The sequence below is a fragment of the Bradyrhizobium sp. 40 genome, assembly GCF_023100925.1.
Taxonomy (GTDB): Bacteria; Pseudomonadota; Alphaproteobacteria; order Rhizobiales; family Xanthobacteraceae; genus Bradyrhizobium.
Map to the genome: position 1 here is coordinate 2,156,210 of NZ_CP064688.1, position 57,671 is coordinate 2,213,880.

Genomic DNA, 57,671 nt, shown 5'->3' on the forward strand with positions numbered 1-57,671 from the left:
CCCAGCCGAGCGCGCATTGGCGACGTGACAGATCGAGCGAGTCCCGGAAGCAGCTTTCGGCCTCCGCGGCCTTGCCCGACCGGGCGAGGATGTCGCCTTTGACCCTGAGCATCTCCGGCATGTCGAAGGATTCGCCATGATCGGGAATCTCGGCGATGGCATCATTGATGGTCTGCAAGGCTTCGCCGGCCTGGTTCTGGAAGGCGAGACCCTCCGCGAGCGCAGTCGCAAACACCGTCGTCATGATCCGGTGTCGCGTCGCGTACAGCGTGGCCTGGCTGCGGCGGAGGTGCTCGATGCCGGCGGCGACGTCGCCGCGGCGAAGCAGCAGCTCACCCTTCTGGCCGATGCCGACCGCGTGATAGGGCCCGAGGAAGTGCCGCGCGGAATGATCGATCAGCCGCTCGATCAGGATTTCCGCATTGGCCAGATCGCCGACCCACAGGAACACGTAGATGGTCCAGATCAAGGAAATACCGAGAGTAAGCGGCTGTTCGAGCAGCTCGGCTTCGCGAATGGTGTATCGCGACGCCTCGATCGCACGATCGGGCCGGCCGGTGAGCCAAAGCCCGCGTGCCAGCGCCACCAGTGCGACGATGCGGTCGTCATAGCCGAGATGACCGATATTCAGCCGCTGCGAGCCGGGATTATGCAACATCGCGCTCTCGCAGAGCTGCACTGCCTTGTCCTGGTTGCCGATTAAATGATGGGCGACCCCCAACATCCATTCGACGTTCAGCGTGCTGGCGGGATCGTTCAGCTTCCGCGCGACGCTTTCGCCCTGTTCACCGATTCCGAGTGCTCCGTGAAAATCCCCGACCCTGGTGAGGTAGATGTGTAATCCGCGCAGCAGCCAGAGCTGCCAGTGCAAATCCTGGAGCTCCCGCGCAAGCTGGAGACTGCGCGTGAATGCCGAGCGGACCGCTTCGGTATTGCCTTGCGTGAACATCGCGGAGACGCCGAGCGCGGCCTGCAAGATCATTTCATTGCGGCCATCCTCCGCGCTCGCGTCGAGGGACGCCAGCGCCTGCTGGGTCCAGCGGTAGCATTCCGTCAGCAATGTCAGCTCAAGGAAGAACTGGGCCGCTGACGCCGCCAGATCCACGCCGATCGTTCCGTCCCCGCCGTCCGAAAAGCTCCAGTTCAGCGCGGCCCGGACATTGGGCAGGTGGTCGGCATAGGGAAGAAAGCCGCCGGCACTCTGCATGCCCGTGGATTGGAGAGCGATGTCGCGCAGGAAGTCGCGAAAATATTCGGCGTGGGCGCGTGCGACGCGGTCCGCTTCGCCGTTCTCGACGAGCTTCTCCGCGACGAAGGCACGTGTGGTGTCGAGCAGGCGATAGCGCAGCCGCCGCTCCGCAGGCGAGGTCGCGATCAGCGATTTGGAAAGCAGATTGGAGATCGCCTCGGCGGCTTCTGCTTCGCCAATGCCCTGACAGGATGCGACCGCAAGCGCGGCTCCCAGGGTGAATGGCCCGACGAATGCCGACAATCCGCGCAGTGTTGCGCTTTCGGTTGCCGGCAGCAAATCATAGCTCCAGGCGAGCGCCGCACTCAGGGTGTGGTGCCGCGGGACGGCGGTGCGCCGCCCGCGCCACAGCAGCGAGAAACGGCTGTCGAGCAGAGAGGCGGTCCCGGCGATGCCATAGGCATTCACACGCCCGGCCGCGAGCTCGATGGCGAGCGCGATGCCGTCCAGCCGACGGCAGATATCGGCGACGAGCGGCGCATCCTCTTCGCTGAGCTCGAACTCGCTCAGGCTCTCTGCGATGCGTTCCACGAAGAGCTGAGTTGCAGGATAGGCAAGGATGTCGGCGATGCCGAGGCCGTCGCGCTGTGGCGGGCAATCCAATGGAAACAGCCGATGGACACGCTCACCTTCGGCGCGGAAAGATTCGCGGCTGGTGGCGAGAATATGCAGCTCGCCCGCTTCCCGGACGATGCGCTCGGCCAGAGGGGCGAGATCGTCGAGGATGTGCTCGCAACTGTCGAAGACCAGCAGCATCCGCCGGCTGCGCAGGAATGTCAGCAACCCCGGCATCGGGTCGTCGGAATTGACTGTCAGGCCCAGCGCGGCCGCAATCGTTCCCGTAACGAGCCGGGTCTCCCTCAGTGCGCCGAAATCGACAAAACACACCTGGCCGTCGAAGGCCTGGAGCTCGCGATGCGCGACCGCCAGTGCCACCGAAGTCTTGCCGATTCCGCCGGGGCCGACGATCGTGACGAAGCGATGCAAGGCCAGCTCGGCGGAAATTCTCTCGACCGCATCGTCCCGCCCGATCATCCTCGCGAGCGGCGAGGGCAGCGAGCGCGGCGCAGCAACGGGCAGGCTGGTCCGGCTCTCCGAAGGGGCGGCCTGGAGCAGCGCGGCCGTGAAGCAATAACCTCGTCCGGGGACGTTGACGACGTAGCGGGAGCCTTCGCCCGGATCGCCCAAGGCCTTGCGCAGTGTCGTGATGTGAAAGCGCAGGCTGCCTTCGTCCACATTCACGTCGGCCCAGACCCGCCGCATCAACTCACGCTTGTCCACGACCTCGCCGGCTCGCTCGGCGAGAAAAACGAGAATGTCGAGCGCACGGCCGCCGAGGTGAACCGGGGCGCCGTCCTTCTCGAGCAGCCGCGTCTTTGCGAACAGCCGGAAAGGCCCGAAAGCAATGGCCGAATCCTGGTCGTTAGTGTCCGGCACGTGCCAATCATTCCAGTGAAAGAGCTGAACTCTGCACTTTGATCTACCAGAAGGGAACCCTGAGTAAACTGGTCGAAAGTGGCGAAATCGCGTGGAGGGTGCCGGCAATTGGCCGGTCGCGCGCGACGATCCGTCGCAAATTGTACTCAAACGCGAGCATCTTGCGAAGCGATCGGGACAACCCGGCAGCGTGCTTGACCGACCAGCTCACGTTCGGAGTGCCCGTCGTCGTACCGCCATCATAACAGAATCTTGCAACGTCTAACGAGCAATGCGCACGAACTGCATCCAGTATCCGTTCCGAGTTTGGCGTTAATTCCAACGGGGAGGCTACGATGTCCGGTATCGATGCTCGGCCGAATGACGACGTCGTTCGATCTCAATTTGTAGCTAGTTTTGACGATCAGTCGCGTGACTGGGAGCTCGTGCTGCGGGAATCCCACCATCGGATGAAGAACACGCTGACGATACTCGGTGCGTCAGTCCGCCGCGATTTCACCAGAACGGGTACCAGGGACGTGTCGCTTGCAGCGGACCGGCTCGAGCGGCGCATCGTCGCCTTCGGCAGGCTCTATCAGCTCTTGTCCGACAATGACGACCATACGGCGATCCCGGTCGCGGCCTTCTTCGAAAACCTGTGCGGAGCGATTTCCGAGGCCGTGCTGGAGCCGGCGGGCATCCGCTGCGAGGCTGCGATCGAAAGCGGGACGCTGCCGGCGTCGCAATGCCATCGGCTTGCGCTGATGCTGACGGAGCTGGTGACGAACGCGGCCAAGCACGCCTTCCCGAACAGGAATGACGCACTGATCCGCATCGACATGGCCAATCGCGACGGCGCCTGGTTCTGCACGGTAACAGACAACGGGATCGGCGCGACCGGGCCGCTTCAGGGCACCGGCAGCCGGATTCTCGAAGGACTCGCACGCAGCATTCACGGCCGGCTGCAGGGCGAGGCGGGAGAAGACGGCACACGGGTTACCATCGTGATGCCGATCACAGCTGCTTGAAGCTCGTCTTAGATCCAACCCAGGGAGTTCGACATGGCCACTACCGAAATCGACCGCGACGCCGCGGCCAAGCTTTCCAACAAGCCTTCCAACAAGTCTACGAAGACGCCTTCGACATCGCCTAGCGTCGATCAGCGGCTCGAGGTGATCGTGATCCCGGTGTCCGATGTCGATCGCGCCAAGGCCTTCTACGCGCGTCTCGGTTGGCGACTGGACGCCGATTTTGCCTCCGGCGATGACTGGCGCGTGATCCAGTTCACGCCGCCGGGTTCGGCCTGCTCGGTGATCTTCGGCAGGAACGTGACGGCGGCAGCGCCGGGCTCGGCGCGAGGCTTGTACCTGATCGTCTCCGATCTGGAGGCGGCGCGAACGGATCTGCTCGACCGCGGCGTCGAGGTCAGCGCTCCATTCCACGGTGCCGGCGATGTTCACGCCGGGACCGACGAGCCTTATCTCTCCGGCAGCGTTCGGGTGAGCGGTGCTGACCCGAAGCGCGGCAGCTACGGCTCATATGCGTCGTTCAGCGATCCCGACGGCAATGGCTGGTTGTTCCAGGAGGTCACGACGCGATTGCCGGGACGGATCGCGGGCGGCGGCACGACATTCGCTTCACAGACTGCGCTGGCCGCAGCACTGCGCCGCGCGGCGGCGGCACATGGCGAGCACGAGAAGCGGGCCGGCGGGCACGATGAGAACTGGGCCGATTGGTACGCCGATTACATCGTCCGCGAGCAGGCGGGCCAGCCGCTGCCATCCTGAGCTGGACAGCACGGATTCTTCGACTGAGGCAAGCCGACGCGGCGCGTGATGAATGAGCTCATCGCGCGCTGTGTTGCTTTGGCGGTGCGCATCGCGGATCGCCGCTTGCCCTGCTCGGCGCGGCTCGCAACGGCTAACGCGGTCTAACAACCCATAACGAGCAAATTGCCAGGGCCTGCGCCAATCTCTCTGCATGACGAACCGAGGCGTTGATGTCGAATTCGGTCAGCGTCACCGACCAAAGCCAGGGAGATCGAACATGACCACGCAAGCACGTATCGACATTCTCAATCCAGACCGCCGTCAATTGTTGGGCCAGGCCGCGATGACCGCGGTTGCCGCAAGCGTATCGAGCTTGCTGCCGCTGCATTCCGCGAAGGCGGGCGTGAGTGGGGCGGTTCGCCCGTTCCACGTCAGCGTGCCCGAGCAGGATTTGCTAGATCTCCGCCGCCGTCTCGCGGCGACGCGCTGGCCCGATCGCGAGATCGTCGCCGATCAATCACAGGGCGTGCAGCTGACGACGGTGCAGCAACTCGTGAGCTACTGGCAGAACGACTACGACTGGCGCAAGATGGAGGCGCGGCTGAATGCCTTGCCACAATTCGTCACCGAGATTGACGGCGTCGACATCCACTTCATTCACGTTCGCTCGTACCACGAAAACGCGCTGCCGATGATCGTCACGCATGGCTGGCCTGGTTCGATCATCGAGCAGATGAAGATCGTAGGCCCGCTCACCGACCCCACCGCACACGGCGCGACGGCGGTGGACGCCTTCGATCTCGTGATCCCCTCGCTGCCCGGCCACGGCTTCTCCGGCAAGCCGACGGAGCTGGGCTGGGACCCCCAGCGCGTGGCGCGCGCCTGGATCGTGCTGATGAAGCGGCTCGGCTACAACCGCTATGTCGCGCAAGGCGGCGATTGGGGCAATGCCGTGACGGAGCAGATGGCGGTGATCGCGCCGCCGGAACTGCTCGGCATCCACACCAATATGCCCGCGACCGTTCCTGATGACATCGCCAAGGCGCTTCAGCCCGGCGGATCGCGGCCGTCGAACCTCTCGGCGGACGAGCGCTACGCTTACGATCAGCTCGATGATTTCTACAAGCATGGTCTCGGCTACGCGATCGAGATGTCCAACCGGCCGCAGACCCTCTATGGCCTGGTGGATTCGCCGGCGGGTCTCGCGTCCTGGATGCTCGACCATGATTCGCGCAGCACCGCGATGATCGCTCGGGTGTTCGACGGCAAGACGGAAGGGCTGTCGCGGGACGACGTGATCGACAACATCACGCTCTACTGGCTCACCAACACCGCGGTGTCGTCGGCGCGGCTGTACTGGGAGAACAAGCTGGTGTTCTTCGAGCCCAAGCAGATCAGGATCCCGGTCGCCGTCAGCGTCTTCCCGGACGAGATCTACGCCGCGCCGCGCAGCTGGACCGAGAAGGCCTATCCGAAGCTGATGCACTACAACCGCCTCGACAAGGGCGGCCACTTCGCCGCCTGGGAGCAGCCCGCATTGTTCTCCGCGGAAATGCGCACCGCCTTCCGACCGCTGCGTCAGTCGATCTGAGACCTGCGGGGACGCGCACTTCCGCGCGTTCCCTTCTTTCCCCACAGAGAGGAATGCAATCATGAACCGCCCCGAACGCACTTTCACGACGGACCAAATCCGCTTGGAACGTCGGCTGCCGTCGTATTGGCGCGTCACCTTCGACATGCTCCCGGTCAATATCTTCGGCCCCAAGCAACTTCCGCTTCTGGACGACGTCGTCACGGCGATCGAGACCGATCCTGAGGTGAAGGTCGTGGTGTTCGACAGCGCCGTCGAAGGCTTCTTCATCACACATTACGACTTCCTCGCGCCGCTCGAGGATTCGCTTCGTATCCCGCCCGGGCCGACCGGCCTGCAGGCACTGCCCGACATGCTGGTGCGTCTCAGCCGCGCGCCGGTCGTCTCGATTGCCTTGATCCGGGGTCGCGCGACCGGCGTCGGCAGCGAGCTGGCGCTCGCGAGCGACATGCGCTTTGCCAGCCGCGAAAAGGCGATTCTGTCGCAATGGGAAGTCGGTGCGGGCCTGGTGCCCGGCGGCGGGCCGATGGCGCGGTTGCCGCGCCTGATGGGCCGCGGCCGCGCGCTCGAAGTTCTGCTCGGCGCCGACGATATCCACGGCGATCTCGCTGAACGTTACGGCTATGTGAACCGGTCGTTGCCGGATGCCGAGCTCGACGGCTTCGTCGAGGCGCTGGCTATGCGCATCGCGTCCTTCGACAAGGAGGCGATTGCCGAGACCAAGCGCCTCGTCGACGTCGCGAGCCTGCCGCCGGATGTCGAGATCAAGCCGGAATGGGACGCGTTCCTGGCCTCGCTCAGCCGCCCCGCGAGTCAGACCCGCATCAAGGCGCTGATGTCGCGCGGCTTCCACCGCGCCGGTGACGTTGAGAACCGGCTCGGCTTCCACGTCGGACAGATTGGCGCCTAACGGAACCGCTGCGGCGTTCGGCCGGGCGGAACGGCGACAGGTGGTCGTGCCAATGTCGCTTTCGTCCGGTACCGAGCCCCGGTGCTGAATCAAACATGGAGAATTGAGATGATCCGCAAGGCAACAGCAGTCTGGAAAGGCACCGGTCGCGATGGCACCGGTCAGCTATCGAGTGAATCCGGCGTGCTCGCCGCGACGCCCTATTCGTTCAAGACCCGCTTTGAGAACGAGAAGGGCACCAATCCCGAGGAATTGATCGCGGCGGCCCATGCCGGTTGCTTCACCATGGCGCTGGCCTTCGGCCTGCAGCTCGCCGGCTTCACGCCTGACGAGCTCTCGACAGAAGCCGCGGTCACGCTCGAACCTGAAGGCAAGGGTTTCAAGATCAGCAAATCGGCGCTGACGTTGCGTGCCAAGGTGCCGAACCTCGATGACGCAGGTTTCGCCAAGATCGCCGGCGAAGCCGAGAAGAACTGCCCGGTGTCGAAGGTGCTCAACGCCGCAATCACGCTCGACGCCAAACTGATCTAGCTCAACACACCAGGACTGCCGTCATGCCCCGCCAACATCAGCCGGACGAAGACAGGTTCCGGGCCATTCTGCCCGAGGATATCGCATGGCAGCCGTTTCCGGCATTCCCGCCGGGCGCGCGGCTGGCCGTCATGGTTGGCCACCCCAGTGAGCCCGGGCCTTACGTAGTCCGGGTGAAAGTGCCCGGCGGCACCAGGCTGATGCCGCACAAGCATCCGGAGGACCGCATCTACACGGTCATGTCGGGTGTGTTCTACATCGGGCTCGGCGAAGGCTTTGATGGCGACAAAGTGAAGGCTTATCCGCCGGGCAGTGTTATCGTGCTGCCCGGCGAGACCTGGCATTTTCATTGGGCGAAGTCCGGCGAATACGTCACGCAGGTTTCCGCCATCGGCCCATTGGGCCTGGAGTATCACGACGACCATGATGACCCGCGCCTGCGTGCCATCGCAGAACAGCGGTAAGCATCTCAGCTAAACGGATGGAGCATCGAATGACAACGGAACGCGCAATTCTGGCCGGAGGCTGCTTCTGGGGCATGCAGGATCTGATCCGCAAGCAGCCGGGCGTGGCCTCCACCCGCGTCGGCTACACCGGCGGCACGGTGAAGAATGCCACCTACCGCAATCATGAAGGTCATGCCGAAGCGATCGAGATCACCTTCGATCCCGCCAAGACCAGCTTCCGGACCATGCTGGAGTTCTTCTTCCAGATCCACGATCCGACCACGCTCAACCGCCAGGGCAATGATTTGGGCACGAGCTATCGCTCGGCGATCTTCTATACGAGCGACGAACAGAAGCGGATCGCAAAGGACACGATTGCAGACGTCGAGGCGTCCGGTCTCTGGCCTGGCAAGGTCGTGACCGAGGTCGCGCCCGCGGGCGAGTTCTGGGAAGCCGAGCCGGAGCATCAGGATTATCTCGAACGCTATCCGGACGGCTACACTTGCCACTTCATCCGCCCCGACTGGAAGCTGCCGCGGCGCGGGGCTGCAGCGGCAGGCTAAAGCTGGTCGTCGCTATTGCCGGGTGGAGCCATGCCCGAAATCCGCGAGATCATCGCCGGCATCCGCAGAGCACATCGACCGCTTTTCGGGCCATCTCCCTCAGCTCGGAGCGGCGGGCGCCGGCACGGGCGCGAATGGCAATGGTGTGCATCGTGGCTGAAGCGAGAATGGCAAGCGCCGCCGGATCGGCGTCGCGCTTCAGCTCGCCCTTGTCCTGCGCGAGGCGGAAGCGGGCTTCGAAATCGGCATCTATCATGCGCAGTCCCGCCGCGACGCTGCTCCGGATCGCGGCATCTTCTGCGACTTCGGTCACCGCCGTCCCCACCACGAAGCAGCCGCGCGCGGTTCCCTTGCCGGAAAAATAGATCGACAGCGCCGCGTCATAGGCCAGCATCAGCGCTTCGTCCAAGGGATGGTCCCCGGCGAGAGCCTCACGCGTCGCGGCCAGGCTGATCTCCCAATAACGCGCGAGCGCCTCGAGATAGAGCGCATGCTTGTTGCCGAATACTGCGTAGAGGCTCGGCGGACTCATCCCGGTCGCGGCAGCGACCTTGTCCAGGGAGGTACCGGAATAGCCCGTCCTCCAGAACGTTTCCGTTGCCCGCTTCAAGGCCGTCTCTGCGTCGTAGGCCGGTGGCCGTCCCCGGCGGGCCGGGCTCGTTTCGCTCTTTTTCCGTGCCATGTCGTCAGAACCCCGGTTGCCACGTTCCACGCATATATTTGTATGGACCGTTATAAAAATCAAGGTCGCGCCCTTGATCACCACGTCGGAGTACAATATTTGTAACGATCGTTATTAAATAGATTGAACCGGAGGATCTTTCGATGCGTTTCGATTTTGCGCCGATCGCCGGCGGGCTCGGCGATCGCAACAGGTTCCGCACGAGCGAGGCCGCCGCGCAATGGTTCAGGACAGGGGTCGGCAAGCGGCTGCGACGGCCGCTGATGCTCGCGCTGCCGATGGTGGTGGCCGTGGTCGGCGCCTTCATCTATCTGGCGCAGGAGCAATTTGTCTCGACCGACGACGCATTCGTTCGCGCCGCCAAGGTGACCATCAATGCCCGGGTTTCCGGCCAGGCGGTCGAGATCGCCGTGCGTGACAATCAGCGCGTCCGGCGGGGCCAGGTGCTGTTTCGCATCGACCCGGAGCCTTATGAAATTGCCGTCGACCAGGCCGAGGCGCGCCTCGGAAGTACGCGGCTCCAGATCGAATCCCTCAAGGCGACCCATCGTCAGCAGCAGGCGGAGCTGCAATCGGCCAAAGAATCTGCTGCCTTCGACGAGCGCGAGTTCGACCGCAAGAAGATGCTGGTCGCCTCCGACTTCACGCCGCGCGCGGTCTACGAGCGGGCCGAGACGGACATGAAGGTCGCTCGCCACCGCATGGCGTCGATCGAACAGCAGATCGCCAATACGATCGTTGCCCTCAATGGCGATACCGATATCGACATCAATCGCCATCCGACCGTTCGCGCGGCCAGGGCACAGCTCGACCGTGCGCGGCTGGATCTCTCCTATGCCACCGTGACGGCGCCCGAGGACGGCATCGTGACCAAGGTGGACGATCTCCAGATCGGCGGCTTCGTCACTGCCGGGGCACCGACGTTCTCGCTGCTGTCGAGCCGGCACGTCTGGGTCGAGGCGAATTTTCGCGAGACGGGCTTGACCCACATGCGTCCAGGGCAGGAGGCGACGATCGACGTCGATGCCTATCCGGATCGCAAGTTCAGGGCGCATATCGTCAGCATGAGTCCCGGCACCGGATCGGACTTCTCGCTCCTGCCGCCCGAGAATGCGACGGGAAACTGGGTCAAGGTCGTCCAGCGATTGGCGGTGCGCCTGGAACTCGACGATCTCGATCCGAGCCGGCCGCTGTTCTCGGGCATCAGCGTGACGGCACGGGTTGATACCGGCCATCGCCGCAGCTGGGCACATCTGCTCCAACCCGCGCGCGCGACGGAGGGCAAATGAGTACGCCCCTCCCATCGACCACGGCGCCCGGCGGTCGTCACGCGATCGCCGCGGCCGCCCTCATGGCGACCTACATGCAGGCCGTCAACATCTCGATACCGAACGCGGCGCTACCCCATATTCAGGCGACGCTCTCGATGGCCAATGACGAGGTCGGCTGGGTGTTTTCCTCGTATATCGCCGCGAGCGCCGTGACCATGTCGATCACGCAATGGCTGGCGGGACGCTACGGCCGGAAAGTGGTCTATCAGGCCGCCGTCACGATTTTCGTGTTGGGTCTCGCCCTCGATACACTGGCGACGACCTCGATCCAGTTCGTGCTGGCGCGAATCCTCCAGGGCGCGGCGAGCGGACCGCTGGCGCCGCTCTCGCTGGCGATCCTGCTCGAGGCGACATCGCCGGTGCGACATGCGCGCATGAGCCTGGCGTGGACCGTCTGCTCCCTGCTTGGCATCAGCAGCGGCCCGGCCATTGGCGGTTGGCTCAGTGAATATTACGGCTGGCCCGCGATCTTCTATTTCAGCCTGCCGATGACGGGCTTCATTTTCCTGACGACGGCTCAGCTGCTCGGCGAGAAGCGGGCCGAGCGGAGCCAGCCCTTCGACTTCTTCGGCCTGACGACGTTCTCCGTCGGCATGATCGGGTTGCAGATGTTGCTCGACCGCGGGGAGCGCCTCGAATGGTTTGCCTCGACGGAAATCTGGATCGAGGCGGGCGCCTCCGTGCTCGGCTTCTATCTCTTCATCGTGCACGTCATGACGACAAAGGAGCACTTTCTCCGCACGGCGCTGTTCAGGGACCGCAATCTCGTGCTCTCGACGGTCATCTCCTTCGCGCTTGGCTTCGTGCTGCTGCCGACCCTAGCCCTGACGTCCCCGATGCTGGAGGAATTGCTCAACTATCCCGTCGACACCACCGGATACATGACTGTTCCGCGCGGCGTCGCACTGGTGGGAGCGCTGGTGCTGACGAGCCTGGTCCCCGCGCAGATCGACTACCGGCCGTTCCTCGTGGCTGGAATGACGCTGGTGGTCTATGCCAACTGGCTGATGCTAGGCTATTCGCCGGCGATGGATTGGCGGCCGGTGGTCGAGGCCGGCCTGCTCCAGGGAGCGGGTCTCGGCATGTTGCTGCCCGCGCTCGCCAGGGCCGCGTTCGGTACGCTCGACCCGAAGCTCCGCCCGGAAGGCAGCGCGTTGGTCAACCTTTCGCGCCTCTATGGCAGCACCATTGGCATCGCGGTCGTCCAGCTCTTCTTCTACGCCAACACGCAGGCTGTGCACGTCGCACTCGCAAAGAACCTCACGCCCTACCGAGTCGCTGCATTCGTCGGGGGGCCGATCGCGAAGCCAAGCCTTGCCGCCCTCAACGGCATGGTCACGCGTCAGGCGGCGACCGTCGCGGTCATCGACCAGTTCGAAATCCTGATGTTCGCCATGCTCGTCGTGATTCCGCTCGTGTTTTTTCTCCGTAAGCCACGGCCTACCGGTTAACGCCTGGAGCCGTGGAACGACATCGCATCGTCAATTTCGAATACCCCGTCCCTCACCTTTGAGGGAGCCGTGGACAAGCAAAGGAGTATGAGCATGACTTCCTCAGATACGCTTCGTTATACGAGAATTCCAACTCATCAATCCGGGACGATTCCCGCGGTGGGATTTGGCACGCTCATTCCGGATCCGGTCGTGACCAGGCGGGCCACCAAGGCTGCATTGGAGGCCGGATTTCGACATCTTGATTGCGCGGAGCGCTATCGCAACGAGGAAGCGGTCGGCGATGCGCTGCAGGAGACCTTTAAGGCGGGGACGCTTCAGCGCAAGGACCTGTTCGTTACGACGAAGCTATGGAACACGAATCATCGGCCGGAACGGGTCAGGCCTGCCTTCGACGCCAGTCGCCGGCGGCTGCAGCTCGACGAGATCGATTGCTACATCATCCATACGCCCTTCGCCTTTCAACCCGGCGACGAGCAGGACCCGAGGGATGAGCACGGTCGGGTCATCTATGATTCCGGGGTTACGCTGGCGGAGACGTGGGGGGCGCTGGAACGCCTTGTCGACGAGGGGCACTGCAAGTCGATCGGCCTGTCGGACATCACCCTGGAGAGGTTGCGCGAGATCGTTTCGGTCGCGCGGACCAGGCCCGCCATGGTGCAAGTCGAAGCGCATCCGTATCTCCCCGAATGGGACCTGCTCGACTTCTGTCGAGAGCACGGAATTGTGCTGCAGGCGTTTGCAGCGCTGGGACACGCGATGAAGCCGAACGTCCTGGCTGATCCGGTGATCACTGCCATCGCGGAGCGTGTGCACAAGACACCGGCTCAAATTGCGCTGGCGTGGGCCGTCCAGCGCGGCACCGCTTTCCTGACGACTTCGACCAATCCCCGGCGCATCCAGGAAAACTTCGATATTTCAGCCTTGCCCGAAGACGCCATGCGAGAGATGAGGGACCAGATCACGACAAACATCAGGTTCAACACGGTCGTCGAGACCGGCGTGCCCGGATTCATCCCGCGGGCTGGATGAATCAGTGCCGGTCAGCCGACTCGTCAAGCCCGGAGCTGCTCGATCAAATCGTGGGCGCTACGGATCTCGGCGATGCCGGCGCCCTCTTTGAATGGCCCGCATGCGCGTTCCAGAATTGCCAAGGCTTCCGTGGTCTGGCCAGCCCCAATCATGAACCGCGCCAGGCTGACCGCGCTTCGCAGCTCCCAGAAGCGCGCGCCTTGCTGGACGGCAATGTCCATGGCCTCGCGAAAGTGCGCCTCGGCGTCTTCCGAATGCCGAGTGCTCCTGAGCATCAACTCTCCCTTGATGCGGATCAGCTCCGGCAGATACCAGAGCTCCTGCCGGTCGTTGCAGCGGGTCAGGACATCCTCGATCACGTCGAGCCCGCGATCGACCTGGTCGGCCTCTCCGGAACACGCGGCGAGCTCGCCGAGCAGGGGCAGAAAGCGCGGCAGGAAGCGCGCATCGCCGGCGCGATTGAGCTCCTCACGCAGCAGCGGCAACCCGGTCGTGACGTCGCCGCGCTTGACCATGACCGCGGCATTGAAGGCCCGCGCCCACAGGCCCCACAGCCGGATCGCGTGGCGCTCGGTGTGTTCGAGCAGCTCGGCGCCGTGACGTTCCGCAGCGTCGAAATCGCCGGACCAGAAGGCGATCGGGCAGGCGGCTTGTCCAAGCACGCTGCAGAAGGTCAGCGCGTGGCCGTTGGCCCGGCCTTCCTCGATGTTTCTGGCGGTAAGGGCCTGAGCCTGATCGGCCAGGCCTTGAAGCCACAGGATGCGAGCCCGAAAATATTGCGTCGAGATTCTCAGATCGAGCGGAAAGATTTTCGGCTTCTCCGCCAACACATGCAGCGATGCATTGACCCGCTCGATGCGCAGCCGAGCCTCGTTCTGATCCCCGAGATAGTGCAGCGCCACGGCCATCAGCCGGTCGCCTAGCATGACATCGGTCTTGTCGGGCGAGTTCGCGGCCGCGTTCGCAAAGCGATCGGCGAGCGCACGGGCCTTGCCGAACTGTCCGTTGTTGAACTGGTCGATGCACAAGCCCCAGAGCGCGCGCAGCCGGAAATCCTTGTCGTCGAGCCTGTCAGCAAGCTCAAGGGTCGTCTCGAGGATCGGCCGCGCCTCGCGCGCGCGGCCCTCGCCATACATCAGCGACCAGCCGAGCGCCGACAGCAGCTGCATGCGGATGCGGTTATCGTCGGCGGTGTCTCCGAGCGCCGCGAGCGCCGTTCTGCTGCGCTCACGGCACTCCGCGAACAGCGAAAGACGCACCCACAGCGTGACCGCGGCCGCCGTCAGCGCGATACCGAGTCTCGCCTCGCCGTCGGGGCCGAAGGCCCAGTCCAACGCCGCACGCACATTGTCCAGCTCCGCGCCATAGATGCTCAGCCATTCGGGCAGCGGCGTCGAAATATCCGCCTCCGCGCGCTGGAATAAATCGCGAAAATGCTCGGCATGACGCCGCGCGAACTGCCTGGCTTCGCCGAGCTCGTTGAGTTTTCCGTATGCATAGGTGCGCGTGGTGTCGAGCAGCCGATAGCGCAGCGTGCGCGAGCCGGACGGCGAAATAAGCGACTTGGTCACCAGGCTGTCGATTGCTTCGAGAGTCTCGGATGCATTGAGTCCGTCACCGGACGCGACCGCGGCAGCCGCCTCCGGCGCGAAAGGCCCGGCAAAGACCGACAGGCGTCGCAGCGTGGCGCTCTCCACGGGAGGCAGAAGGTCGTAGCTCCAGTCGAGAGCCGCAGCGAGCGTCTGGTGCCGCGGCACGGCGGTACGCCGGCCCCGCCATTGCAGCGAAAAGCGGCTGTCGAGCAGGGATGCCGTGCCGGCGATGCCGTAAGCATTGACGCGGCCCGCCGCGAGCTCGATCGCCAGCGCGATGCCGTCGAGGCGCCGGCAGATGCTCGCGACGAGGGGCGCCTCCTCTGCACTGAGCTGGAACGGGCCCGAGCTCTGCGCAATGCGGTCCACAAAGAGTTGAGCCGCGGGATAGGCAAGGACCTCGTCGACAGCAAGCCCTTCGCGCTCGGGCGGACAATCCAGCGGGAACAGCCGGAAAATCCGCTCGCCTTCGCTGCGGAACGATTCGCGGCTGGTTGCGAGAACACGAAGCTGCGGTGCCTCGCGAACGATGTGCTCGACCAGCGGCGCCAATTGATCCAACACATGTTCGCAACTGTCGAAGATCAGCAGGGCCGGGCCGGTCTTCAGAAACGTCAGCAGAGCCGGCGTCGGATCCTCCGCGCTGATGGTCAGTCCGAGCGCCGAAGCAATGGTGGTCGCGATGTGGCTGGCATCCCTCAGCGGACCGAAATCGACGAAGAAGACTCGCCCGTCGAAATCCTGGGAACGGCGATGCCCGACGGTGACGGCGACCGAGGTCTTGCCGATGCCGCCCGGGCCGACGACGGTCATGAAGCGATAGAGCGAAAGTCCGTTCGAGATCTTCTCGATGACATCTTCCCGGCCGACCATCCTTGTGAGCTGAGCGGGCAGGGAGCGGGGAGGGGCGGTTTCGGCCGGGAGCGGGGCGGCCGGCAGAGCTGCTTGAACGAACGAGGCGACAAAACAATAGCCTCGGCCCGGCACGTTGACGACGTAACGGGCCGACTTGCCGGTGTCGCCGAGCGCCTTGCGCAGCGCCGCGACGTGGAAGCGCAGGCTGCCCTCGTCGACATTGACGCCGGCCCAGATGCGCTTGACCAGCTCTCTCTTGTCGACGACTTCTCCGGGGCGTCCGGCAAGGAAGATGAGAATGTCGAGCGCGCGGCCGCCGACATGAAGCGGCGAGCCCTCCTTCTCCAAGAGCCGGGACTTCGGAAACAGTCGAAATGGCCCAAAGGAAATGGCCGAGTCTTCGCTACGATCTGGCACGCGCCATCGCCCCCTCGAAGGGAGTCAAAAGGTATTACTTTTTGGTCTACCAGAACGAGGCGTACAGTAAACTGGCCGAAAGCAGTGGGCAGGGCTGGCAGCCCTGCGTGGACGGCTTGGGTCGGCTCGCTCGCGAAATTATGCTTGGAAAGTAAAGAGTTAGGCCGGCGTGACAATGCGTGACACCGGGGTTCGTCCGGATGGAGCATTGACTGTGGTGCCGGATTGCTGCGATGGCATGGTCCGGGAGCCGGTCCCGCCACCACATTGACTGCCGACTTCCGGAATTTCCAGCATGACCTCTTTCACGCGGCGACAATTCGTGCACGCGTTGACAAGCGCGGCGGCGCTCGCCGCGCTTCCCTGCAGCGGACAAGCCGCCGACTATCCGTCTCGTCCCATTCGCCTGGTGATTCCCTACGGAGCCGGCGGATCGGGCGACCAGATCGCGCGCCCCTGGGTGGACAGGATGCCGTCGCTGCTGGGGCCGACCTTCGTCGAATATATCGGCGGCGCGGGCGGCGCCATCGGGACCGCGGCGGTCGCGCGCGAGGAGCCCGACGGCTATTCGCTGCTGCTCGGCAACGGCAGCACGCAAGTCATCATTCCCATGACGTCGGCGAATCCCGGATATTCCGTTGGCGATTTCCGCGCCATCTACCGCCTGATCAACAGCGCGCTGGTTTTCGCCATCAATCCTTCGGTGCCCGCCGCAAACCTGCGCGAGTTGATCACCTATGCGAAAGCCAATCCGGGAAAGCTGTCCTATGGCACGCCGGGGATCGCCACCGGAAACCATCTGGTCGGCGAATCCTTCAAGCAGCAGGCCGGTGCGCTGGACATCGTCCACGTGCCCTATCGGGGCATCGCGCAGGCGACCAACGATCTCGTCAGCGGCCAGATATCGCTCGTCATTGCCGTCATGTCCGTTCAATTGCAGCAGTTGGCTCAAGCGGGGAAAGTCAGACTGCTGGCGGTCACCACCGAAACGCGGCTGAGCGGCGCGCCCGAGATCCCGACCGCCGTCGAATCCGGCATGCCCGGCATCCGGTATGAGGGCTGGTTCGGTCTGTTCGCACCCAAGGACACCGGCGATGCGATCATCGACCGGATCGCGCAGGCGACGCGGCTCGCCATGGCCGATTCGGCGCTTCTGGCGAGCTATCGCGCCCAGGGCATGGAGCCGGACAACGATTCAAGCCCGGACAAATTCCAGCGCATCGTCGAGGCCACATCCGCAAGCCTCGCGCCCCTGATCAAATCGATCGGGCTGAGCAATTTGTGAGGCCGCTCAGCCGTCGGCGCGCGTAACAATGCGCGCCGTCAGCGTGACGAGGCCCATCAGCGCGGCCAGGAGCCAGAACGCGACCGGCAATCCGCCAAGACGTGCGACGAAGCCGACACCGGCGGGGCCGACGAGAACGCCGGCGTAGCCGGCGGTCGTGATCGCCGCGACGGCGAGCCCCGTGGGCATCACCGTCTGTCTCGCCGCCCGGCGGAACAGCACCGGCACGAGGTTCGATGCGCCGAGGCCGATGAGCAGGAAGCCGGCCACAGCCACCGCCACGACGGGAGCCGTGAGCAGGACCACGAAACCCGCGATCGCAATCAGGCTGCCCCAGAACAATGTGGTGCGGTCTCCGATGCGCGCGACGACGGCGTCGCCGCCGAGCCGCCCGATCGTCATCGCGACCGAGAACACGATATAGCCAATCCCGCCTTGCGCTTCGGAGACGAGGCCCGCGCCGATGACGAGCAACGCGCCCCAATCGAGCATCGCGCCTTCGACCAGGAAGGTGATGGCGCAAAGCAGTGCGAGCAGGAGCACGGCGCCATGCGGCAGCACGAACAGCGGTCCCTCCTGCACCTGCACGGAGCGAAGCAGCCGCGGCCAGGCCACCAGCATCGCGATCAGCATCAGGACGGAGCAGATCAGCGTGCAAGCGAGCGCGCCGAGTTGCAGCGAGAGCAGTGCGGTCATGAGTGCGGCCCCGGCGAAGCCACCGATGCTGAACAGCGCGTGGAAGCCGGACATCAGCGGACGTCCCGCGGCGCGCTCCACCTCCACCGCGTGGATGTTCATGGCGACGTCGATGGAACCGAGCGCGGCGCCGAATGCGAGAAGTGCCAGCGCCAGCGTCGCCGGCGAACTCGCGATTGTCAGCAGAGGCAGGACCAAGGCAAGACCGAGCCCGCCCGCAATGATGATCGGCTTGCTGCCATAGCGCGCGCTCAGCACGCCGGTCAGAACCATCGCGATGACCGAGCCGATGCCAAGGCTGAGCAGGAGCAGTCCGAGGATGCCGTCGTCGACGGCGAGCCGCGCCTTCGCGAACGGCACCAGCGGTGCCCAGCACGCGATGCCGAAGCCCGCGACGAGGAAGGCAAGCCTGGTCGCAAGGCGTGTCGCCGGCTTGTCGGCAGAAGACATGGGAACTCCGGGGAGAGGAATTAGGGCGGGGGCGATCGACAAGCCTCGCAATTGTTGCGTCTTTATGTCCGCGGCGGACTCGAATTTGTCGCAGGCGGCCCTGGGCGGACGGAACGCCAGTGCGAACAAAGGAGTGAGGCTTCGTAGCCCGGATGGAGCGCAGCGCAATCCGGAGCCGCTCGCGCGCATTCGGCACCGTCCCGGATTACGCTTGCGCTCCATCCGGGCTACACGACCGCCTCTGTGTCGCCCTCCTGTCAATCCCACCGCGCAAAAATATTCCACTTTACCGAAATCGGAAATGACGTATGCGTCGCCCATCCCGGCTCATCCTTGAGGGGCGATCTTGTGGTCGTCATGTTCGCGAGCCGGGCTTGCGGTGGACGCGGCAGCGTTCGGGTACGAGAGGCCAAGGGCAGGGCGGATTGCTCTCCGTGAGCCCGAGGCTTCGTTCCGACGAGCGGCGCTGCTAGGCTTCGTCTCGTCATCAGGTCGGCGGCAACGTGCACAACGTCGTCGAAACCGGTGACGAAATGGCGGGCCGTGCGTACGGCAAAACCGTGTGGTCCTGGCCGTCGTTGCTACGGTCAAGTCCTGGCGAATGCGGCACTTGCGTCAACCGGCGCGGTGTCGGTGAATTTCGTTGGGGTGAGGGAGGCCAAAAGGAACTCGGCTCCCGGGAGAGCACGGCATAAGCCGTCCAACCATCGCGCAGGGAAGGCCGAGTGAATGGCTACACCTGTATGCTGCTGTGCGGTTTTCCTGCGTGTGCTTTTCGCGCAGCGGACCGCGGGTGCCAGCCGGCACCCGGCCTTCCCTGCGCCCTCTTGGCTTTGAGGGTGGAGTGACGAAGCAAAGCTCGGGCGAAACGCGTCGCGAGAACGCGAAGCTGTGTCTGCAAATCGAGCCTGCATTTGGAGGATGAGGATGCTGGCCCCTTGCTTCGTCATTGCGAGCGCAGCGAAGCAATCCAATCTGCCGCCGCGGAGGGATTCTGGATTGCTTCCGCCTTCGCTAAAGCTTCGGCGGACAAGTCGCTGCGCTCGCAATGACGATGTGGAGAGAGTGTGCGCCACACTCCGTTCTCGTGCCGGACGCAGCGCAGCGTCTCTTCGACGGTGCGTTGCAGCGCTTCCGGGACACCGAGAGTGGGGCGGCGCCTCGTTCTAGCCGCTGAGTATCCTACGGCAAGCTTCGACGAACACCTGGGCGCCGGTGACGATGTCGACGTCGGCGGTGTTCTCGGTCCAGTGATGGCTGATGCCGCCGATCGACGGTACGAACAGCATGCCCGCGGGCATGATTGTCGCCAGCATCTGCGCATCATGGCCGGCACCGCTGGGCATGCGAATGGATCGTCCGCCGGCCAAAGTCTTGCTCGCGGCTTCGATCGCGTCCTGGATGCCTGCGTTCATCATGGCCGGCGCGCCGGTGCGCAGTTTTTCCACGGTGACGGTGCAGGGACCCTTCGCGCTGGCCTCGTCCGCCATGCTCCGCAGCAGCTGCTCAAGCCGCGCGATGACCGATGGATCGTCGTCACGGATCTGGAACAGCATTTCGGCGCCACCCGGAATGATGCTTGGCGCGCCCGGATCGAGCGTGATGCGGCCGGTGGTCCAGACCGTGCGCGGGCCGCAGCTCTCGGGAAAACGCTCGTCGATGGCGACGCAGAACTTTGCCAGCGCCAGCCCGGCATCCTTCCGTGCAGCCATGCGGGTGGTGCCGGCGTGATTCTGCTCACCGACGAAATTGATCTGGTATTGCCAGATGCCGACGATGGAGGTGACGACGCCGACCGCAAGGCGACCGCTTTCGAGCGTGTCGCCCTGCTCGATATGGGCTTCCAGATATCCGACGTGCCGGCCCGGCTCGGCGGTGATGCGCGGTCGTCCTGCGAGCCCCATGTCGGCGAGTGCGTCCCGCATGGTGCGGCCGCTGGTGCGGTCGCGTGCGGCATCAATGTCGGGCTCGCTCACTTGCCCGACATAGGAGCGCGAACCGAGGAAGTGCCCAAAGTGTCCTTCCTCGTCGCACCAGGCGGCAATCTCGACCGCGCCTTCGAGCGAGGGATCAGCATTGAGCACGCGCGCCGCTTCGAGCGCGTAGACGACACCGAGCGGGCCGTCGAGCCAGCCGGCGTAGTTTTGGCTTTCGAGATGCGATCCCGCGAGCAGCTTGGGTCCCGCCTTTGCGCTGGTGCCGAAGACATTGCCGATGCCGTCGATCGCGGCGGAGAGGCCCGCGTCGGGCAGCTTCCGCACCAGCCAATCCAGCGAAAGCTTGTGCGGTTCGGAGAAGGTCGGCTTGTGCACGCCGGTCTTGTAGGCGCCGATGGCACGGAGCGCATTGAGATCGGCGAGAAGGCGCTCGCCGTTTGCGCGTGAAAAGGTGTCAGGCATGCTCGGCAACCTTCAACGCCTCGGTGCGGATCTCCTCGACCAGCCGTTCCTTCAACTGGACGAATTCGGGCGTGGTCTTGATCTTGTAGGAGCGCGGATGCGGCAGGTCCACGTTGATCTCGGCCTTGATGCGGCCGGGGCGTGCGCTCATGACGATGACGCGGCTGCCGAGGAAGATCGCTTCCTCGATGTCGTGGGTCACGAACAGCACGGTCTTCTGGTCGCGCTCCCAGATCCCGAGCAGCATTTCCTGCATCAGGGCGCGCGTCTGGTTGTCGAGCGCGCCGAAGGGCTCATCGAGCAGCAGGATCTTGGGATCATTGGCGAGCGCGCGCGCGATCGCGGTGCGCTGCTGCATGCCGCCGGAGAGCTGTTTCGGCCAATGGTTCTCGAAGCCGGACAGGCCGACCTGGCGGATGAAGGCGTCGGCGATCTTGTTTCGCTCCGCCTCGGATACGCCACGCTCGCGCAGGCCGAAGGCGATGTTCTCGCGTACCGTCAGCCAGGGAAACAACGTGTAGGACTGGAACACCATGCCGCGATCGGCGCCCGGGCCAGTCACCTCGCGTCCATCGAGCACCACGCGTCCGCCGGTCGGGCGATCGAGGCCGGCGACGATGCGAAGCAGCGTGGACTTGCCGCAGCCGGAAGGGCCGAGGATGGTGACGAAGTCGTTGTTGCCGATCACGAGATCGGTCGGCTCCAGCGCCCTGGTCGGGGCGTTGCCGTGGCGCGCGGGAAAGGTTCGCGAGACCTGTTCGATCTTGAGGATCGTCATGCGAGCCTCCAGGGAAACAGCCACGCGTTGAACGCCTTGAACAGGAAGTCCGAGACCAGGCCGATCAGCCCGATCACGATGATGCCGAAGATGATCTGGCCGGTGTTGAGCAGCGCCTGGCTGTCGGTGATCATGTGGCCGATGCCGGAGGAGGAGCCGATCAGTTCAGCGACGATGACATAGGTCCAGGCCCAGCCCAGCACCAGCCGCAGGATCTCGGCGATCTCAGGCGCGGAGGAGGGCAACAGCACGCGGCGGATGATGCCACGGTCGCTGGCCCCCAGTGTATAGGCCGCCTCGACCAGGTCGCGCCGCGTCGTGCCGACGGTGACCGCGATCATCAGGATGATCTGGAACACCGAGCCGATGAAGATGACGAGCAGCTTCTGCAGCTCGCCGATGCCGGCCCACAGGATCAGGAGGGGAATGAAGGCGGAGGCTGGCAGATAGCGCGCAAAGGAGACGAACGGTTCGAGGAACGCCTCGACCGGCTTGTAGGCGCCCATCAGCACGCCGAGCGGCACCGCGATGAGCGCGGCGAGCACGAAGCCGCCGACGACGCGCCAGATCGTCATGCCGATGTCGAACAGGAAGCCCTGTTTGATGATCAGATCGATGCCTTCCTGCACCATGGTCAGCGGGTTGGCGAGGAACACTTTCGACACGTGGCCGCCGAAGGTCGCCCAGGACCAGAGGGCAACGAACACTACGAAGAACGCAAGGCCGTAAGCCACGCGCTGCCTTGACGTCACGGGATCGAGGGGACGCATCAAACTGTCTATCCGGGCGGTGAACAAGTTTGCCGGCCCCGCCGCGAGACGGGGCCGGCGGCTGCTAGGAGATTTACTTGATGTAGCTGGCGTCGAAGAGATCCTCGACCTTCGGCGCGGCCTTGATGATGCCGATCTCGAGCAGGAGGTCGGCGGCCTCCTTGTTGAAGGTCAGGAAGTCGCCGGCGAAGAATTTCTGGTTCGCGGCCTTGTCCTGCCAGCGCAGATACTTCGCCGAGTTGCCGAACGCCTCGCCGGTCTGCTTCACGTCGGCACCCATGATCTCGTAGGCCTTGGCCTGGTCCTTGGCGATCATGTCGAGGGCCTCGAAATAGCTGTCGGCGAGCGCCTTGGCGGCCTTCGGGTTCTCGGTGAGGAATTTCGGCGTGCAGCCGAACGTGTCCATGACCATCGGATAGTCGAGCGTGGTCGCGATGATCTTGCCCTTGTCGGGTGCGGCACGAACCGTCGACAGATACGGCTCATAGGTCATCGCGGCATCGTTCTGGCCGGAGACGAAGGCCTGCGCGGCGGCGGCGGGCTCGAGGTTTACGACGGTGACGTCCTTCACCGACAAGCCGTTCTTCTTGAGCATCCAAGCCAGCGCGAAATAGGGCGAGGTGCCGGGCGCGGAAGCCGCAACCGTCTTGCCCTTCAGATCCTTGATCGCGGCGAGCTCGTTGCGCACGGCCATGCCGTCGGCGCCGTAGCTCTTGTCGAGCTGGAAGATCTGCTTGGTCGCGACGCCGTTGGCGTTCCAGGAGATCCAGGTCTCCACGGTCGTTGCCGCGCACTGGACGTCACCGGAGGCGATTGCGAGATGGCGATCCTTCTGCGGAATCTTCTTGATGGTGACGTCGAGGCCGTTCTTCTTGAAGATGCCGGCTTCCTTCGCCAGCGTCAGCGGCGCGAAGCCGGTCCATCCGGAGATGCCGACGCCGACCTTGACGTCGTCGGCGAGCACCGGGGTGGAAGCTGCGAGGGCAATGATTGTCGCAAAAACTTTCGAACTACGCATGATTGTCGTCCTCTTGCCGATCGATGGATTGACGTCCTGTTGATCTTGGTCGGTCCTCGTGGACCGCTGCCCGAAACGTTGCACGATTTGTGCCGACATCGTCCTCTCAGCCTCCCTTGAAACGGGCGACAAGGCGGTGAGAGTCACCGGGATAGAGCAGCCGCACCGCGGTGATCGTGCGCGCGCTGCGCCAGGTATAGCGGTCGATCACGAGGCAGGGTGCGCCGACGGCGATGTCGAGCGCCTCCGCCGTGCGATCGTCCGCGACGATGGCGCTGATCGTATGCTCGGCCTCTGTCCATGGCACATGGTGAAGCAGCCACGAGCCGGGTGGCTCACGCGAAAAATCTGCGGTCGCCGCATCCGGCACCGACGCGAGATCGATCAACCTGTCCTCGACGGCGAAAGGTACGTTGTCGGCGCTGTGGCGGCAGGTGATCGCGACCACCTTGCCGGCCTTCTTGACACCGAGGCGGTCACGGTCGGCCGCGGTCGCGGCGCGGAGCTTGCGACCGATCAGCTCGTAACCGTAAGCGCGCCCGAGCGCGGTGATCTCGGCGCGCATGTCGGCGATCTTGAGCACGGCAGACTGATGTTGCGGCCGGCGGACGAAGGAGCCGGCACGTCGCCGCCGCTCGATCAGGTCGGCTTGCGCGAGCTCCGACAGCGCCTTGTTCACGGTCATGCGCGAGCAGCCGTAGCGCGCGACCAGTTCATGCTCGAACGGGATGCGATGCCCGGGCGGCCATTCGCCGGTCAGGATGCGCTTCTCGATGTCGGCGCGGATCCGCTTGTAGAGCGTCGGCTGGTCCGGTGTATCAGTGGCGAGACTCATGGAACGAGCCTCCGCACCGATGCGTTGAAGTGTTCGCGCGCGGCCTGGCGCAGTCTGTGCCGGCCGCCCTCGACGACCTTGTCGCCGCCGGCCCAGACGCAATCGATCGCGCCGCTGCCCGCGGCAAAGATCCAGCCGTCGATGGCGGCGTCGCGCGCGCGGCCCGCCAGCGAGGGATGCGTGGTGTCGAGCGTGACGATGTCGGCGCGCGCACCTGGGGTGAGACCGATGGACATCTGTGGCAGTGCCCGCGCGCCGCCTGCAAGCGCATGATCGAACAGCGTGCGTCCCGTCGAGCGCCCCGCGCCGGCAGAGAGCACGTTGCGCTCGCGGTGCTTGAGCCGTTGGCCATATTCGAGCTGGCGCAGCTCGTCGGCGACGCCGACCAGCACGTTGGAATCCGTGCCGATGCCAAAGGCACCGCCGGCACCGACGAATTCGCGAGCCGGGAAAATGCCATCGCCAAGGCTCGCCTCGGTAACGGGGCAGAGGCCGGCGACCGCGCCGGTCTTGGCGAGGGCGGCCAGTTCCTCATTCGTCGTATGGGTGGCGTGAATGAGGCACCAGCGTTGATCGACGGGCGCGTGCTCCAGCAACCATTGCACCGGACGTCGTCCGGACCAGGCCAGGCAATCCTCGACTTCCTTCACCTGCTCGGCGGCATGAATATGGACCGGGCCGCCGTCCGCGAGCGGAAGGATTGCCGCAAGCTCGGCCGGCGTCACAGCGCGCAAACTGTGCGGCGCGACGCCGATGTTGGCACCCGGCAATGTTGCGAGCGCCTTGCGCGAGGCGCTCACCAGCGCGGCGAACTGATCAACCGTGCAGATGAAGCGGCGCTGGCCGGCATGCGGTGCTGCGCCGCCAAATGAGCCATGCGCATAAAAACTCGGCAGCAACGTCAGCGCAATACCCGAGGCTTCGGCGGCCTGCGCGATGCTTGCGGCCATTTCGCCGATGTCGGCGTATGGCGAGCCGTCGCGATCGTGATGCAGATAATGGAATTCGCCGACGCGGGTAAAACCCTGCTCCAACATCTCGACATAAAGCAGTGTCGCGACCGCCGCGACATCGTCAGGCGTCATCGCCAGCGCAAAGCGATACATCGTCTCGCGCCAGGTCCAGAAAGTGTCGGTGCTATCGCCGCGCAGTTCTGCGAGACCCGCCATGCCGCGCTGGAAGGCGTGGCTGTGCAGGCTCGCAAGTCCCGGAAGCGCGATTTGGTGGCGTTCGTCGCCGGTGGCCGGGGCCACGCCCGGCGTCACCTCGGCGATCGCGCCGGCGGTGATCACCACCTGCACGTCATTGGCCCAGCCCGAAGGCAGGAGCGCGGAGGCGAAATGCAGTCGTGTCATGTTTCCATGCCGGCTGGACAGAACCGCGACACGATTATATGTCTAGACATATAAGTCAAGCATCCCACGCGAAGGGACAGTTGCATGGCAGAACGCTTCGACCGGATCTGGCATAACGCCCGGCTCGCCACGATGCGGGCCGATCGTCCCGATCTCGGCGAAATCGAGCACGGTGTGATCGCCGCGCGCGCCGGCCGTATCATCTATGCGGGGGCGCAGGCCGATTTTCCGGCGAATGCCGATACAGCCGAACGCATCGATTGCGAAGGGCGTTGGATCACGCCCGGTCTCGTCGATTGTCACACCCATCTGGTCTATGGCGGCAACCGCGCCCACGAATTCGAGCTGCGCCTAAAGGGCGCGAGCTACGAGGAGATCGCGCGCGCCGGCGGCGGCATCGTCTCGACGGTGGCCGCGACACGCAAGGCAAGCGAGGCCGAGCTCGTAGCACTCGCGCTGCCGCGGCTCGATGCGCTGATTGGCGAGGGCGCCACCACGGTCGAGATCAAATCCGGCTACGGCTTGGACACCGAGACCGAGATGCGGCAGCTGGCCGCCGCGCGCACTCTGGGCCGACAGCGGCCGGTCGCGATCCGCACGTCGTTTCTTGGCGCGCATGCGCTGCCGCCAGAGGCCGATGGCGACAAGGATCGCTACATCGATCTCGTCTGCAGGGGGATGTTGCCTGCGGTCGCGAAGGCGGGCCTCGCCGATGCGGTCGATGCCTTCATGGAAGGTATCGCATATTCCGGGGAACAGACGGTGCGGGTGTTCGAGACGGCGAGGCGGCTTGGACTGCCGGTCAAGCTGCATGCCGACCAGCTCTCGAACCTCGGCGGTGCCGCGCTCGCCGCACAATTCTCGGCGCTCTCGGCCGATCACCTCGAGCACACCGACGAAGCCGGTGCCGCCGCGATGGCAAAGGCTAAAACGGTGGCCGTGCTGTTGCCCGGCGCCTTCTACTTCATCCGCGAGACGCAAAAACCGCCGGTCGAAGCATTCCGCAAGCACGGCGTTGCCATGGCGCTGGCGACCGACTGCAATCCGGGCAGCTCGCCCCTGACATCGCTCCTGCTCGCCATGAACATGGGCGCGACGCTGTTCCGGATGAATGTGACCGAGTGCCTTGCCGGTGTCACTCGCGAAGGCGCGCGAGCGCTCGGCGTGCTCCATGATACCGGCACGCTCGAGGCCGGCAAATGGTGCGACCTTGCGATCTGGGACATCGAGCGCCCTGCCGAGCTGGTCTACCGCATCGGCTTCAATCCGCTGCACCGCCGGGTGTGGAGGGGACAGTGACGGAGCCGCGCGCGCCGATCGTCGTCAAGCCGGGAACGGTCAGCCTCGATGATCTCGCGTGCGTGCTCGAAGGCACATCTGTCGTTCTCGATCCCTCGTTCTGGCCGCGCGTCGACGCGGCCGCGGAGATCGTGGCAAGGGCCGCGCGAGCGGATGCTCCCGTCTATGGCATCAACACCGGCTTCGGGAAGCTGGCGTCGAAGCGCATCCCGCCCGATCAGACCGCGCTGCTCCAGCGCAATCTCATCGTCTCGCATTGCTGCGGCGTTGGCACGGCGACGCCCGAACCGATCGTCCGCCTAATGATGGCGCTGAAAATCATCTCGCTCGGGCGCGGCGCCTCCGGCGTGCGCCGCGAGGTGATCGAGCAGCTGCAGGCCATGCTGGCGCGGCGCGTCTCACCGCTGGTGCCGCAGCAAGGTTCGGTCGGTGCTTCCGGCGATCTCGCGCCGCTCGCGCATATGACCGCTGTGATGATCGGCGAAGGGCAGGCGATCGTCGACGGCAAGACAGTGTCGGGCAGCGAGGCGCTCGCGGCCGCCGACCTGCCGCCACTGACGCTCGGTCCCAAGGAAGGGCTCGCGCTGATCAACGGCACGCAATTCTCCACCGCCTACGCCGTCTCCGGTGTGCTGCGCGCATTTCGCATGGCTCGCGCTGCGCTCGTCACCGGCGCGATGTCGGTCGATGCGGCGATGGCCTCGACGGCGCCGTTCCGCCCCGAGATCCAGGCGCTGCGCGGCCATTCCGGACAGGCCGCGGCTGCGGCAACCCTGATGGCGCTGCTCCACGGCAGCGACATCCGCCTGTCGCATCTCGAAGGCGACGAGCGCGTGCAGGATCCCTATTGCCTGCGCTGCCAGCCGCAGGTTGCGGGCGCGGCGCTCGACCTGATCGTGCAGGCGGCGCGGACGCTTGTCGTCGAGGCCAATGCCGTCACCGACAATCCGCTCGTGCTGGTCGAGACCGGCGAGATCGTCTCCGGCGGCAACTTCCATGCCGAACCGGTGGCTTTTGCCGCGGATACCATCGCGCTCGCGCTGTCGGAAATCGGTGCGATCAGCGAGCGGCGCATCGCGACGCTGGTCGATCCCGCGCTCAATTTCGGCCTGCCGCCGTTCCTCACTCCCGATCCCGGTATCAATTCCGGATTCATGATCGCCGAAGTGACGGCGGCCGCGCTCTATGCCGAGAACAAGCAGCGCGCCGCCGCCTGCTCGATCGACTCGACCCCGACCAGTGCCAACCAGGAAGACCATGTCTCGATGGCCGCGCATGCTGCGCGGAGGCTGTCGGACATGGCCGACAATCTCGCCACCATCCTGGGCATCGAGCTGCTAGTCGCCGCCCAGGGCATCACGCTGCGCGCGCCGCACGCAACCAGCGCGCCGCTCGCTGCCGTCATCGCCACACTTCGCGAGCAGGTGCCGCCGCTCGGCGCCGACCGCTACATGGCCGGCGATCTCTCCAAGGCTGCAGCGCTGGTCGAGGCCGACGCGCTGCCGGCTGCGGCGCTCGCCGTGCTTTCAACCGACCCGTTTCCGACACTTGCCTGACGAGGTGTTCCGCATGAACCGCCGACTGGACAATGACCGCACCATCCGCGCACCCCGCGGCAGCGAAATCAGCGCCAAGAGCTGGTTGACGGAAGCGCCCCTGCGCATGCTCATGAACAATCTCGATCCCGACGTTGCAGAACGTCCGAGCGAGCTCGTGGTCTATGGCGGCATCGGCCGCGCTGCGCGCGACTGGGAGAGCTTTGACCGGATCGTTGCTTCGCTGCGCGAGCTTGAAGATGACCAGACGCTGCTGGTCCAGTCCGGCAAGCCGGTCGGTGTGTTCCGCACCCATGCCGACGCGCCGCGTGTCCTGATCGCCAACTCCAACATTGTGCCGCACTGGGCGACGCTCGACCATTTCAACGAGCTCGATCGAAAGGGCCTGATGATGTACGGCCAGATGACGGCCGGTTCCTGGATCTATATCGGCAGCCAGGGCATTGTGCAGGGCACCTACGAAACCTTCGTTGAAGTTGGCCGCCGCCACTATGGCGGCAGCCTTGCCGGCAAATGGATTCTGACCGCCGGTCTCGGCGGCATGGGCGGCGCGCAGCCGTTGGCTGCGACCATGGCCGGGGCTTCGATGCTGGCGGTCGAATGCCAGCCGAGCCGCATCGAGATGCGTCTGCGCACCGGTTATCTCGATCGACAGGCCGCGACGCTCGACGAGGCGCTTGCGATCATGGCGGAGGCGACGAAGACGATGAAGGCCATCTCGGTCGGCCTGCTCGGCAACGCCGCGGAGATTTTTCCCGAGCTGGTCCGCCGCGGTGTCAGGCCCGACATCGTCACCGATCAGACCAGCGCGCACGATCCGATCAACGGCTATTTGCCGAAGGGCTGGACACTCGCCGAGTGGGAAACCAAGCGCGCCGCCGACCCCAAGGCCGTGGAGCGCGCCTCGAAGACCTCGATGGTCGAGCACGTCCAGGCCATGCTGGATTTCCATGCGCAGGGCATTCCGACGCTCGACTACGGCAACAACATCCGCCAGATGGCGCAGGACATGGGCCTGAAGAACGCCTTCGATTTTCCCGGCTTCGTCCCCGCCTATATCCGTCCCTTGTTCTGCCGCGGCGTCGGGCCGTTCCGCTGGGCCGCGCTGTCGGGCGATCCCGAGGACATCTTCAAGACCGACGCCAAGGTCAAGGAGCTGATGCCTGACGACAAGCACCTGCACAATTGGCTCGACATGGCCAGGGAGCGCATCAAGTTCCAGGGCCTGCCGGCGCGGATCTGCTGGGTCGGGCTCGGCGATCGCGATCGCCTGGGCCTTGCCTTCAACGAGATGGTGGCGCGTGGCGAATTGAAGGCACCCATCGTGATCGGCCGCGACCATCTCGACAGCGGCTCGGTGGCGAGCCCCAACCGCGAAACCGAAGCGATGAAGGACGGTTCGGACGCTGTGTCCGACTGGCCCTTGCTCAACGCGCTGCTCAATTGCGCCAGCGGCGCGACCTGGGTGTCGCTGCATCACGGCGGCGGCGTCGGCATCGGCTATTCCCAGCATGGCGGCATGGTGATCGTCGCCGACGGTACGCCGGAAGCGGCGAAGCGCATCGCGCGCGTGCTCTGGAACGACCCTGCCAGCGGCGTCATGCGCCACGCTGACGCGGGTTACGAGACCGCGATCGAATGCGCCCGCGAAAAAGGGCTCGATCTGCCGAGCCTGGCGACGTAGCCAGGCTCAGTCGCGCGCCAGGAGCCTCGGCATCGTGGTCTTCGCACCGTCCATGAAGGTCTGGACGGCATCGCGAACGATCGCGTCGAGATCTGCCGGGATTGGCGTCGCGTAGATGAATTTGCGGATCGCGAGATAGAAAATGCGGCCGTGCAGGCCCCAGAACAGCTCGGTCTCGCGCTCGCCGAGCGGAAGTGTCTTTGCTTCGGGCAGTTTCAGGTCGTGGCGCAGTTCGCCGGCCGCCGGCTCGATGATCTCGCGCCTGATGATGTCGAGATAGCGGCCGGTGATGCCGAACGACTTCATGCCGGAGAAGACGAAGATCCGCACCCAATTGTATTCGAACACGCGTTCGACATAGTCGAGATAAAAGCGCGTCAGCCGGGCCTCGAGCGATAGCGAGCGGTCGCGGATCATCGGACCCCAATCGGGCGACCAGCGGCTGAGATAAACCTCCTGGTAGACACGCTCGATCAGCGCTTCCTTGCTCGGGAAGTGGCGGTAGATCGCCGAATGCGTGATTCCCAGGCGCTTGGCGAGCTCGCGCGTCTGCCCCTCGAAGCCGCGCTCGGCAAAGAATCGGATTGCCTCGTCCAGGATGGCGCGCTCGCGGTCGGCCGCACGCATGTTGCGGCGCTTTGGCGCGGACTTGCTGCCTGTCTCGGACCGCTTCCGGACCGGTCGCTTCGCCGTTTTCTGCGCTTTGCGGGCCATTTCGTCGCTGAATCGCACGTCCCGTCGTCTTCATAGCCCAACGCGCATTTGTAACCAAATGGTCATTTCCTGTTGACCGACTTCCGATGGCGTGTCAGGATTTTGAGACCAGATGGTTACAAATCTGGCGTCCCGGCTGATGAGCCGAGGAATCCGAGGAAACGGCGGTGAAGGCGAGGGCTTTCAGCTATTTTCGCGCTGCGACGATCGACCAGGCGTTGGATGCTCACGCGCGCGCCGACGACGATGCGCGTTTCATTGCCGGCGGCCAGAGCCTCGTGCCGGCGTTGTCGCTGCGGCTGCAGGCGCCGCAGCTGCTGATCGACATCACTCATATCTCCGAGCTGCGTGGCGTCAGGCGTGAGGGCGGATATTTGCGCATCGGTGCGTTGACGCGCCATTGCGAGATGCTGAGCGAGCCGCTGATCGCCGAATTCGCGCCGCTGTTGCATGCGGCTGCGCCCTTCGTCGCCCATCCCGCGATCCGCAACCGCGGCACGTTCGGCGGCAGTGTCGCGCAGGCCGACCCGGCTTCCGAATTTCCGGCGATGACGCTGGCGCTCGATGCCGAGATCGAGATTGTCGGCCCTTCGGGCAGCCGGCGCGTCAAGGCCGACGACTTCTTCGTCGACCTGTTCGAGACGGCTTTGCAGCCCGGCGAGCTCATCACCGCGGTCTTCGTCCCGCTGTTCAAGGCCGATCAGCGCTTTGCGTTTGACGAATTGGCCCGGCGGCGCGGGGACTATGCCCTGGTCGGTTGCGGCATGCTCGCAAGCTGCACCGGCGAGCGCATCGATGACATAAGGATCTCGTTCTTTTCTGTCGGCAATACGCCGACGCGGGTGAAGGGAACGGAGGCCACGCTCATCGGCTCGAGCCTTGGTACCGAACGCATCGCCGCAGCGCAAGCTGCGCTCGAAGGTGATCTCGTGCCGCCTGATAGCGACGAGGTGCCGCCGGCGATGCGGCTGCATCTTGCCCGCGTATTGCTCGGACGCATGCTCGGACGTCTCGGAGCGGGCGGATGAGCGGCTTCGACGGATCCCTCCTGGATGATGCGGACGAGACCGTGCGCGTTCGCTTCACCGTCAACGGCCGCAAGGTGGCCTGTGAGGTCGCGCCGCGCGAGACGCTGGTCGATTGCCTGCGCAACGCGCTCGAGCTGACAGGCACGCATGCCGGCTGCGAGATGGGCGCCTGCGGCGCGTGTCTCGTCCAGCTCGACGGCAAAGCCGTGCACGCCTGTCTGATGTTCGCGGTGCAGGCTGACGGCGCCACTATCGATACGATCGAAGGTCTCACGGAGAGCGGCGTGATCGCCGACCTCCAGGCTGAATTCCACCGCCGCAACGCTCTGCAATGCGGCTTTTGCACGCCGGGCATGCTGGTCAACGCGCACGAACTCCTCTCGCAGGTGACGCGGCCAAGCCGCAAGGACATTCGTGACGCGCTGTCGGGCAATTACTGCCGCTGCACCGGCTATGAAGCGATCGTAGATGCCATCGACGCGGTGGCAAAAGCCCGCAGCGAAAGCGGAGGCGTGACATGAGCGCGCCGCTGACCTCGCTGGATCGCCCGAATTCCTATATCGGCCGCTCCGTGCCGCGCCCGAACGCCAAGCGGCTGCTCGCCGGGCGCGGGCGCTATGTCAGCGATCTCAGGCTGCCGCGGATGCTGTATGCCGCGTTCCTGCGCAGCCCGCACGCGCATGCGAAGATCATCTCGATCGATGCCGGGCGGGCGAGCGCGCTCGAAGGCGTGCATCTCGTTGCGACCGGTGCCGATCTCGCCAAGATCTGCTCGCCCTGGACCGGCACGCTCGACCATTTCAAGGGGATGATCTCGGCACCGCAATTACCGCTGCCGCTCGACCGCGTGGTCTGGGCCGGGCAGGCGGTGGTTGCAGTCGTTGCCGAGAGCCGTGCGATCGCCGAGGATGCGCTGGAACTGATCGAGATCGACTACGAAGACCTTCCGATCGTCGCCGATATCGATAGCGCGCGTGAGGGCGGCGGGCCGCTGATCAATCCTGGCAGTGCCAACAATGTCTGCTTCCGCAGCCAGCTCGACAGCGGCAGCGTCGACGACGCCTTTGCGCATGCGGCCCATGTGGTGGAGGAGGAGTTGTCCTTCGGCCGCCATACCGCGGTGACGCTGGAGCCGCGCGCCATCGTTTCCGATTACGATCCTTCGGCCGAGATGCTCACCGTGCATCACGCGACACAGACGCCGTATCAGTTCCAGGACCTCTATTCGCGCCACTTCGGCATTCCGGAGGCCCGCGTTCGCGTGATCGCGACCGACATCGGCGGCTCCTTCGGGATGAAGCTGCATGTCTATCATGAGGACATGGCCGTGGTCGGCCTCTCGATCCTGCTCGGCCGGCCCGTCAAATACGTCGCCGACCGCATCGAATCGTTCGTCTCCGACATCCATGCCCGCGACCACCGCGTCCGCGCCCGGATGGCGCTTGACGCCAAGGGCGAGATCCTTGCGATGGACGTGCTGGACCTGACCGCAATCGGGGCGTTTTCGACCTATCCGCGTACAAGCGTGGTGGAGGGCAACCAGGTCATCCGCCTGATCGGCGCGCCCTATCGCTTCAAGAACTACCACGCGACGCTCGAAGTGCTCTTCCAGAACAAGGTGCAGACCAGCCAGTATCGCGCGGTCGGCCATCCCATCGCCTGCGCCGTCACCGAGCGGCTGGTCGACATGGCTGCGGCGAAGCTCGGTCTCGATCCCTTCGCGATCCGAGCGCAGAATGTCATCGCCGATGATGCCTATCCGCAGACCTCGCCGACCGGCTACCGTTTCGAGGCGTTGTCGCATCAGGCCTGCCTGAAGCGGCTGCACGAGATGATGGATTATGACGGGCTGCGCGCCGAGCAGGCGGAGTTGCGCAAGGGCGGCATCTATCGCGGGATCGGCATCGCGGCCTTTGTCGAGATCACTAATCCAAGTCCCGCGTTCTATGGTGTTGGCGGAGCCCGTATCTCCTCGCAGGACGGTGCGATCATCAGCCTGACGCCATCAGGCGAAGTGCGCTGCCTGATCTCGGTCACGGAGCAGGGGCAAGGCACCGAGGCGATCATCAGCCAGATTGTGGCGGACCAGCTCGGCCTCGCGCAGGAGCACGTCAAGGTCATTACCGGTGATACCGAGGTGACGCCGCATGGCGGTGCGACCTGGGCCTGCCGCGGCGCCGGCATCGGCGGCGAGACTGCGCTCCAGGCCACGCGCGCGCTCAGGCGCAATATCCTGGAAATCGCCGCGCTCATCCTCCAGGAGCAGCAATCGGCACTCGACATCATCGATGGCGAGGTCGTCGATGCTGGCACGCGAAACCAGCGGATGCCGATCTCCGAGATCGCGCGCATTGCCTATTTCCGTTCCGATACGCTACCGCCGGGCACGCAGGCCCAGCTCACCGTGAGCCATCACTTCGCGCCACAGGGCTATCCGTTCGCCTTCACCAACGGCATCCAGGGCTGTTCGCTGGAGGTGGACGTCGAGACTGGCTTCATCAAGATGTTGAAGCATTTCATCGTCGAGGATTGTGGCCGGGTCATCAATCCGATGCTGGTAGACGAGCAGCTCCGCGGTGGCATCGTGCAGGGATTGGGCGCGGCGCTGTTCGAGGAGTGTCGCTACAGCGAGACCGGCCAGCTCGTGAACGGCTCGCTCGCCGACTACCTCGTCCCGATGCCGATGGAGATGCCTGACATCGTCATCGCCCATGTCGAGACACCGACCGCCGACACCGAGCTTGGCGCCAAGGGATGCGGTGAGGCGGGGACGGCGGCGGCGTCGGCCTGTGTGCTGAACGCCGTCAACGACGCGCTCGCACCGTTCGATGCAACGATCAATTCCATCCCGATCACGCCCGCAAGAGTCCTGAAAGCCCTGAAGCGATTCTAGAAAAAGATAATTGGAGGAAATCATGCCCAAGTCCGCTTCCACCTCGAAAATATCCCGCCGCACCGCGCTCGCCGGTCTCTCGGCAAGCGCGGCACTGCTCGCCATGCCGCGGCTCGGGCGCGCTGCCGACGAAACGATCCGCATCGGCTTTCCGACCCCGCTGACCGGCCCGTTCGCTGCGGAGGCGCGCGACCAGGTCAAGTGCGCCGAGCTCGCGGTCAAGCTCGCCAACGACAAGGGCGGCATCGGCGGCCGCAAGGTCGAGCTGTTGGTGCGCGACGACAAGCTCAATGCCGGCGAGGCCGCGACCCGTACGCTGGAGCTGATCGAGAAGGACAAGGTTCACGCCGTGGTCGGCGCGCTCTCCAGCGCCGTGCAGCTCGCGGTCAACGAAGTCACCCGCGCCCGCGGCGTGATCTACGTTTCGATCAGCCAGTCCGACACCATCAACGAGGTCAAGGATTTCAGCAAATACACCTTCCACGAGGCGCTGAACCCGCACATGACGACCGCCGCCGTGGCACGGCAGACCCTGAAGAAGGGCATGAAAGTTGCCCATCTCGTCGCAGATTACGCGTACGGGCATGAGATGCTGCGCGGCTTCAAGCGCGCGCAGGCGGCGATCGGCGCGGATAGCGTCGGCGAGATCCTGCATCCGTTTGGCGCTGCCGACTATTCCACCTTCATGCCGCGCCTGATGTCGCTGCGGCCCGACGTGCTCTGCATTTCCAATTTCGGCCGTGACCAGGCCAATGCGATCAAGCAAGCGGTGGACTTCGGCGTCAAGCAGCAGATGAAGATCGTCGTGCCGGTGATCCTGCACAACCAGCGGCTCGCGGTCGGCCCCGACGTGTTCGAGGGCGTGGTTGGCGGCGCCAACTATTACTGGGGCCTAGAGACGCAGAGCAAGTCCGCCGCCGCTTTCAACGCCGCCTTCAAGGCAGCCAATGGCGGCGCCATCCCGACCGACTACGGCGCCTACGGTTATGCCGGCGTCGGGTCGCTGCTGGCGGCCATGCAAACCGCGGGTGGCACCGATACCGACAAGGTGGTCGATGCGCTGGAGAAGCTGCAATACGACCTGACCAAGGGTCCGCAGCATTACCGCAAATGCGATCACCAATCGGTGCAGCCGGTTCTGGTGCTGGAGTCCAAGAAGAAGTCCGCCATGGCCAACGACAACGATCTGTTCGCCATTCTCGCCAACGACACTGGCTCTGACGACATGCTGCGCAGTTGCAGCGAGCTGGGCCACGCGACCTGAAGCCCGGGCAATGGACCTGTCGCTGATCATCATGCAGCTTCTTTCCGGGATCGCTCTTGGGGCGGTCCTGGTAATCACTGCGCTTGGACTGACGATCGTGTTCGGCATGCTCGGGGTGGTCAATTTCGCTCATGGCGCGCTGTTCATGATCGGGGCCTATACGGGGCTGTATCTGGCGTCTCTCACCGGAAGCTTCTGGTGGGGATTGCTGCTGGCGCCCATCCTGATCGGCGCCTTCGGCATGCTGATCGAGTTCGTCCTGATCCGAAGGCTCTATGGGCGCTCGATCGACGATCCACTGCTCCTCACTTTCGGCCTCAGCTACATCCTGGTCGAGGGCGTCCGGATCGTGTTCGGCAGCGACGGCATCCCGTTTCCGACCCCGCCGCAGCTGATCGGCGTGCTCGATCTCGGCATCGGCTTCTTCCCGCGCTACCGCCTGTTCGTCATTGCGCTGGTGGCGGTGGTGCTCCTGGTGCTCTGGCTGACGCTGGAGAAGACGCGGATCGGCTTGATCGTGCGTGCGGGCGCCCGCGATCCCACCATCATGCAGGTGCTCGGTGTCGACATCGGCCGGGTCTGGCTCGCGATCTTCGGGCTAGGCGTCGGGCTGGCCGCGCTCGGCGGCGTGCTCGCGGGTCCTATGCGCAGCGTCAATCCGGAGATGGGATCGCTGGTGCTGGCGGAAGCCTTCGTGGTGACCGTGATCGGCGGTCTCGGGTCGATCGTCGGGGCTGTCGTCGCAGGCCTCATGGTCGGCATCTCGATCAGCCTGGTCGCGCTGTTCGCGCCGGAGATGGCGACCATCGTCATGTTCGCACTGATGGCCGTGGTGCTGCTGATCCGCCCGCAGGGCTTGTTCGGCATCAGAGGGAGGGCCGCGTGACCTCACCATCGAGCGGCGAAGCGGTCGCCAAACTCTCGTCCGTCGGGCTCGGCCGGCTTCTCGACCAACGCGTGTTGCTCTCGATCGCGGTGCTGGCTGTGTTGCCTTGGCTGTTGCCGTCCCACGCGCTGGCCGTCAACGTCCTGATCTACGGCGTCGTGGTGATGGGCTACAATCTGCTGTTCGGCTACACGGGGTTGTTGTCGTTCGGCCAAGCCGCGTTCTTCGGTGCGGGCGCCTACTTCACCGGCATTGCGATCGGCCGTTACGGCGTGCCCTGGTTCGCCGCGGTCCCGATCGCCGTCCTCCTCAGCACAGGCCTCGCCGCCGCGATCGGCATCGTCTCGACGCGCACCCGCGGCATCTATTTCTCCATGGTGACGCTTGCGCTGGCTCAGCTCGTTTATTACGTCGCGCTCCAGGCCTCGTCCTTCACCGGTGGCGAGAATGGCCTGCGCGGCTTTACCGTCGATCGCATCAGCCTGTTCGGCTTCCCCGTCAATTTCCTCGACCCCGTCAACAAATATTATGTGCTGATGGCCTTCGCCGCATTGGCGATGTGGTTCCAGTCGCGCATCCTGAACTCGCCCTTCGGCGCCGTGATCGAGGCAATCCGCGAGAACGAGCAGCGGGCGCGGGCCTGCGGCTATGACGTCGAGCGCAGCAAGCTGATCGTGTTCATGCTGTCAGGCGCGATCTCCTCGCTCGGTGGCTGCATGCTGGCGCTACATCTGTCGATCGTGCCGCTCGACATCCTGCACTACCAGACCTCGGGCATGATCGTGATGATGGTGCTGCTCGGTGGCGCGCGCAGCTTCTTCGGGCCGTTCGTTGGCGCGGCGGCGTTCCTGATTCTGGAGGACGTCATCTCGGTCTGGACCCCGCACTGGCAGCTCTTCGTCGGCGCGATCTTTGTCCTGTTCGTGCTGTTCCTGCCCAAAGGCATCTGGGGCACGCTGCTCGACACATTGGGTGTCGGAAAGGCGCGGCCATGAGCGGCGAATTGCTTCGTGCCGAGGGAATAGGCAAGCACTTCGGCGGCTTCGTCGCGCTCGAAGGCATCACCGTGTCTTTTGCGGCCGGACAGCTCACCTCGATCATCGGGCCGAACGGCGCTGGCAAGAGCACGTTCTTCAACATCCTCTCCGGCGCGCTGACACCGACGTCAGGCAAGCTGCATTTCAGAGGACGCGAGCTGAACGGCCTTCCGCAGCATCGGTTCGTGCATCAGGGCATCTCGCGCTCTTATCAGATCACAAATATCTTCCCCGACCTGTCGGTGCACGAGAACGTCCGCGTGGCGGCGCAGGCATTGACCGTGAGTTACGACATTTGGCGTAACCGCGCCCGACTTACAGAGCTCAATGCCCGCGCCGATGCTGCACTCGACGCAGTCGGGCTATCTGGCAGGCGCGCCGAACTGGCGAAGTTCCTGTCGCATGGCCAGCAGCGCGCGCTGGAGATCGCGATTGCGTTGGTCTCGGAGCCGGAATTGCTTCTGCTCGACGAGCCGACCGCCGGTATGGGGCCGGAGGAGACCAAGGACATGGTCGCGCTGCTCGAACGGCTCGCCGAGAAGCGCACCGTGCTTCTCGTCGAACATAAGATGAAGATGGTGCTGGGCCTATCCAAGCGCGTCGTGGTGCTGCATCATGGCCGCCTGCTTGCGGACGGCGCGCCCGATGAGATCAGGAGCAATCCGGAGGTCCGCCGGGTCTATCTCGGACAGAGTGAAGGCTATGGCTGAGACCGCACTGCTCGAAATTGAGGATCTCCACGCCTGGTATGACGCGAGCCACGTCCTTCACGGCATCTCCTTGCATGTGCAGCCCGGCGAGGTCGTTGCCCTTGTCGGCCGCAACGGGGCCGGGAAGACCACCACGCTGCGGTCGATGATGGGCCTGATGGCGAAGACGACGGGTCGCGTGCGCTTTGCGGGCCGGGAGCTTCTGCAGCTTCGCGCCCATCAGCGCTTCCATCTCGGCCTTGCTTACGTCCCCGAGGAGCGCCGCATCGTCCCCGGTCTCTCCGTGCGCGAGAACCTTCGTCTCGGCCTCGTCGCGGCAGGAAGCGACATCGATGAGCACGTCGCGATCGACGAGATCGCCGAGACCTTTCCGCGCCTGAAGGAGCGCCTCGATCAGGAGGGTGTCACGCTGTCAGGCGGCGAGCAGCAGATGCTGGCGATTGCACGCGCCTTGATCGCAAAGCCCAAGATGCTTCTGCTCGACGAGCCGTCGGAGGGCATCATGCCTGTCCTGGTCGAGGAGATGGGCGTGCTGTTCCGTCGCCTGCGCGACGAGGGCAAGACGCTGCTCCTGGTCGAGCAGAACGTCGAATGGGCGCTGCGGCTCGCTGACCGTGCCGTGATCATCGATCAGGGTGAAGTCGTGCATCAAAGCAGCGCCGCGGCGCTGCTGGCGGACAAGGACATCCAGGAGCGCTACTGCGCGGTCTGACTTTAGGCCACGACCCTGGATACGGCGCCGCCAAGGCGCTGGCGTTCCTTGGCGAGATACTCGTCGATGGCGTCGCCATGCATGGGCTTGGCGAAGTAGTAGCCTTGGATGAAGTCGCATCCCAGCCGGCGCAGGGTGTCGAGCTGAGCGCGGGTCTCGACACCCTCGGCGACGCAGGCGATCTCCATGTCGTCACAGAGGCCCGTGAGGGACTTGATGATCTTGTGGCTCACTGGATTGTCGTTGACGTCGGCGATGAAGCTGCGGTCGATCTTGATTTTGTCGAGCGGCAGCCAGTGCACGTGGCTCAGCGAGGAGTAGCCGGTGCCGAAATCGTCCAGCGAAATGCCGCAGCCCATCGCCTTCAATGCCGCGATCGACTGTTGTGCGCGTACGAAATCGAAGGTGACAGCGGTCTCGGTGATCTCGAAGTCGATCCGGTGTGGCGGCAGCCCGCTCTTCTCGATGATCGTAATCAGCGGCAGGACGCCCTCGGGCGAGCAGACGTCGTGGGCGGACAGGTTGAACGACAGGCGGATGTGATCGGGCCAGGTCCTGGCCGTCGCGAGCGCGCGCACCAGGAGCGCCTGCGTCAGCGGCCGGATCAGGCCGATGCGCTCGGCGGCCGGAATGAAATCGGCCGGCGAAACCAGGCCGAGGCGGGAGCTGTGCCAGCGCGCCAGGACCTCGAAGCCGGCGGTATGCTCGCTCATGGCGTCCACGATCGGCTGGTACACCAGGTTTATCTCGGTGCTGAAATCGGCAGTGCGCAGCAAATTCTCGATGACGCCGCGGCTGCGGATCTCGGCCTCGAGCTCGCTCGAGAAGATCACGGTGCGGCCGCGCAGATGGCGCTTGGCGTGATAAAGCGAATAGTCGGCGCATTCATAGAGCGCTTCTGCCGTCGTTGCCGATTGCGGGAACAGCGCGAAACCGATCGAACAGGACAGCCCGGTATGGGCGGTGTCGAGCTGGTAGGGCAGCTTGACCTGGTCACCAACGCGTTCGCCGAGCCGCATCAGATCCGCATCGTCAGGGTCGCCGCACACGACGAGGCCGAACTCGTCGCCGCCGAGCCTGGCGAATTCCACCCGCTGCGGGCCGAAGCCCTCGCAGACCTCGCGGATGCGCCGGCCCGCCTCGATCAAAACGCGGTCGCCAACCGAATGGCCGTAGTTGTCGTTGATCGGCTTGAAGCCATCGAGGTCGATGATCCCGACCGCGACGCGAACGTTTCTGCGCTTGGCATCGGTGAACGCGCTCGACAGCTCGGCGAAGAAGCGGCGGCGGTTCGGTAGTTCGGTCAGGGAATCGAGGTTGGCGAGGCGGAAGTTCTCGTCCGAAAGGGCTTGGGTGGCCGCCTGCTGTGCCAGCAGCGATTTGCGGCTCGCGACGAGGTCGGCGAAGTCGCGATAGTAGATGAACAGCACCGTCACCATCGCACCGGTGACCAGCAGATTGTTGATGGCCATCGCCTCCAGCGTCGGTTCGCCCGTGGCGAAGTAGAACAGCACGTAGGGCACGTCGACGACCAGCGTCACGATCAGTGCTGCCGAGCGCAGATGCATCAGCGAGAAGATGCAGCCGATCACGGTCACCGCCATGTAGAAGGCAACCTGACTCTTGGCGAAAGCGTCGCCGTAGGGATACAGGGCAAACGACCAGAGAGTAAAGCCGGCGGCGATCGGCGCTGCAATCCAATTGGTGAGGCGCAGGTTGCGCAGGATGTCGGCATCGTTGCGGACGACACCGCGCTGGCGCAGCCACCAGAATGTGCGAAAGCCTGTCACCGCGATCAACACGGCCGGCACGATCATACTGAGCGAGGCCGGTGCCAGCGGCACATAGGTATAAGCCACCGCGATCGTGTTTGTGATCAGGATGAAATAGAGTAGCGGGATCTGTTTCGAGAAGGCGTCGAATTGCGCGCGCATCAGCTCCGGATTGTCGGCCGGCACCCGAAACAGCTCTGCAACGGCAGCTAGATGTGACTTCAAATTGGTGACAGGCATTGCAATATCAGCCCTGAATTTCCTCAAAACGCGGGCGATCTTGCACGGCGGCGGTAAAGGGGCCGTTAGATTGGAGTCCTCGCGAGAGGTTCGACGCGCCGCGGATCTTCTCGATCCGCGCACCGGTGAGGCCGCGTTAACGATATCCGGCGGCGGAAGTGCGGGGATTGGCTGAAAGAGAGTTTGCATAAATTGCGGCTACGCTCTGCTAACCATATGCGCCAGCGGAGCGTATTGTCGCATCGACACAGTGCGAGCCGGCATGCCGGCTTCACCTCTCCCCCGGAGAAGGAGAGGTGAAGATAGCGCGAGACGATCGCTATTTCTTCTCGAGCGCGGCGGTCTGCTTGGCGAGCTGCTTGTCGAAATCTTCCGACAGGGTTGTGGAGTAGGCTGCGAGTTCACCCGGCTTGACGAACGGGTTCGGTGCGCCGTCCTTCATTTCGGCGCGCTTGGCCTGCATGCCATAGACCTCCGGATGCGGCCCGAGCAGCACGTCGATCTTCATCGCCTTCACTTTGGCGTAGGTCGCACGGTAGTCGTCGACGATTCCGGCGTGGGTCGGCTGGCCGACCAGCCGGTTCAACGCCACCGTGCCGCTACAGAAGAACAGCACCTCGCGGTCCTGATTGCCGTCCTTGACGGTCATCTCCCAACTCGTGCAGCCGGGCGAATGGCCGGGGGTGGCGTGAGCCGTCAGCGTGGTGTCGCCGAGCGTGATCTTGTCGCCTTCCTTCACGGCGCGATCGACCTTCACTGCGGGGAAGGCGAGGTCCTCGTTCTTCTCGTCGCCAGGATAATAGCCGCCTTCCAGCAGCGGCTTGTCGCGGTCGCCGGCGATCAGCTGCGCGCCGGTCTCCTTCTTGATTTCGGCGAAACCGCCGGTGTGGTCGAAATGCGCGTGTGTGTTGAGGATGATCTTGATGTCGGAGACCTTGAGACCGAGCTTGGCAATGTTGTCCTTGATCATGCCGGTGGATTCCGGAAGCGCCGTATCCATCAGGATCAGGCCTTGTGAGGTCTTGATGATGTAGACGGCGATGCCGTCAGTGCCGACATAGTAGATGTTGCCGATGAGCTGGAACGGCTCGAACGGCGTGGTCCATTTCTTGGTGACCACCGCCAGGAAGTCCTTGACGGTCTGCGCCTGCGCGCCGGTTGCGAGGAACGCCAGCGCGCACAGCGCGGCCGTGAGCTTCTTCATGGTTTGTCTCCCGGGATTGTTCTTGCAGATTGTTCTTGTCGTCTTGATCGGGCGCGGCCTTCGCGCGGCCGACCGGCAAGCTACGTCGTGCGAGGTGCGGCAGCAACGGCCACGTGTCTGAAAAAGTTCGTGGCATGCGCGGAATAGCCGTGTCTGTCCGTTTTGAGCATGGCGGCCATTGCGGTAACGCGGCCGGGCGGGATTTGACCGCGCGCAGGCGGCTCGTCATACTTTGCGCCAAGGCGAGCCAGAAAGACTCGTCGGCATCGGGAGCTGAAATGACCAATTCGTTGTCCGTCCTTGCGGGGACTCTGATTTCCCTCATCTCCTTCACGTCGATTGCCTTCTCGCAGCCGGCCTGCGTCACCCAGAACATGGTGGTGCCGCCTGGGGCCAACAGCACCGACAACGCGGGCCCGTTCTTCATCGATACGACGGGTCTCGACTTCAAGACGGCGCCTCCGACGCGTGATCCCTCCAATCCCAATTATCCACGCGCCACGGAGCTTCCTGACGGAACGCTGCCGCCACCGGATGCCGAGGGGAATTTCATCATTGGTCCCACCCACAATCCTGCGCCGGAGACGATCGCGAAGGAGGGCGTGCCGCGTGGGACGACAAAGTCCTTCACGTTGTCGTCGAAGGAGAGCACCATCTACAATCCGGGTCTGATCCGCGACGATCTTGCCGGTTGCACCAATTCCTCGATCATGACGACCGTCACGGCGCCGGACGACAAGTCGCACATGATCGTCACCACCAGCCATCCCGGCGTCTGGTCGCGCACCATCGACGTCTATGTGCCGGCGCAATATGTGCGCGGCAGCGAGGCGCCGTTCATCGTGGTCGGCGACGGCGGCTCCAACGCCTACAAGGATCTCGCCGTCACGCTCGACAATCTGATCGCGCAGCGCCGCGTGCCGCCGATGATCGCGATCCAGATCGGCAATGGCGGGCAGGACGCGCAGGGCAGTCAGCGCGGCCGCGAATATGACGCGGTGTCAGGCGCCTACGCGCAATTCGTCGAGCGTGAAGTGCTGCCGCTGGTCGAAAAGAACGCCGAGGTCAGGCTGACCAAAAATCCCGATGGGCGTGCGACCATGGGGCTGAGTTCGAGCGGCGTGGCAGCCTTCACGATGGCGTGGCTCTATCCCGATCTCTATCACCGCGTGCTGGCGTTCTCGCCGACCATGGTCAACCAGCAATGGCCGTATGACCCGTCGCTGCGCGGTGGCGCCTGGGAATATCACAGCGCATGGACGGGGCCGGCCACACCCAATCTCATCTCCAAGGCGGGCGTGCTTACGCCGGCCGAGCCGCCCGGCGTGCCCCTGATCGTCGCTGCGCCGACCAAGCCGATCCGCTTCTGGTTCTTCGGCGGCGACCAGGATCTGTTCTATCCGAACCCCACCATCCCCGACGGCATGCACGACTGGACCCTCTCCAACGCGCTGATGGCCAAGGTGCTGGCGGAGAAGGGCTACCACTATCAGTTTCTGTTCGTACGCAACGCCAAGCACGTCGACCGGCCCACGATCGCGCAGACGCTGCCGTCGGCGCTGGAGTGGGTCTGGAAGGGCTATCCGCTCCCCTGAGCGAAGTGACCTAGCGTCCGATCGTCACGCCGGCGGTCGAGCGCATGGCATCTTTGAGGCTCGTAGCGTTCTTGTCGTCGAGGACCTCTCGCGTCAGCACGGTGGTCTGGCCGGGCGTGTTGAGGATCGTCTCTCCGCGCGAAGAGGAGAGGCGGTCGGCTTTGTAGGGTGACGCCTGATCGGTCGCGGGCGCATGGCGTTTACTGGATGCGGCAAAGGCTCCTTGAGAGACGCAGAGGGCGGCAATCACAACCAGTCGCAATGATTTTGTGGGCATGCGATCTCCCAAATTCAAGGCGTTAGCCTATCATATGGGCTGGTCGTCGTAGGAAATAAAGGGTCAGGCGAGAGCGGCCTGGCGTTCCCGCATTGGTTCGCGGACCCGATCCGGTTTCCCCGGCTCCGCGAGCCGCGTAAAACTGCGCTGGCTCGCATGCGCGGGTGCTTCGACGATCACGCCCTCGCAGACGATTTGTCCGCCGAGCATCCTGAATTCCAGCTTGTCGTAACGCGGCATTGTCTCGCCAGGCGCGGGCGGCAGCAACCCGACGCTTCCCTGGATGTTCAGCGTGGCATCACCGGCGCCGTGGACGCGCGGATTCCACATCCTGCTCCCGGTCTCCGTCCAACGCTGCCGGATCAGCGCGGCGCGGTCGGCGGGTTCTGCGATCGTTGCACGAATCTTCGGCGCGCTGGTGATCTCCGCAGCGGGAGCCTCGAGGGCTGGCTCCGGCGCAACATCCGTGACGACGCTGGGCGTGCTGGCGACGACTTCCGCCGCGCTGGAGGCAAGCGCGACACGCGTGTCGTCGAGAGTTGAGCAAGTATCCACGTCGACGGCGGAGGAATGCTCGTCGTTGATGGCGAGAGCGGGGGCATCAACCGGGACGAGTTCGACATCGACGGAGGAGGCCTTCTCCACGACAACGGGCTCAACGTCGTCCGCGAGTTCGGGAGATGGATCGCTGTTGATGGTGAGTTCGGGGACGTCGACCGTCTCACGCTCGACATCGATGGTCGCGACCGAAGCTTCCTCCACGACGACCAACTCGACTTCCGCCGCCGTCTCCTGGGCTGAATCGTCGCTGCCGCTAACATCGGCTGGCGCTTCCGACGGGCTCTCCGCGATGACGGGTCTGGCGGTCCTGTCTTCGGCGGCTGAAGCGGCGGCCGCAACGTCGCAGTTTGACGTATCCGCGCTGATGCTGGTGTCCAGAGCCGGAGCGGCTTCTAAAATCTCGGCAACGAGGGCGGGCGAGGCGTCCGCGGCATCAGCTGCGACGTCGATGCTGCCGCCGTGCGGCGCGGGCCGGAGCCGGTTGAACGCCCATTTCACCGCGGGGATGCGGCGCAGCAACGATATCAGTCTCGAAAGCACTGGGAGTTATCCAAGAGGTACTCGGCTTGAGGCCATCGCTGATTCGCCAGCAATGTAAAAATCCCCGGCTGTCACACTGATGTCAATGTAGGTGGGACCAATTGCAGAACATCCAGGCTTTCAGAGCGCGAAGCTGCGGTTTCGCCGGCGTGACTGTAAGCAAGGTGCAGCCCCCGCCAATACGCTTTGTTCGACACCAAGACCTTTGCGCATGACATCGACAAGCTTGACGGCGCGACTTCTGGGAGAGGGGACGATCGCCCCCTCTCCAGATTTCCGATCGATGCCGGCCTACTTCCCGGAGCCCGCGCCGCCGCCGGCCTGGCTGCCCATGTTATTGGTGTTACTGCCACCGGCGCTCGGAGCCTGCTTGCCCTTGCTGTCGGCGGCCTCGTTCTGCATGTTCGATGACGTGCCGGTCGTCATGCCCTTGGTCGCGGGGCCCCGGGACGAGGGCCCGACGTCGCCCTGACCGGATGCGCCTGGGGCGGGTTGTGTCTGTGCGAAGGCGCCGCCGGTCGCCAGCGCCATGATGCATGCGGATGCCAAAATGATCTTCTTCATCTGGTTTCCTCCTGGGTTGACTTGATGACAACTTGCGCGCGGAGCGGACGTTCCTCACAGGGGAGCGTCGCGACGATCATGACCAAGCGCGTTGCGGCGCTTGTTGGGGTTCCCTGTGGGTCTCTGTCGACGGTAGAGTTTGGAACATCCGGCATCTGGTGTGAGGACGAGGCATGAAAAGGATAATGACTCTCGGAGCGATTCTGCTCTGGTCCACGATCGCAGTCGCGCAGGAGCGCGCCATCACCGTGGCCTCGACGACGTCGACGGAACAGTCGGGGCTGTTTGGCTATCTGCTGCCGCTATTCTCGAAGGCCGCGGGCATCGACGTGAAGGTCGTTGCTGTCGGCACGGGCCAGGCACTCGACATCGGGCGGCGCGGCGATGCAGACGTCGTGTTCGTCCATGACAGGCCAGCCGAGGACAAGTTCATGTCCGAAGGGGAGGGCGTGAAGCGCTTCGATGTCATGTACAACGACTTCGTCATTGTCGGGCCGAAGAGCGATCCCGCGAAGATCGCTGGCGGCAAGGACGTGGCCGAGGCGCTGCGCAAGATCGCGGCCGCGAAGGCGCCGTTCATCTCGCGCGGTGACAAGTCCGGCACGCACGCGGCCGAATTGCGGCTTTGGAAGGAGGCAGGCGTCGATCTCGGTGCCGCCAAGGACGGCTGGTATCGCGAGATCGGCCAGGGCATGGGTCCGGCCCTGAACATGGCGTCGTCGTCGAATGCTTATCTGCTGTCGGATCGCGGCACCTGGTTGTCATTCAAGAACCGCGGCGAGCTCGCCGTCCTCACCGAAGGCGACAAGCGGCTGTTCAACCAGTACGGCGTCATGCTGGTCAATCCGGCCAAGCATGCGAACGTGAAGGCGCAGGACGGGCAAGCCTTCATTGACTGGCTGATCTCTTCGAAAGGGCAGGAGGCCATCGCCGGCTACAAGGTCGGGGGCGAGCAGCTATTTTTCCCCAACGCGTCCCACTAGCAGGAAGGCGACGGTCGACACTGCGACGCTGAGTGCGAGCAGGATCAGCCCGAGCCCGAGCGCCAGCGGCAGGTCGCCCTTGCTGGTCTCCAGCGCGATCGCCGTCGTCATCGTGCGCGTGAAACCGCGGATGTTGCCACCGACGATGAGGATGGCGCCAACCTCCGCAATCGCGCGGCCGAAGGCTGCGAGAAAGGCCGTCAGCAGCGAGGTCCGGCCCAGCGCGAACAGCAAGCCGATGCTGCGTAGTGTTGACAGCCCATCGATCCGCGCCAGGTCGCCATACTCCGCCCACAGCAGGCTCGCCGGCCGGTGCACCAGTGCGACCACGATCGGTGTGGCGAGCAGCGTCTGCGCGACCACCATGGCCGCCGGCGTGAACAACAGGCCGGCGGCCCCGAGCGGCCCGGACCGCGACAGCAGAAGATAAAGCGCGAGCCCGACCACGACTGGTGGAAGACCAAGCAAGGCATTGGTCAGGACGATGATGACCTGCCGCCCGCGGAACCGGGTGATCGCAAGCAGGACCCCGAACGGCGCCCCGATCAGAAGCGCGAGGATGCTGGCGGTCAGGCTGACGCGCACCGACAGTCCGACGATGCCCAGAAGTTCTGCATCGGCCTCGCCGATCCGCGTGAATGCGGCGCCGATGGATCGCGCAAAGTCGTTCATCCGTGCCTGAGCTTCGGCGCCCGCCACGACGTCTTGGGTGCGTCGATTTCAGGACTGCGGAGGTGTTTCACGTATATTTCCCTGAGGGTATCGTCGGGCAAAGCAGCGGCGCGGTCGCGCTCCGCAGGCAGGTTTGGTAACCCGAATTTGGCCGGAAATCAAAGCCGCGGGTGGCATGGCACGATGCCGCGTTTGGGCTCATCGTTTGATGCTGGCCGATGCAGGGACTGTCGGGGCTCAGATCAACCCACGCAGCACCTCAACAAGCCGGGCACACTCCGCCTCCGTTCCGACCGTGACGCGCAGGAAGTCCTCGATGCGCGGCTTTCCGAAATGACGGACCAGAACGCCACGCTGGCGAAGCGCTGCCGCGAGATCTGCTCCGCTCCGGCTTCGATGGCGCGCGAAGACGAAGTTGGCGAGCGACGGCAACACCTCGAAGCCAAGTTGTCCAAGGTCTCGGGCCAAGGTTTCGCGGCTTGCGATGATACGAGCACGGGTGTCTCTGAACCAGCCCTCGTCCTTGATCGCGGCGACGGCGCCGGCGATCGCGAGGCAATCGACGGGATAGGAGTTGAAACTGTCCTTCACCCGTTCCAGCGCTTCGATCAGCGGTCGTTGGCCGATGGCAAAACCAACCCGTAGGCCAGCCAGTGAGCGCGACTTCGAGAAGGTCTGGATGACCAACAAATTGTCGTGGCGTGCAACCAGCGGCACGGCGCTCTCGGCGCCGAAATCGACATAGGCCTCGTCCACCACCACCAGCCGGTCCGGCCGTTCGGCCAGCAGGGATGCGATTGCGTCGCGCTGAAGGGCGATACCGGTCGGAGCGTTCGGATTGCAGAGCAGGATGGCGCTCGATGGTCGACTGTAGTTGGAGATATCGATCCTCATCGCAGCATCGAGCGGCACCTTGTCATGCGTTATTCCATAGAGGCTGCAATAGACGGGGTAGAAGCTGTAGGTGACGTCGGGGAACAGAAGCGGCGTGTCGTGCTTCAGAAGGGCCTGGAAGGTGTGGGCCAGAACCTCGTCGGAGCCGTTACCGACGAACACTTGCTCGGGCACCACATCGCAATGGGCCGCGATCGCCTCGCGCAGGCGCGTTGCGCGCGGATCGGGATAAAGGCGCAGCCGCTCCGCGGCCGATGCGATCGCCGCCAGCACGCGCGGCGAGGGCGGGTAGGGATTCTCGTTGGTATTGAGCTTGACGATGCCGTCCTGCTTGGGCTGCTCGCCGGGGACATAGGGCGAAAGCGTGTGGACGACCGGACTCCAGAAACGGCTCATGAGCTCCAATCCGAATTGATCGGGGTACAGTAGGGTATGCGGGACCTCGGCGGAAGTGCGCCTGCATTCAGCATTCCACGCAAATCCGCACGAGGCTTACTGCCGGGGACGTTCCCGCAACCGCGACCCCTATGCTAGGGTCGTTGCACCACTGCCCAGAATGAAAACAAGAACGAAGCCTTGCGCGCCCCAAGGCGCTGAACGGCCGAAAAGAGAGGAACACATGCCGGGTGCAGCCCTTCCCATCGCTCCCTCCATTCCGACCGCACCCGTGACCTCAGCCGTTCTCGACCGCTTGCGGGCCATCGTCGGCGACAAAGGCCTGATCCTGGACGAGCACGACAAGCGGCCCTTCGTGACCGACTGGCGCGGCGAACTGGCGGGGCAGGCCGCGGCGGTCGTGCGTCCGGCCAGCACCGCGGAAGTCTCCGCTGTCGTCAAGCTCTGCTACGACAACGGCGTTGCCATCGTTCCGCAAGGTGGCAACACCGGGTTGATGGGCGGCGCCACGCCGTGGCCCATGCACCGCGGCATCGTGCTGTCGCTCGGTCGCATGAACCAGGTGTTGAACGTCGATCCCGTCGGCTACGCCATGACTGTGGAGGCAGGCTGCATCCTCGAGACGCTTCAGGACACAGCCGCGCGCCACGACCGCCTGTTTCCGCTCAGCCTGGGTGCTCAGGGCTCCTGCATGATCGGAGGTAATCTGTCCACCAATGCCGGCGGCGTGCAGGTGCTGCGTTATGGCAACGCGCGAAATCTGGTGCTGGGTCTCGAGGTCGTGCTGGCTAACGGCGATGTCTGGGACGGCCTGCGCGCACTCAAGAAGGACAATACCGGCTACGACCTCAAGCACCTGTTCATGGGCGCCGAAGGGACGCTCGGCATCATCACCAAGGCGGTGCTGAAACTCTGGCCGGCGCCGAAAGACGTGTGCACGGCATGGCTCGCAATCCGCGATCCCAAGGCTGCCATCGACCTTCTGTCGGAGGCGCATGCCGCTTCCGATGACAATGTCGGCTCCTGTGAGCTCATCAGCCGTGCGTGCACCGACATGGTGCTGCGCCACATTCCCGGCACTCAGGATCCTCTCAAGGCTGAGACCGAATGGTACCTCCTTCTCGAATGGTCGTCGGCCCGGCCCCGGCAGGACGGTGGCACGGGCATGTCGGACAGGATGGAGCAGTTCCTGGCGGACCAACTCGAGGCGGGCCGGGTGCTGGATGCTGTGATCGCGCAAACCGAAGCGCAGTCGCGCAACATGTGGCGGATTCGCGAGAGCGTGGCCGAGGCATCGCGCACCGAAGGTCCGGGCTTGAGCTACGATGTGTCGGTTGCGGTCTCCAGGATTCCCGAGTTTATCGACAGCGGTTTCGAGGCCGTGCTCGCCATTTTGCCGACGATCCGCCCCTATCCGCTCGGCCACATCGGAGACGGCAATGTGCACTTCTCCTTCATGGGCCCGAAGGGCATGGACCGCGATACGCTCTCCCAGTATTCCGCGGCGATCACACGGGCCGTCAACGACCTCGTCACCTCCATGGGCGGTTCGATCTCGGCGGAACATGGCATCGGCATCGAGAAACTCGACGAGCTCCAGCACTACCGTTCCCGGACCGAGCTCGACATCATGCGTACGATCAAGCGGGCGCTCGATCCCAAGAACATCATGAATCCGGGCAAGGTGCTTCGTCTCGGTTAAGCCGCTGCCGCCTCGAGCCCGGTGCTCCCCGCACACTCGCGCCCTCCGGGGACGGGATGCCGCAGATAGGCCGGGCCAAACAGGCCGGGGCACCAAATCACGCCGTTTGGCGGCCGAAAGGCGGCTTTATTCCCGCCTTGTATGCTTTAAGGAAGGGAGAGGATCAGGTCGCACCCGCCCGGGGGCGGTGCTAGACCCTGATGCAGGAACAAAGGGGCGGGCCGGTATGGCACGTCCGCAAGGATGAAGGATTTGAGGCAATGATCCAAACCGTTGGCATCATCGGGGCAGGCACCATGGGGAACGGCATCGCGCAGATTTGTGCCGCGGCCGGACTTTCGATCGTGATGGTCGATATTTCTGATGCGGCGGTGAACCGCGGGATTTCGACGGTCGGCGGCAGCCTCGAGCGCCTGGTCAAAAAGGAGAAGATGTCGGCGGGCGATCGCGACGCCACGCTCAAGCGCATCACCGGCACCACCGACCGCGCCAAGCTCGTCGATTGCGATCTCGTCATCGAGGCCGCGACCGAGAACGAGGAACTCAAGGTCAAGATCCTGAAGGATCTCTGTGCGACGCTGTCGCCACGCACGCTGCTCGCCACGAACACCTCGTCGATCTCGATCACGAAGCTCGCTGCGGCGACCGACCGCCCCGACCGCTTTATCGGCATGCACTTCTTCAATCCGGTTCCGGTCATGGCGCTGCTGGAGCTCATCCGCGGCCTGCAGACCTCCGACGACACCCATGCCAAGGCGCTGGATTTCGCCAAGCGCGTCGGCAAGGTGGCGATCACGGCCAAGAACAGCCCGGGCTTTGCCGTCAACCGCATCCTGTGTCCGATGATCAACGAGGCGATCTTCGCGCTGCAGGAGGGGATTGCGACGGCGGAAGAGATCGATGCCGGCATGAAGCTCGGCTGCAACCATCCGATCGGGCCGTTGGCGCTCGCCGATCTTGTCGGGCTCGACACCATGTTGTCGGTGATGGAGGTCTTTTACAAAGGCTTCAACGACCCCAAATACCGTCCAGCCCCCTTGCTCAAGGAAATGGTCGACGCCGGCCATCTCGGCCGCAAGACGGGGCAGGGCTTTTACACCTACAGCGCCTGACAATGGCGCAGGCGGCGGGCGCTCAGTGCTCGCCGCCAAACCCCGCGATTTGCGCTGCGACAAAGACGCCGCGCGCGATCGGCCCGACAATGTCGAACGGGCGGCCTGCGGGAACAACGGAACGGATAACAAGGGACATGTCGGATCGACTGAAAGCCGAGCGCGAGGCTGCGGCCGCGCGGCGGAACTTGCTGACCCAGGATGCGATCGAGCGCACCGGGATCACCGAAGAGATGATCGGGGAACTCGTCACCCGCTTCTATGGGCGCGTGCGCGAGGATGAGCTGTTGGGGCCGGTGTTCGCGGTCGTGCAGAATTGGGACGAGCATCTGGCCAAGCTCCGGGATTTCTGGTCGTCGGTCGTGCTGATGAGCGGCCGTTACCACGGTTCGCCGATGCGGGCGCATATGCCACTGAACCTGATCGGAGATCATTTCGACCGCTGGCTCGATTTGTTCGAACAGACCGCGCGCGAGGTCTGCCCGCCGCAGGCCGCCGCGCTGTTCATCGACAGGGCGCGCCGCATCGCCGACAGCTTTGAGATGGCGTCGGCAACCTTGGCCGGTCGCATCGCTTCGCCGCGTCACCTGCTCCGCTCCTAGAATACAGAATGCCTGCCTGAGAAATGCGCAGGCGGCACTGATGGCGCTACGATCGCGCCGCGCGTCGGCGCATTGCACCAATACCACTAGCATTTACCTGATCTGCAAAATCATCATGCCGGTCGCGTAGCGTGACGTTGCAATTAAAAAAATGCGCGTAAATGCGCGTGTTCGCGTTCAATCAGCGCGAGCAAAACCGTGTGATGCACTGCGGTAAAAAAGCTTTGCCTTTTTTTCGGCAGAGTTCCAGCGCCTGCTTGCAGACATGTCGCGTGCATCGTTCGATACATCCTCTTCATCCTCCGACAACACAGCGGAATCCGACGCTGACGCCTGCACGGAGCAAACCCGGCGGGCGCTATTGATGAGTGCGCTGGCCACCACGGCGTGCCTCGCCTGTTCCACGCAGGTCCACGCGGGCGAGGATGCGCCCGGCTCCGACGAGCGGCCTCAGAAGGGCGATCTGCTCGTGTTCTCCGAAGGCGATCAAGAGGGAAAGCCCGTGACCGCGGCCGATCTCTCGGCTGGCGGACCGCCGGTGCATGCCTGGCCGAAAGACCCGAAGACGTCGGTCGTGCGCAGCGCCTCGCGCCTCAACGAGATTCTGATCATCCGCCTCGACCCCGCCGAGCTCGACGAGCAGACGAAAGCGCGCGCTGTCGACGGCATCCTCGCCTATTCGGCAATCTGCTCGCATGCCGGCTGTCCTGTCACGGCCTGGGTGAAGAGCGATGTCGGCGACAAGGAAGTGCTCAAATGCATGTGCCACAACTCCGAATACGATCCTCGCGCGGCCGCGCAGGTCGTGTTCGGGCCGGCGCCGCGACGGCTCGCTGCGCTGCCGCTGGCGCTGGCTGACGGCTCGCTCACCGTCGCCGGAAACTTCGTCGGAAAGGTAGGTGGCGCGCAGCCGGGATGATGGACGTGCGGGTTGTGCCCGCGTCACGAGAGGCCGCATCCGCCGGTGGGCGGACGACGGGACGAACGACAAGAATTCAAAACAAGAATTCAAACGGATGAAAAAGGGGAACGTCCATGACCAGGAAGCAGTGGTTACTGTCCGGCTTCGTCGCCTTCACGTGTCTTGCGTCGACCGCCGCCGTATCAGGCCGGGTCGAGAACTACGCGCCGGTCACCGCGCAGCGGTTGGAAAACCCGGAGCCCTCCAACTGGATGCTGTACCGGCGGACCTATGACGGGCAGGGCTACAGCCCGCTAGACCAGATCAACACCTCGAATGTGAAGAACCTCACCCCGGTCTGGACTTTCGCGACCGGCGTCGTCGAAGGCCACGAGGCGCCGCCGATCGTCAACAACGGCGTGATGTTCGTGGCAACCCCGATGGGGCAGGTGATTGCGCTGAACGCCAAGACCGGCGACGAATATTGGCGCTACAAGCGGCAGCTCCCCGACGATCTGTTCCAGCTGCATCCGACCAGCCGCGGCGTCGGCCTCTGGGAGGACAAGCTCTATCTCGCCACCACCGACGACCATGTCGTCGCGCTCGACGCCAAGACCGGCAAGGTGGTGTGGGACACCAAGGTGCAGGACTACAAGAAGGGCCAGTACATGACCCTGATGCCGCTGATCGTCGACGGCAAGGTCATCGTTGGCGGCTCCGGTGGCGAGTTCGGCGTGCGCGGCTATGTCGCCGCCTATGATGCCAAGGACGGCAAGGAGTTGTGGAGGACTTATACGATTCCGGGCGAAGGCGAACCCGGCCACGACACCTGGCAGGGCGAGGACTGGAAGAACGGCGGCGGCTCGGCCTGGATGACCGGCAATTATGACAAGGACACCAAGACGATCTATTGGGGCGTCGGCAACGCCGCGCCGTGGCCCGGCGAGATGCATCCCGGCGACAATCTCTATACCTCCTCGGTACTCGCGCTCGATCCGAACACCGGCAAGATCAAGACTTATCACCAGTACCACCAGAACGATTCCTGGGATTGGGACGAGGTCGAAGCGCCGATGTTGATCGACCTGCAACGTGACGGTCGCAACATCAAGAGCCTGGTCCATCCGGGACGCGATGCGATCTTCTGGATACTCGAGCGCACGCCGACCAAGATCAACTACGTCGCCGGTTGGCCGTTCGTCTCCACTGACGTCTGGAAGGGCATCGACGCCGAGAGCGGCAGGCCGATCGTCGACCCCGCGCACAAGCCGATGGTCGGCAAGCGCGTGGAGTTCTGTCCGTCGCTGTGGGGCGGCAAGGATTGGCCGTCGGCGGCCTACAGCCAGAAGACCGGCCTCGTCTACGTACCCGCCAACGAGAATTTCTGCGGCGGGTTCACCGGCGAGAAGGTTCCGCTCAAGCCCGGCGAGCTCTGGCTCGGCACCAAGCCGGAGGACATCGGGCTGAAGACGAAGCCCGGGGCGGATCATTTCGGCGAGCTCCAGGCCTGGGATCCCGTTACGGGCAAGAAGATGTGGCAACACAACTTCCCGAAATCGCAGCTGTTCGGCTCGGTGACGGCGACCGCGGGCGATCTCGTCTTCGTGGGCGGCACCAACGACCGCAACTTCCGCGCCTTCAACGCGAAGTCCGGCGAGCTGCTGTGGGAGCAGAAGACCAACTCCGGCATCATGGGCATGCCGGTGTCTTATGAGATCGACGGCACGCAATACATCGCAATCCAGTCGGGATGGGGCGTGGATGCGCAGCGCATCCAGGATGCACTCGTGACCAACAATATCGGCATCGAAGCCAACGTGCCGCAAGGCGGCGTGATCTGGGTGTTCGCGCTCAAGAAATAAGCTCCGCTGGCGGATCGAAAGAAGCGGAGTGTCAGGGGGCAAATGCGGCGGACGGCAACGTCCGCCGCATTTTGCGTTGGCGTCTTCCCTTCGCTCCTTGCGGAAGAAGGTGGCGCGAAGCGCCGGATGAGGGGTTCCATCCGCGCATCTCAACGTGCGAGGCTCGCGCAGGCATACCCCTCACCCAGCGTGATCGTGGCAACCGGCGTCGCTGCCCTCTCCTGCAAGGGGAGAGGGCACAACGATGCGGTTCGGCGAAGAAGTAGAGCCGATAATCACGACGTCAAAACGCCAATGCGCAGATCGCTACTTCCCCTCGCGCTCGACCTTGTCCTTTTCCTTCTGGTTCATCTCGCGAACCTTGGGATCTGGATTGTGCTGCCCGGTGGTCTGGGTGGTCGAGGGCGGCGTGGCATTGGCGTTGGGCACAGAGTTCTGGTCCGGCGTACTGGGGCGCGTCGCCGTTGTCGGCGGCGTGGTGTTGCTCTGGGCGTATGCGCCAGTGGCCGTCAAAAGAAAGGCGCTCGACAGCAATGAGACTGCGAGCGCCTTTGAGATATGGGTCATCGATCTGCTCCTGTCAGATCGATGCAAACGGCGCGAGGCCGCCTTGTGTTCCCGCCTTTACGCTTCCAATTGCTTGCCGAGCGGAAGGCTGCGGATGCGCTTTCCGGTCGCAGCGAAGATGGCATTCATCAGCGCTGGCGCGAATGGCGGGACGCCGGGCTCGCCCACGCCGCTCGGCGGCGTGTCGGGTCCGGGCGGCACGATGTAGACGTTGGTCACCGCAGGGGATTCGTCGATCCTGAGGACCTGGAAGTCGTCGAAGTTCTTCTGCTGCACCTTGCCGTCCTTGAAGGTGATCTCGCCGTATTTCGCGAGACTGAGCCCCATGATCGCCGCGCCCTCGATCTGCGAGGCGATGCGCTCGGGGTTGACATAGGTGCCGCAGTCGATGGCGGTGTCCACCCGCGGCACCGTCAGCTTGCCCTTGTCGTCGACGGCCACCTCGACGATGGTCGCGATATAGCTGACGAAGCTGCGGTGCACGGCGATGCCGAGGCCATGGCCCTTAGGCACCTGTCGGCCCCATTCGCCCTTCTCGGCGACCAGCTCGACCACCTTGCGCAGGCGCGCGGTGTCGATCGGATAGCTGTCCAAGGGCTCGCCGTAGTTCCACATGTCCTTCACAGCAGGCTTGACGATGCGCGGGCTGCCGATCAGCGCGAGCAGCGTCTCCTTCTGGTCGCGGCCGGTTGCATGGGCGATCTCACCCACCATCGACTGCACCGCGAAGGCGCGCGGGATGTTCGAGACCGAGCGGAACCAGCCGATGCGGGTGAACGCCGCGGCCTCCGGGTTCTCGCAGGAGATGTTGGCGATCTCGAAGGGCATGTCGACGAGGCCCATGCCGAGCTCGAAGGGCGCCTCATGCTTTGCACCCGCCGCGAACGTCGAGGCGATGCTCGGGGCCACGCTGCGATGGCGCCAGGCGATCACCTTGCCGCTCTTGTCGAGCCCCGCCTCGATCCGTTCCACGGAGACCGTGTGCAGGAAATCGTGGCGGACGTCGTCCTCACGCGTCCACTGCACCTTGACGGGCACGCCGAGCTCCTTCGACAGCAGCGCGGCCTCGAGCGCGAAGTCGCATTTCGACTTGCGGCCGAAACCGCCGCCGAGCAGCGTGACGTTGACCGTGACATTGCCCTCGGGAATGCCGAGCGTCTTCGCGACGTCCTCGCGCGTGCCGCCCGGGCTTTGCACCGGCGCCCAGATCTCCGCTTTGTCACCCTTGACGTCGGCGACCGCCACCGGCGGCTCCATGCTGACATGGGCAAGGTGCGGCAGATAATATTCGCCGACAACGATCTTGTCGGCGCCCTTCAGAGCAGCCTCGGCGTCGCCTTCCTGGCGCACGACAAGGCCCGGCTTGCGCGAGGCCTCCTCGAGCTCCTTGCGGTAGGCGACGGAGTCGTATTTGCCGTTGGCGCCGTCGTCCCAGGTCAGCTTCAGCGCGTCGCGGCCCTTGATCGCCGCGCCGGTGTTGCGCGCGATCACGGCAACGCCGCCGAGCGGCTGGAATTTCGACGGCCACGGCCATCCGCGCACCTGCATCACCTTCTCGACGCCGGGGACCTTCAACGCCGCGTCCGGATCGAACTTGACCAGCTTGCCGCCGGTCACCGGCGGGCGCGCGATCACGGCATACTTCATGCCTGGCAGCCGCACATCCGCGCCGTAACGCGCCTTGCCGGTGGTGATGTCGTGAAGATCGACGATGCCGATCTGGCCCTTGCCGAGATAGCGGAAGTCCTTGGGGTCCTTCAGCTTGAGCCCTTCGATGCTCGGCACCGATTCCTTGGCGGCGTCGGCTGCGAGCTCGCCGAAGCCGAGCTTGCGGCTCGTCGCGCTGTGGACGACCTCGTGATTGACGGCCTTGACCTCGGTTGCCGGCACACCCCAGCGTTTCGCGGCGGCTTGCTCGAGCATGGTGCGTGCGGAGGCACCGATCTGGCGCATCGGCATCAAATAATGCCGCGTGCTGCGCGAGCCGTCGGTGTCCTGGTTGCCGAACTTGACCTCGTCGCCA

The 57,671-nt window shown here is 64.4% G+C and carries 49 protein-coding genes (2 of these 49 running past the window's edge); 29 read left to right on the forward strand and 20 right to left on the reverse strand.

Annotated elements, in window-relative coordinates; genetic code table 11:
- Window positions 1-2,686 carry the 5' portion of a winged helix-turn-helix domain-containing protein gene (locus tag IVB40_RS10305; protein WP_247818807.1) on the reverse strand. The gene continues 158 nt to the left of window position 1, outside the view, so the window shows 2,686 of its 2,844 coding nt (coding positions 1-2,686); the start codon lies at window positions 2,684-2,686; the stop codon falls past the left edge of the window.
- A 335-nt stretch (window positions 2,687-3,021) separates the two neighbouring features.
- Here IVB40_RS10305 and IVB40_RS10310 point away from each other — a divergent pair, with 335 nt between their 5' ends.
- From IVB40_RS10310 to msrA, 7 genes are all read left to right on the forward strand, one after another.
- A complete protein-coding gene (locus IVB40_RS10310; RefSeq protein ID WP_247818808.1) occupies window positions 3,022-3,693 on the forward strand; it encodes a sensor histidine kinase in 672 nt (223 codons plus the stop codon).
- Between the two features lie 33 nt (window positions 3,694-3,726).
- Window positions 3,727-4,452 (forward strand): VOC family protein, encoded by a 726-nt coding sequence (locus IVB40_RS10315; protein WP_247436287.1) that lies wholly within the window; start codon window positions 3,727-3,729, stop codon window positions 4,450-4,452.
- Between the two features lie 259 nt (window positions 4,453-4,711).
- Window positions 4,712-6,025, forward strand: coding sequence for an epoxide hydrolase family protein (locus IVB40_RS10320; RefSeq protein ID WP_247436290.1), 1,314 nt, complete (start codon window positions 4,712-4,714; stop codon window positions 6,023-6,025).
- A gap of 61 nt (window positions 6,026-6,086) precedes the next feature.
- A complete protein-coding gene (locus IVB40_RS10325; RefSeq protein ID WP_247818809.1) occupies window positions 6,087-6,935 on the forward strand; it encodes an enoyl-CoA hydratase/isomerase family protein in 849 nt (282 codons plus the stop codon).
- Between the two features lie 108 nt (window positions 6,936-7,043).
- Window positions 7,044-7,466, forward strand: a complete 423-nt coding sequence (locus tag IVB40_RS10330) for an OsmC family protein (RefSeq protein WP_027566489.1) — start codon at window positions 7,044-7,046, stop codon at window positions 7,464-7,466.
- A gap of 23 nt (window positions 7,467-7,489) precedes the next feature.
- Complete coding sequence (locus IVB40_RS10335) at window positions 7,490-7,930, forward strand: cupin domain-containing protein (protein ID WP_247818810.1); 441 nt, start codon at window positions 7,490-7,492, stop codon at window positions 7,928-7,930.
- A 29-nt stretch (window positions 7,931-7,959) separates the two neighbouring features.
- Window positions 7,960-8,475: a peptide-methionine (S)-S-oxide reductase MsrA gene (msrA, locus tag IVB40_RS10340; RefSeq protein WP_247402597.1), complete on the forward strand. Its 516-nt coding sequence runs from the start codon at window positions 7,960-7,962 to the stop codon at window positions 8,473-8,475.
- Window positions 8,476-8,524: 49 nt separating this feature from the next.
- Here msrA and IVB40_RS10345 read toward each other — a convergent pair whose 3' ends face one another.
- Window positions 8,525-9,241, reverse strand: a complete 717-nt coding sequence (locus tag IVB40_RS10345) for a TetR/AcrR family transcriptional regulator (protein ID WP_247818811.1) — start codon at window positions 9,239-9,241, stop codon at window positions 8,525-8,527.
- A gap of 59 nt (window positions 9,242-9,300) precedes the next feature.
- Here IVB40_RS10345 and IVB40_RS10350 point away from each other — a divergent pair, with 59 nt between their 5' ends.
- The 3 genes from IVB40_RS10350 (at window position 9,301) to IVB40_RS10360 (ending at window position 12,971) form a co-directional block, all read left to right on the forward strand.
- Window positions 9,301-10,446, forward strand: a complete 1,146-nt coding sequence (locus IVB40_RS10350; RefSeq protein ID WP_247818812.1) for an HlyD family secretion protein — start codon at window positions 9,301-9,303, stop codon at window positions 10,444-10,446.
- Window positions 10,443-11,939 carry an MDR family MFS transporter gene (locus IVB40_RS10355; RefSeq protein WP_247818813.1) on the forward strand — a complete coding sequence of 499 codons (1,497 nt, stop codon included), beginning with the start codon at window positions 10,443-10,445 and terminating at the stop codon, window positions 11,937-11,939. The genes IVB40_RS10350 and IVB40_RS10355 overlap by 4 nt, the downstream gene beginning before the upstream one ends.
- A gap of 93 nt (window positions 11,940-12,032) precedes the next feature.
- Window positions 12,033-12,971, forward strand: a complete 939-nt coding sequence (locus IVB40_RS10360) for an aldo/keto reductase (RefSeq protein WP_247818814.1) — start codon at window positions 12,033-12,035, stop codon at window positions 12,969-12,971.
- Window positions 12,972-12,994: 23 nt separating this feature from the next.
- Here IVB40_RS10360 and IVB40_RS10365 read toward each other — a convergent pair whose 3' ends face one another.
- A complete protein-coding gene (locus IVB40_RS10365; RefSeq protein WP_247818815.1) occupies window positions 12,995-15,835 on the reverse strand; it encodes a winged helix-turn-helix domain-containing protein in 2,841 nt (946 codons plus the stop codon).
- 295 nt (window positions 15,836-16,130) lie between these two features.
- Here IVB40_RS10365 and IVB40_RS10370 point away from each other — a divergent pair, with 295 nt between their 5' ends.
- A complete protein-coding gene (locus tag IVB40_RS10370) occupies window positions 16,131-17,120 on the forward strand; it encodes a tripartite tricarboxylate transporter substrate binding protein (protein ID WP_247402612.1) in 990 nt (329 codons plus the stop codon).
- 6 nt (window positions 17,121-17,126) lie between these two features.
- Here the strand turns inward: IVB40_RS10370 and IVB40_RS10375 are convergent, their stop codons facing one another.
- From IVB40_RS10375 to IVB40_RS10405, 7 genes are all read right to left on the reverse strand, one after another.
- The gene (locus IVB40_RS10375; RefSeq protein WP_247359055.1) at window positions 17,127-18,266 is read right to left on the reverse strand and encodes an MFS transporter; all 1,140 of its coding nucleotides are present in this window, start codon (window positions 18,264-18,266) and stop codon (window positions 17,127-17,129) included.
- A gap of 1,166 nt (window positions 18,267-19,432) precedes the next feature.
- Window positions 19,433-20,665, reverse strand: a complete 1,233-nt coding sequence (locus IVB40_RS10380; protein WP_247402706.1) for a Zn-dependent hydrolase — start codon at window positions 20,663-20,665, stop codon at window positions 19,433-19,435.
- Complete coding sequence (locus tag IVB40_RS10385; protein ID WP_247402708.1) at window positions 20,658-21,443, reverse strand: ABC transporter ATP-binding protein; 786 nt, start codon at window positions 21,441-21,443, stop codon at window positions 20,658-20,660. Before IVB40_RS10385 ends, IVB40_RS10380 begins: the two co-directional genes overlap by 8 nt.
- Complete coding sequence (locus IVB40_RS10390; RefSeq protein ID WP_247403049.1) at window positions 21,440-22,213, reverse strand: ABC transporter permease; 774 nt, start codon at window positions 22,211-22,213, stop codon at window positions 21,440-21,442. The genes IVB40_RS10385 and IVB40_RS10390 overlap by 4 nt, the downstream gene beginning before the upstream one ends.
- A gap of 73 nt (window positions 22,214-22,286) precedes the next feature.
- Entirely contained in the window at window positions 22,287-23,231 is a 945-nt protein-coding gene (locus IVB40_RS10395) for an ABC transporter substrate-binding protein (RefSeq protein ID WP_247402710.1), read from the reverse strand.
- Window positions 23,232-23,337: 106 nt separating this feature from the next.
- A complete protein-coding gene (gene hutC, locus IVB40_RS10400) occupies window positions 23,338-24,066 on the reverse strand; it encodes a histidine utilization repressor (RefSeq protein ID WP_247402712.1) in 729 nt (242 codons plus the stop codon).
- Window positions 24,063-25,421: a formimidoylglutamate deiminase gene (locus tag IVB40_RS10405; RefSeq protein WP_247818816.1), complete on the reverse strand. Its 1,359-nt coding sequence runs from the start codon at window positions 25,419-25,421 to the stop codon at window positions 24,063-24,065. The genes hutC and IVB40_RS10405 overlap by 4 nt, the downstream gene beginning before the upstream one ends.
- Before the next feature lie 84 nt (window positions 25,422-25,505).
- On the opposite strand from IVB40_RS10405, the gene hutI reads away from it, so the two are divergent.
- Genes hutI through hutU form a run of 3 tightly spaced genes read left to right on the forward strand, consistent with a single transcriptional unit; the run spans window position 25,506 to window position 29,960 of the window.
- On the forward strand, window positions 25,506-26,720 hold the full coding sequence (gene hutI, locus IVB40_RS10410) for an imidazolonepropionase (protein WP_247818817.1): 1,215 nt from the start codon (window positions 25,506-25,508) through the stop codon (window positions 26,718-26,720).
- On the forward strand, window positions 26,717-28,276 hold the full coding sequence (gene hutH / locus IVB40_RS10415; RefSeq protein ID WP_247402717.1) for a histidine ammonia-lyase: 1,560 nt from the start codon (window positions 26,717-26,719) through the stop codon (window positions 28,274-28,276). Before hutI ends, hutH begins: the two co-directional genes overlap by 4 nt.
- Before the next feature lie 13 nt (window positions 28,277-28,289).
- Entirely contained in the window at window positions 28,290-29,960 is a 1,671-nt protein-coding gene (gene hutU / locus IVB40_RS10420; protein WP_247290658.1) for a urocanate hydratase, read from the forward strand.
- A 6-nt stretch (window positions 29,961-29,966) separates the two neighbouring features.
- Here the strand turns inward: hutU and IVB40_RS10425 are convergent, their stop codons facing one another.
- Window positions 29,967-30,587 carry a TetR/AcrR family transcriptional regulator gene (locus tag IVB40_RS10425; RefSeq protein WP_027566508.1) on the reverse strand — a complete coding sequence of 207 codons (621 nt, stop codon included), beginning with the start codon at window positions 30,585-30,587 and terminating at the stop codon, window positions 29,967-29,969.
- 254 nt (window positions 30,588-30,841) lie between these two features.
- Here IVB40_RS10425 and IVB40_RS10430 point away from each other — a divergent pair, with 254 nt between their 5' ends.
- The 8 genes from IVB40_RS10430 to IVB40_RS10465 are packed head-to-tail and all read left to right on the forward strand — an operon-like array spanning window position 30,842 to window position 39,204.
- Window positions 30,842-31,702, forward strand: coding sequence for a xanthine dehydrogenase family protein subunit M (locus IVB40_RS10430; RefSeq protein ID WP_247818818.1), 861 nt, complete (start codon window positions 30,842-30,844; stop codon window positions 31,700-31,702).
- Window positions 31,699-32,223, forward strand: coding sequence for a (2Fe-2S)-binding protein (locus tag IVB40_RS10435; RefSeq protein ID WP_027566510.1), 525 nt, complete (start codon window positions 31,699-31,701; stop codon window positions 32,221-32,223). Before IVB40_RS10430 ends, IVB40_RS10435 begins: the two co-directional genes overlap by 4 nt.
- Window positions 32,220-34,595: a xanthine dehydrogenase family protein molybdopterin-binding subunit gene (locus tag IVB40_RS10440; protein ID WP_247818819.1), complete on the forward strand. Its 2,376-nt coding sequence runs from the start codon at window positions 32,220-32,222 to the stop codon at window positions 34,593-34,595. The genes IVB40_RS10435 and IVB40_RS10440 overlap by 4 nt, the downstream gene beginning before the upstream one ends.
- Before the next feature lie 22 nt (window positions 34,596-34,617).
- Window positions 34,618-35,859: an ABC transporter substrate-binding protein gene (locus IVB40_RS10445; protein ID WP_027566512.1), complete on the forward strand. Its 1,242-nt coding sequence runs from the start codon at window positions 34,618-34,620 to the stop codon at window positions 35,857-35,859.
- A 10-nt stretch (window positions 35,860-35,869) separates the two neighbouring features.
- Complete coding sequence (locus IVB40_RS10450; protein WP_247818820.1) at window positions 35,870-36,745, forward strand: branched-chain amino acid ABC transporter permease; 876 nt, start codon at window positions 35,870-35,872, stop codon at window positions 36,743-36,745.
- On the forward strand, window positions 36,742-37,740 hold the full coding sequence (locus IVB40_RS10455) for a branched-chain amino acid ABC transporter permease (protein ID WP_247818821.1): 999 nt from the start codon (window positions 36,742-36,744) through the stop codon (window positions 37,738-37,740). Before IVB40_RS10450 ends, IVB40_RS10455 begins: the two co-directional genes overlap by 4 nt.
- Complete coding sequence (locus IVB40_RS10460; RefSeq protein ID WP_247459627.1) at window positions 37,737-38,492, forward strand: ABC transporter ATP-binding protein; 756 nt, start codon at window positions 37,737-37,739, stop codon at window positions 38,490-38,492. Before IVB40_RS10455 ends, IVB40_RS10460 begins: the two co-directional genes overlap by 4 nt.
- Window positions 38,485-39,204, forward strand: a complete 720-nt coding sequence (locus tag IVB40_RS10465; protein WP_247818822.1) for an ABC transporter ATP-binding protein — start codon at window positions 38,485-38,487, stop codon at window positions 39,202-39,204. Before IVB40_RS10460 ends, IVB40_RS10465 begins: the two co-directional genes overlap by 8 nt.
- Window positions 39,205-39,206: 2 nt before the next feature.
- Here the strand turns inward: IVB40_RS10465 and IVB40_RS10470 are convergent, their stop codons facing one another.
- Window positions 39,207-41,216: an EAL domain-containing protein gene (locus IVB40_RS10470; protein WP_247402726.1), complete on the reverse strand. Its 2,010-nt coding sequence runs from the start codon at window positions 41,214-41,216 to the stop codon at window positions 39,207-39,209.
- Window positions 41,217-41,535: 319 nt separating this feature from the next.
- Entirely contained in the window at window positions 41,536-42,420 is an 885-nt protein-coding gene (gene blaBJP / locus IVB40_RS10475; protein WP_247402730.1) for a BJP family subclass B3 metallo-beta-lactamase, read from the reverse strand.
- Window positions 42,421-42,698: 278 nt separating this feature from the next.
- Here blaBJP and IVB40_RS10480 point away from each other — a divergent pair, with 278 nt between their 5' ends.
- On the forward strand, window positions 42,699-44,015 hold the full coding sequence (locus IVB40_RS10480; protein ID WP_247459621.1) for an alpha/beta hydrolase-fold protein: 1,317 nt from the start codon (window positions 42,699-42,701) through the stop codon (window positions 44,013-44,015).
- Between the two features lie 10 nt (window positions 44,016-44,025).
- On the opposite strand, the gene IVB40_RS10485 is transcribed toward IVB40_RS10480, so the two are convergent.
- The 3 genes from IVB40_RS10485 to IVB40_RS10495 form a co-directional block, all read right to left on the reverse strand.
- A complete protein-coding gene (locus IVB40_RS10485; protein ID WP_247818823.1) occupies window positions 44,026-44,292 on the reverse strand; it encodes a TonB-dependent receptor plug domain-containing protein in 267 nt (88 codons plus the stop codon).
- 63 nt (window positions 44,293-44,355) lie between these two features.
- Entirely contained in the window at window positions 44,356-45,393 is a 1,038-nt protein-coding gene (locus IVB40_RS10490; protein WP_247818824.1) for a hypothetical protein, read from the reverse strand.
- Between the two features lie 291 nt (window positions 45,394-45,684).
- Window positions 45,685-45,957, reverse strand: a complete 273-nt coding sequence (locus IVB40_RS10495) for a hypothetical protein (protein WP_027566522.1) — start codon at window positions 45,955-45,957, stop codon at window positions 45,685-45,687.
- Between the two features lie 173 nt (window positions 45,958-46,130).
- Here IVB40_RS10495 and IVB40_RS10500 point away from each other — a divergent pair, with 173 nt between their 5' ends.
- Window positions 46,131-46,940, forward strand: a complete 810-nt coding sequence (locus tag IVB40_RS10500) for a substrate-binding domain-containing protein (RefSeq protein WP_247818825.1) — start codon at window positions 46,131-46,133, stop codon at window positions 46,938-46,940.
- Here the strand turns inward: IVB40_RS10500 and IVB40_RS10505 are convergent.
- Together IVB40_RS10505 and hisC are read right to left on the reverse strand one after the other, a co-directional pair.
- Window positions 46,914-47,612, reverse strand: a complete 699-nt coding sequence (locus IVB40_RS10505; protein ID WP_247818826.1) for an ABC transporter permease — start codon at window positions 47,610-47,612, stop codon at window positions 46,914-46,916. The genes IVB40_RS10500 and IVB40_RS10505 overlap by 27 nt on opposite strands.
- 237 nt (window positions 47,613-47,849) lie before the next feature.
- Window positions 47,850-48,902 (reverse strand): histidinol-phosphate transaminase, encoded by a 1,053-nt coding sequence (gene hisC / locus IVB40_RS10510; protein ID WP_247402741.1) that lies wholly within the window; start codon window positions 48,900-48,902, stop codon window positions 47,850-47,852.
- Between the two features lie 223 nt (window positions 48,903-49,125).
- On the opposite strand from hisC, the gene IVB40_RS10515 reads away from it, so the two are divergent.
- The 5 genes from IVB40_RS10515 to IVB40_RS10535 all read left to right on the forward strand — a co-directional run bounded on the left by IVB40_RS10515 (window position 49,126) and on the right by IVB40_RS10535 (window position 55,081).
- Complete coding sequence (locus IVB40_RS10515; RefSeq protein ID WP_247818827.1) at window positions 49,126-50,604, forward strand: FAD-binding oxidoreductase; 1,479 nt, start codon at window positions 49,126-49,128, stop codon at window positions 50,602-50,604.
- Window positions 50,605-50,864: 260 nt separating this feature from the next.
- Window positions 50,865-51,716, forward strand: a complete 852-nt coding sequence (locus IVB40_RS10520; RefSeq protein ID WP_247818828.1) for a 3-hydroxybutyryl-CoA dehydrogenase — start codon at window positions 50,865-50,867, stop codon at window positions 51,714-51,716.
- 137 nt (window positions 51,717-51,853) lie between these two features.
- A complete protein-coding gene (locus IVB40_RS10525) occupies window positions 51,854-52,318 on the forward strand; it encodes a group III truncated hemoglobin (RefSeq protein WP_247818829.1) in 465 nt (154 codons plus the stop codon).
- Window positions 52,319-52,583: 265 nt separating this feature from the next.
- Entirely contained in the window at window positions 52,584-53,237 is a 654-nt protein-coding gene (locus IVB40_RS10530) for a Rieske 2Fe-2S domain-containing protein (RefSeq protein ID WP_247402748.1), read from the forward strand.
- A 116-nt stretch (window positions 53,238-53,353) separates the two neighbouring features.
- The gene (locus IVB40_RS10535; protein ID WP_247818830.1) at window positions 53,354-55,081 is read left to right on the forward strand and encodes a methanol/ethanol family PQQ-dependent dehydrogenase; all 1,728 of its coding nucleotides are present in this window, start codon (window positions 53,354-53,356) and stop codon (window positions 55,079-55,081) included.
- Between the two features lie 306 nt (window positions 55,082-55,387).
- Here the strand turns inward: IVB40_RS10535 and IVB40_RS10540 are convergent, their stop codons facing one another.
- Together IVB40_RS10540 and IVB40_RS10545 are read right to left on the reverse strand one after the other, a co-directional pair.
- Window positions 55,388-55,648 (reverse strand): hypothetical protein, encoded by a 261-nt coding sequence (locus IVB40_RS10540; RefSeq protein WP_027566531.1) that lies wholly within the window; start codon window positions 55,646-55,648, stop codon window positions 55,388-55,390.
- A gap of 57 nt (window positions 55,649-55,705) precedes the next feature.
- Window positions 55,706-57,671 carry the 3' portion of a molybdopterin cofactor-binding domain-containing protein gene (locus IVB40_RS10545; RefSeq protein WP_027566532.1) on the reverse strand. It continues 347 nt past the right edge of the window, so only the last 1,966 of its 2,313 coding nucleotides appear in the window; the start codon falls outside the window, past its right edge — the gene reads right to left on this strand; the stop codon is at window positions 55,706-55,708.

Bases quoted from the DNA above. Each gene is read 5' to 3' on its own strand.
- IVB40_RS10350 (WP_247818812.1), top strand. From the start codon at position 9,301: ATGCGTTTCGATTTTGCGCCGATCGCCGGCGGGCTCGGCGATCGCAAC.
- IVB40_RS10485 (WP_247818823.1), bottom strand. From the start codon at position 44,292: ATGCCCACAAAATCATTGCGACTGGTTGTGATTGCCGCCCTCTGCGTC.
- blaBJP (WP_247402730.1), bottom strand. From the start codon at position 42,420: ATGAAGAAGCTCACGGCCGCGCTGTGCGCGCTGGCGTTCCTCGCAACC.
- IVB40_RS10495 (WP_027566522.1), bottom strand. From the start codon at position 45,957: ATGAAGAAGATCATTTTGGCATCCGCATGCATCATGGCGCTGGCGACC.
- IVB40_RS10310 (WP_247818808.1), top strand. From the start codon at position 3,022: ATGTCCGGTATCGATGCTCGGCCGAATGACGACGTCGTTCGATCTCAA.
- IVB40_RS10330 (WP_027566489.1), top strand. From the start codon at position 7,044: ATGATCCGCAAGGCAACAGCAGTCTGGAAAGGCACCGGTCGCGATGGC.
- IVB40_RS10390 (WP_247403049.1), bottom strand. From the start codon at position 22,213: ATGCGTCCCCTCGATCCCGTGACGTCAAGGCAGCGCGTGGCTTACGGC.
- IVB40_RS10515 (WP_247818827.1), top strand. From the start codon at position 49,126: ATGCCGGGTGCAGCCCTTCCCATCGCTCCCTCCATTCCGACCGCACCC.
- IVB40_RS10535 (WP_247818830.1), top strand. From the start codon at position 53,354: ATGACCAGGAAGCAGTGGTTACTGTCCGGCTTCGTCGCCTTCACGTGT.
- IVB40_RS10425 (WP_027566508.1), bottom strand. From the start codon at position 30,587: ATGCGTGCGGCCGACCGCGAGCGCGCCATCCTGGACGAGGCAATCCGA.
- IVB40_RS10375 (WP_247359055.1), bottom strand. From the start codon at position 18,266: ATGTCTTCTGCCGACAAGCCGGCGACACGCCTTGCGACCAGGCTTGCC.
- IVB40_RS10470 (WP_247402726.1), bottom strand. From the start codon at position 41,216: ATGCCTGTCACCAATTTGAAGTCACATCTAGCTGCCGTTGCAGAGCTG.
- hutU (WP_247290658.1), top strand. From the start codon at position 28,290: ATGAACCGCCGACTGGACAATGACCGCACCATCCGCGCACCCCGCGGC.
- IVB40_RS10355 (WP_247818813.1), top strand. From the start codon at position 10,443: ATGAGTACGCCCCTCCCATCGACCACGGCGCCCGGCGGTCGTCACGCG.
- IVB40_RS10525 (WP_247818829.1), top strand. From the start codon at position 51,854: ATGTCGGATCGACTGAAAGCCGAGCGCGAGGCTGCGGCCGCGCGGCGG.
- IVB40_RS10520 (WP_247818828.1), top strand. From the start codon at position 50,865: ATGATCCAAACCGTTGGCATCATCGGGGCAGGCACCATGGGGAACGGC.
- IVB40_RS10530 (WP_247402748.1), top strand. From the start codon at position 52,584: ATGTCGCGTGCATCGTTCGATACATCCTCTTCATCCTCCGACAACACA.
- IVB40_RS10450 (WP_247818820.1), top strand. From the start codon at position 35,870: ATGGACCTGTCGCTGATCATCATGCAGCTTCTTTCCGGGATCGCTCTT.
- hutI (WP_247818817.1), top strand. From the start codon at position 25,506: ATGGCAGAACGCTTCGACCGGATCTGGCATAACGCCCGGCTCGCCACG.
- hisC (WP_247402741.1), bottom strand. From the start codon at position 48,902: ATGAGCCGTTTCTGGAGTCCGGTCGTCCACACGCTTTCGCCCTATGTC.
- IVB40_RS10335 (WP_247818810.1), top strand. From the start codon at position 7,490: ATGCCCCGCCAACATCAGCCGGACGAAGACAGGTTCCGGGCCATTCTG.
- IVB40_RS10540 (WP_027566531.1), bottom strand. From the start codon at position 55,648: ATGACCCATATCTCAAAGGCGCTCGCAGTCTCATTGCTGTCGAGCGCC.
- IVB40_RS10360 (WP_247818814.1), top strand. From the start codon at position 12,033: ATGACTTCCTCAGATACGCTTCGTTATACGAGAATTCCAACTCATCAA.
- IVB40_RS10505 (WP_247818826.1), bottom strand. From the start codon at position 47,612: ATGAACGACTTTGCGCGATCCATCGGCGCCGCATTCACGCGGATCGGC.
- IVB40_RS10395 (WP_247402710.1), bottom strand. From the start codon at position 23,231: ATGCGTAGTTCGAAAGTTTTTGCGACAATCATTGCCCTCGCAGCTTCC.
- IVB40_RS10405 (WP_247818816.1), bottom strand. From the start codon at position 25,421: ATGACACGACTGCATTTCGCCTCCGCGCTCCTGCCTTCGGGCTGGGCC.
- IVB40_RS10320 (WP_247436290.1), top strand. From the start codon at position 4,712: ATGACCACGCAAGCACGTATCGACATTCTCAATCCAGACCGCCGTCAA.
- IVB40_RS10325 (WP_247818809.1), top strand. From the start codon at position 6,087: ATGAACCGCCCCGAACGCACTTTCACGACGGACCAAATCCGCTTGGAA.
- hutC (WP_247402712.1), bottom strand. From the start codon at position 24,066: ATGAGTCTCGCCACTGATACACCGGACCAGCCGACGCTCTACAAGCGG.
- IVB40_RS10380 (WP_247402706.1), bottom strand. From the start codon at position 20,665: ATGCCTGACACCTTTTCACGCGCAAACGGCGAGCGCCTTCTCGCCGAT.
- IVB40_RS10315 (WP_247436287.1), top strand. From the start codon at position 3,727: ATGGCCACTACCGAAATCGACCGCGACGCCGCGGCCAAGCTTTCCAAC.
- IVB40_RS10435 (WP_027566510.1), top strand. From the start codon at position 31,699: ATGAGCGGCTTCGACGGATCCCTCCTGGATGATGCGGACGAGACCGTG.
- IVB40_RS10440 (WP_247818819.1), top strand. From the start codon at position 32,220: ATGAGCGCGCCGCTGACCTCGCTGGATCGCCCGAATTCCTATATCGGC.
- IVB40_RS10385 (WP_247402708.1), bottom strand. From the start codon at position 21,443: ATGACGATCCTCAAGATCGAACAGGTCTCGCGAACCTTTCCCGCGCGC.
- msrA (WP_247402597.1), top strand. From the start codon at position 7,960: ATGACAACGGAACGCGCAATTCTGGCCGGAGGCTGCTTCTGGGGCATG.
- IVB40_RS10465 (WP_247818822.1), top strand. From the start codon at position 38,485: ATGGCTGAGACCGCACTGCTCGAAATTGAGGATCTCCACGCCTGGTAT.
- IVB40_RS10370 (WP_247402612.1), top strand. From the start codon at position 16,131: ATGACCTCTTTCACGCGGCGACAATTCGTGCACGCGTTGACAAGCGCG.
- IVB40_RS10500 (WP_247818825.1), top strand. From the start codon at position 46,131: ATGAAAAGGATAATGACTCTCGGAGCGATTCTGCTCTGGTCCACGATC.
- IVB40_RS10480 (WP_247459621.1), top strand. From the start codon at position 42,699: ATGACCAATTCGTTGTCCGTCCTTGCGGGGACTCTGATTTCCCTCATC.
- IVB40_RS10445 (WP_027566512.1), top strand. From the start codon at position 34,618: ATGCCCAAGTCCGCTTCCACCTCGAAAATATCCCGCCGCACCGCGCTC.
- IVB40_RS10460 (WP_247459627.1), top strand. From the start codon at position 37,737: ATGAGCGGCGAATTGCTTCGTGCCGAGGGAATAGGCAAGCACTTCGGC.